Origin of the sequence: Rhodanobacter sp. 7MK24, from assembly GCF_014842995.1 — a bacterium.
In the GTDB taxonomy this organism is placed as follows: domain Bacteria; phylum Pseudomonadota; class Gammaproteobacteria; order Xanthomonadales; family Rhodanobacteraceae; genus Rhodanobacter_A.
In genome coordinates this window covers 115,344-173,014 of record NZ_JACYXL010000004.1, presented here as the reverse complement: position 1 = coordinate 173,014, position 57,671 = coordinate 115,344, and the positions used below count along the sequence as shown (strand labels likewise).

Annotated in this window: 53 protein-coding genes (2 of these 53 cut by a window edge); 27 read left to right on the top strand and 26 right to left on the bottom strand. The window is 63.5% G+C overall.

The genetic code is table 11. The features are described 5' to 3' along the window. The 9 genes from IHE49_RS09950 to IHE49_RS09915 form a co-directional block, all read right to left on the bottom strand. Positions 1 to 348, bottom strand: the 5' portion of a protein-coding gene (locus IHE49_RS09950; RefSeq protein WP_225578336.1) for a hypothetical protein. It extends 201 nt beyond the left edge of the window; 348 of the gene's 549 nt are visible here — the first part of the coding sequence; its start codon is at positions 346 to 348; its stop codon lies off the left edge, out of view. Next, entirely contained in the window at positions 336 to 497 is a 162-nt protein-coding gene (locus IHE49_RS18440) for a hypothetical protein (protein WP_225578335.1), read from the bottom strand. Before IHE49_RS18440 ends, IHE49_RS09950 begins: the two co-directional genes overlap by 13 nt. Positions 498 to 905: 408 nt before the next feature. Then, positions 906 to 1,469, bottom strand: coding sequence for a hypothetical protein (locus IHE49_RS09945; RefSeq protein ID WP_192157399.1), 564 nt, complete (start codon positions 1,467 to 1,469; stop codon positions 906 to 908). A gap of 72 nt (positions 1,470 to 1,541) precedes the next feature. Further along, positions 1,542 to 2,414 (bottom strand): trypsin-like serine protease, encoded by an 873-nt coding sequence (locus tag IHE49_RS09940; protein ID WP_192157397.1) that lies wholly within the window; start codon positions 2,412 to 2,414, stop codon positions 1,542 to 1,544. Between the two features lie 147 nt (positions 2,415 to 2,561). Beyond that, complete coding sequence (locus IHE49_RS09935) at positions 2,562 to 3,938, bottom strand: aminotransferase class V-fold PLP-dependent enzyme (RefSeq protein ID WP_192157395.1); 1,377 nt, start codon at positions 3,936 to 3,938, stop codon at positions 2,562 to 2,564. After that, positions 3,932 to 4,516, bottom strand: a complete 585-nt coding sequence (locus tag IHE49_RS09930) for a rhodanese-like domain-containing protein (protein ID WP_192157393.1) — start codon at positions 4,514 to 4,516, stop codon at positions 3,932 to 3,934. Before IHE49_RS09930 ends, IHE49_RS09935 begins: the two co-directional genes overlap by 7 nt. After that, entirely contained in the window at positions 4,513 to 5,052 is a 540-nt protein-coding gene (locus IHE49_RS09925) for a YeeE/YedE thiosulfate transporter family protein (RefSeq protein WP_192157391.1), read from the bottom strand. Before IHE49_RS09925 ends, IHE49_RS09930 begins: the two co-directional genes overlap by 4 nt. After that, the gene (locus IHE49_RS09920; protein WP_192157389.1) at positions 5,049 to 5,558 is read right to left on the bottom strand and encodes a YeeE/YedE thiosulfate transporter family protein; all 510 of its coding nucleotides are present in this window, start codon (positions 5,556 to 5,558) and stop codon (positions 5,049 to 5,051) included. Before IHE49_RS09920 ends, IHE49_RS09925 begins: the two co-directional genes overlap by 4 nt. A gap of 2 nt (positions 5,559 to 5,560) precedes the next feature. Beyond that, positions 5,561 to 6,481, bottom strand: coding sequence for a rhodanese-like domain-containing protein (locus tag IHE49_RS09915; protein ID WP_192157387.1), 921 nt, complete (start codon positions 6,479 to 6,481; stop codon positions 5,561 to 5,563). Positions 6,482 to 6,634: 153 nt separating this feature from the next. Between IHE49_RS09915 and IHE49_RS09910 the strand changes: the two genes are divergently transcribed. Together IHE49_RS09910 and IHE49_RS09905 are read left to right on the top strand one after the other, a co-directional pair. Next, on the top strand, positions 6,635 to 7,834 hold the full coding sequence (locus tag IHE49_RS09910) for a histidine kinase (RefSeq protein ID WP_192157385.1): 1,200 nt from the start codon (positions 6,635 to 6,637) through the stop codon (positions 7,832 to 7,834). Then, a complete protein-coding gene (locus IHE49_RS09905) occupies positions 7,831 to 8,583 on the top strand; it encodes a LytTR family DNA-binding domain-containing protein (RefSeq protein WP_192157383.1) in 753 nt (250 codons plus the stop codon). Before IHE49_RS09910 ends, IHE49_RS09905 begins: the two co-directional genes overlap by 4 nt. An 808-nt stretch (positions 8,584 to 9,391) precedes the next feature. Here the strand turns inward: IHE49_RS09905 and IHE49_RS09900 are convergent. Next, entirely contained in the window at positions 9,392 to 15,670 is a 6,279-nt protein-coding gene (locus tag IHE49_RS09900) for an autotransporter-associated beta strand repeat-containing protein (protein WP_192157381.1), read from the bottom strand. 545 nt (positions 15,671 to 16,215) lie between these two features. Here IHE49_RS09900 and IHE49_RS09895 point away from each other — a divergent pair. Further along, a complete protein-coding gene (locus IHE49_RS09895; protein WP_192157379.1) occupies positions 16,216 to 17,436 on the top strand; it encodes a PQQ-dependent sugar dehydrogenase in 1,221 nt (406 codons plus the stop codon). Between the two features lie 230 nt (positions 17,437 to 17,666). Here IHE49_RS09895 and IHE49_RS09890 read toward each other — a convergent pair whose 3' ends face one another. Further along, positions 17,667 to 18,461 (bottom strand): SDR family oxidoreductase, encoded by a 795-nt coding sequence (locus tag IHE49_RS09890; protein WP_192157377.1) that lies wholly within the window; start codon positions 18,459 to 18,461, stop codon positions 17,667 to 17,669. Positions 18,462 to 18,938: 477 nt separating this feature from the next. Continuing rightward, positions 18,939 to 19,688 carry an SDR family oxidoreductase gene (locus IHE49_RS09885; RefSeq protein WP_192157375.1) on the bottom strand — a complete coding sequence of 250 codons (750 nt, stop codon included), beginning with the start codon at positions 19,686 to 19,688 and terminating at the stop codon, positions 18,939 to 18,941. Positions 19,689 to 19,806: 118 nt separating this feature from the next. Here IHE49_RS09885 and IHE49_RS09880 point away from each other — a divergent pair, with 118 nt between their 5' ends. After that, on the top strand, positions 19,807 to 20,721 hold the full coding sequence (locus tag IHE49_RS09880; RefSeq protein ID WP_192157373.1) for a LysR family transcriptional regulator: 915 nt from the start codon (positions 19,807 to 19,809) through the stop codon (positions 20,719 to 20,721). Between the two features lie 265 nt (positions 20,722 to 20,986). Next, positions 20,987 to 21,424 (top strand): carboxymuconolactone decarboxylase family protein, encoded by a 438-nt coding sequence (locus IHE49_RS09875; protein WP_192157371.1) that lies wholly within the window; start codon positions 20,987 to 20,989, stop codon positions 21,422 to 21,424. Between the two features lie 256 nt (positions 21,425 to 21,680). On the opposite strand, the gene IHE49_RS09870 is transcribed toward IHE49_RS09875, so the two are convergent. Together IHE49_RS09870 and IHE49_RS09865 are read right to left on the bottom strand one after the other, a co-directional pair. Continuing rightward, positions 21,681 to 22,316, bottom strand: coding sequence for a response regulator transcription factor (locus IHE49_RS09870; RefSeq protein WP_192157369.1), 636 nt, complete (start codon positions 22,314 to 22,316; stop codon positions 21,681 to 21,683). A 7-nt stretch (positions 22,317 to 22,323) separates the two neighbouring features. Continuing rightward, the gene (locus IHE49_RS09865; RefSeq protein WP_192157367.1) at positions 22,324 to 25,428 is read right to left on the bottom strand and encodes a sensor histidine kinase; all 3,105 of its coding nucleotides are present in this window, start codon (positions 25,426 to 25,428) and stop codon (positions 22,324 to 22,326) included. 197 nt (positions 25,429 to 25,625) lie between these two features. On the opposite strand from IHE49_RS09865, the gene IHE49_RS09860 reads away from it, so the two are divergent. The 8 genes from IHE49_RS09860 to IHE49_RS09825 all read left to right on the top strand — a co-directional run bounded on the left by IHE49_RS09860 (position 25,626) and on the right by IHE49_RS09825 (position 32,784). Next, on the top strand, positions 25,626 to 26,018 hold the full coding sequence (locus IHE49_RS09860) for a hypothetical protein (RefSeq protein ID WP_192157364.1): 393 nt from the start codon (positions 25,626 to 25,628) through the stop codon (positions 26,016 to 26,018). A 220-nt stretch (positions 26,019 to 26,238) separates the two neighbouring features. Then, complete coding sequence (locus tag IHE49_RS09855; protein WP_192157362.1) at positions 26,239 to 27,255, top strand: alpha/beta hydrolase; 1,017 nt, start codon at positions 26,239 to 26,241, stop codon at positions 27,253 to 27,255. Positions 27,256 to 27,279: 24 nt separating this feature from the next. Continuing rightward, positions 27,280 to 27,789, top strand: coding sequence for a cytochrome P460 family protein (locus tag IHE49_RS09850; protein ID WP_192157359.1), 510 nt, complete (start codon positions 27,280 to 27,282; stop codon positions 27,787 to 27,789). Between the two features lie 29 nt (positions 27,790 to 27,818). Beyond that, entirely contained in the window at positions 27,819 to 28,649 is an 831-nt protein-coding gene (locus IHE49_RS09845) for an oxidoreductase (protein WP_192157357.1), read from the top strand. A gap of 90 nt (positions 28,650 to 28,739) precedes the next feature. Next, positions 28,740 to 29,528, top strand: a complete 789-nt coding sequence (locus IHE49_RS09840; protein ID WP_192157355.1) for an alpha/beta hydrolase — start codon at positions 28,740 to 28,742, stop codon at positions 29,526 to 29,528. 252 nt (positions 29,529 to 29,780) lie between these two features. Continuing rightward, complete coding sequence (locus tag IHE49_RS09835) at positions 29,781 to 30,521, top strand: SDR family oxidoreductase (RefSeq protein WP_192157353.1); 741 nt, start codon at positions 29,781 to 29,783, stop codon at positions 30,519 to 30,521. 149 nt (positions 30,522 to 30,670) lie between these two features. Beyond that, entirely contained in the window at positions 30,671 to 32,113 is a 1,443-nt protein-coding gene (locus IHE49_RS09830; RefSeq protein WP_225578334.1) for a deoxyribodipyrimidine photo-lyase, read from the top strand. 92 nt (positions 32,114 to 32,205) lie between these two features. Beyond that, a complete protein-coding gene (locus tag IHE49_RS09825; protein ID WP_225578333.1) occupies positions 32,206 to 32,784 on the top strand; it encodes a lipocalin family protein in 579 nt (192 codons plus the stop codon). 204 nt (positions 32,785 to 32,988) lie between these two features. Here the strand turns inward: IHE49_RS09825 and IHE49_RS09820 are convergent, their stop codons facing one another. Together IHE49_RS09820 and IHE49_RS09815 are read right to left on the bottom strand one after the other, a co-directional pair. Next, a complete protein-coding gene (locus IHE49_RS09820) occupies positions 32,989 to 33,669 on the bottom strand; it encodes a ChrR family anti-sigma-E factor (protein ID WP_192157351.1) in 681 nt (226 codons plus the stop codon). After that, entirely contained in the window at positions 33,666 to 34,292 is a 627-nt protein-coding gene (locus IHE49_RS09815) for a sigma-70 family RNA polymerase sigma factor (RefSeq protein ID WP_192157349.1), read from the bottom strand. Before IHE49_RS09815 ends, IHE49_RS09820 begins: the two co-directional genes overlap by 4 nt. A gap of 173 nt (positions 34,293 to 34,465) precedes the next feature. Here IHE49_RS09815 and IHE49_RS09810 point away from each other — a divergent pair, with 173 nt between their 5' ends. From IHE49_RS09810 to IHE49_RS09765, 10 genes are all read left to right on the top strand, one after another. Next, a complete protein-coding gene (locus IHE49_RS09810; RefSeq protein WP_225578360.1) occupies positions 34,466 to 35,401 on the top strand; it encodes a fatty acid desaturase in 936 nt (311 codons plus the stop codon). A gap of 1 nt (position 35,402) precedes the next feature. Beyond that, positions 35,403 to 36,692, top strand: a complete 1,290-nt coding sequence (locus IHE49_RS09805; RefSeq protein ID WP_192157345.1) for an FAD-dependent oxidoreductase — start codon at positions 35,403 to 35,405, stop codon at positions 36,690 to 36,692. Further along, positions 36,689 to 37,465, top strand: coding sequence for a DUF1365 domain-containing protein (locus IHE49_RS09800; protein WP_192157343.1), 777 nt, complete (start codon positions 36,689 to 36,691; stop codon positions 37,463 to 37,465). The genes IHE49_RS09805 and IHE49_RS09800 overlap by 4 nt, the downstream gene beginning before the upstream one ends. Beyond that, entirely contained in the window at positions 37,462 to 38,736 is a 1,275-nt protein-coding gene (locus tag IHE49_RS09795; RefSeq protein ID WP_192157341.1) for a cyclopropane-fatty-acyl-phospholipid synthase family protein, read from the top strand. Before IHE49_RS09800 ends, IHE49_RS09795 begins: the two co-directional genes overlap by 4 nt. Next, positions 38,733 to 39,266: a DUF2878 domain-containing protein gene (locus IHE49_RS09790; RefSeq protein WP_192157340.1), complete on the top strand. Its 534-nt coding sequence runs from the start codon at positions 38,733 to 38,735 to the stop codon at positions 39,264 to 39,266. Before IHE49_RS09795 ends, IHE49_RS09790 begins: the two co-directional genes overlap by 4 nt. Positions 39,267 to 39,277: 11 nt before the next feature. Beyond that, positions 39,278 to 40,057 (top strand): DUF1295 domain-containing protein, encoded by a 780-nt coding sequence (locus tag IHE49_RS09785; protein ID WP_192157485.1) that lies wholly within the window; start codon positions 39,278 to 39,280, stop codon positions 40,055 to 40,057. Further along, a complete protein-coding gene (locus IHE49_RS09780; protein ID WP_192157338.1) occupies positions 40,057 to 41,136 on the top strand; it encodes a cyclopropane-fatty-acyl-phospholipid synthase family protein in 1,080 nt (359 codons plus the stop codon). Before IHE49_RS09785 ends, IHE49_RS09780 begins: the two co-directional genes overlap by 1 nt. A gap of 44 nt (positions 41,137 to 41,180) precedes the next feature. Further along, positions 41,181 to 41,711: a lipocalin family protein gene (locus tag IHE49_RS09775; protein WP_225578331.1), complete on the top strand. Its 531-nt coding sequence runs from the start codon at positions 41,181 to 41,183 to the stop codon at positions 41,709 to 41,711. 351 nt (positions 41,712 to 42,062) lie between these two features. After that, positions 42,063 to 42,707 (top strand): YceI family protein, encoded by a 645-nt coding sequence (locus IHE49_RS09770; RefSeq protein ID WP_192157333.1) that lies wholly within the window; start codon positions 42,063 to 42,065, stop codon positions 42,705 to 42,707. 282 nt (positions 42,708 to 42,989) lie between these two features. Next, positions 42,990 to 43,196, top strand: coding sequence for a tautomerase family protein (locus IHE49_RS09765; RefSeq protein WP_192157331.1), 207 nt, complete (start codon positions 42,990 to 42,992; stop codon positions 43,194 to 43,196). Positions 43,197 to 43,483: 287 nt separating this feature from the next. Here the strand turns inward: IHE49_RS09765 and IHE49_RS09760 are convergent, their stop codons facing one another. From IHE49_RS09760 to IHE49_RS09750, 3 genes are all read right to left on the bottom strand, one after another. Then, positions 43,484 to 43,855, bottom strand: a complete 372-nt coding sequence (locus tag IHE49_RS09760) for a YciI family protein (RefSeq protein WP_192157329.1) — start codon at positions 43,853 to 43,855, stop codon at positions 43,484 to 43,486. 239 nt (positions 43,856 to 44,094) lie between these two features. Next, positions 44,095 to 44,910 carry an alpha/beta hydrolase gene (locus IHE49_RS09755; protein WP_192157327.1) on the bottom strand — a complete coding sequence of 272 codons (816 nt, stop codon included), beginning with the start codon at positions 44,908 to 44,910 and terminating at the stop codon, positions 44,095 to 44,097. Between the two features lie 234 nt (positions 44,911 to 45,144). After that, positions 45,145 to 45,375 (bottom strand): hypothetical protein, encoded by a 231-nt coding sequence (locus IHE49_RS09750; protein WP_192157326.1) that lies wholly within the window; start codon positions 45,373 to 45,375, stop codon positions 45,145 to 45,147. Between the two features lie 32 nt (positions 45,376 to 45,407). Here IHE49_RS09750 and IHE49_RS09745 point away from each other — a divergent pair, with 32 nt between their 5' ends. Then, the gene (locus IHE49_RS09745; protein ID WP_192157324.1) at positions 45,408 to 45,917 is read left to right on the top strand and encodes a GNAT family N-acetyltransferase; all 510 of its coding nucleotides are present in this window, start codon (positions 45,408 to 45,410) and stop codon (positions 45,915 to 45,917) included. Positions 45,918 to 45,931: 14 nt separating this feature from the next. Further along, the gene (locus tag IHE49_RS09740) at positions 45,932 to 46,705 is read left to right on the top strand and encodes an AraC family transcriptional regulator (RefSeq protein WP_192157322.1); all 774 of its coding nucleotides are present in this window, start codon (positions 45,932 to 45,934) and stop codon (positions 46,703 to 46,705) included. On the opposite strand, the gene IHE49_RS09735 is transcribed toward IHE49_RS09740, so the two are convergent. The 3 genes from IHE49_RS09735 to fosX form a co-directional block, all read right to left on the bottom strand. Beyond that, positions 46,698 to 47,426: a nuclear transport factor 2 family protein gene (locus IHE49_RS09735; protein WP_192157320.1), complete on the bottom strand. Its 729-nt coding sequence runs from the start codon at positions 47,424 to 47,426 to the stop codon at positions 46,698 to 46,700. The two genes, IHE49_RS09740 and IHE49_RS09735, sit on opposite strands and share 8 nt — an antisense overlap. An 88-nt stretch (positions 47,427 to 47,514) precedes the next feature. Continuing rightward, entirely contained in the window at positions 47,515 to 50,001 is a 2,487-nt protein-coding gene (locus IHE49_RS09730) for a M1 family metallopeptidase (RefSeq protein WP_192157318.1), read from the bottom strand. 320 nt (positions 50,002 to 50,321) lie between these two features. Further along, the gene (fosX, locus tag IHE49_RS09725) at positions 50,322 to 50,741 is read right to left on the bottom strand and encodes a FosX/FosE/FosI family fosfomycin resistance hydrolase (RefSeq protein ID WP_192157316.1); all 420 of its coding nucleotides are present in this window, start codon (positions 50,739 to 50,741) and stop codon (positions 50,322 to 50,324) included. A 545-nt stretch (positions 50,742 to 51,286) separates the two neighbouring features. On the opposite strand from fosX, the gene IHE49_RS09720 reads away from it, so the two are divergent. After that, positions 51,287 to 51,802, top strand: coding sequence for a hypothetical protein (locus IHE49_RS09720; RefSeq protein WP_192157314.1), 516 nt, complete (start codon positions 51,287 to 51,289; stop codon positions 51,800 to 51,802). A gap of 297 nt (positions 51,803 to 52,099) precedes the next feature. Then, positions 52,100 to 52,498 (top strand): DUF302 domain-containing protein, encoded by a 399-nt coding sequence (locus IHE49_RS09715; protein ID WP_192157312.1) that lies wholly within the window; start codon positions 52,100 to 52,102, stop codon positions 52,496 to 52,498. Between the two features lie 164 nt (positions 52,499 to 52,662). Here the strand turns inward: IHE49_RS09715 and IHE49_RS09710 are convergent, their stop codons facing one another. The 4 genes in view from IHE49_RS09710 to IHE49_RS09695 are tightly spaced (at most 34 nt apart) and all read right to left on the bottom strand, a layout consistent with a single transcriptional unit that may run on beyond the window. Beyond that, positions 52,663 to 53,184, bottom strand: a complete 522-nt coding sequence (locus IHE49_RS09710) for a GIY-YIG nuclease family protein (RefSeq protein ID WP_192157310.1) — start codon at positions 53,182 to 53,184, stop codon at positions 52,663 to 52,665. Positions 53,185 to 53,218: 34 nt separating this feature from the next. Continuing rightward, entirely contained in the window at positions 53,219 to 53,851 is a 633-nt protein-coding gene (locus IHE49_RS09705; RefSeq protein WP_192157308.1) for an alpha-ketoglutarate-dependent dioxygenase AlkB, read from the bottom strand. A 2-nt stretch (positions 53,852 to 53,853) separates the two neighbouring features. Continuing rightward, entirely contained in the window at positions 53,854 to 57,108 is a 3,255-nt protein-coding gene (locus tag IHE49_RS09700; RefSeq protein WP_192157306.1) for an error-prone DNA polymerase, read from the bottom strand. Continuing rightward, positions 57,105 to 57,671, bottom strand: partial view of a DNA polymerase Y family protein gene (locus IHE49_RS09695; protein ID WP_192157304.1) — the final stretch only. The gene runs 852 nt beyond the window's last position; 567 of the gene's 1,419 nt are visible here — the last part of the coding sequence; its start codon lies off the right edge, out of view; the stop codon is at positions 57,105 to 57,107. The genes IHE49_RS09700 and IHE49_RS09695 overlap by 4 nt, the downstream gene beginning before the upstream one ends.

Sequence of the window (57,671 nt, the reverse complement as noted above, 5' to 3'; positions counted from 1 at the left end):
GTCGAAGTCGTGCTTGCAGGCGGGCTCGCCGATGAAGTCATAGATTGAGGCAATCGCGCGTACCGGATCGCTCGTCGGCGTTTCGTAACGCAGCAACATCAGCTTGGAGGCTTCATCGCCGTAGAAAGCCTCTTTCAAACCGTTGTACGCGCAGCCAGCCATGCCTTCGCCGTTGGCCAACCCTTCGACGCGCGAATACACGGTTCCGCCAGGCACATAGTTGAAGATGGACGAAGGCTGGAAGGCGTTCTTGCGGACCAGCCGTTCGATGCTGTCGATGATCCATGACACGTGCCGTACGCAGGCGATGACCCTGCCTTGCTGGAACAGCTCTTTCAGATGGCGCATCTTGGTGCACCACGCTTGGTGTCGAACACTACCTCGGCGCCGTATTCGGGGCCGTAGTAGTTGTCGAACAGACCCTTGAGCATCCGACGGCGCTGCTCATCGGAGATGAAGACCGAATAGTTGAAAGCGCCCCCGATTGGACCGCTCATCCCCCCATGGAATCGCGGGTTCTGGCTCAAGATCGCTGACAGCAGCGTGGCCCCTGACCTGGGAAGGTCCGAGACAAAGTGAACAGATCGCACATGCATCCCAAAGACATGTAGTCGCGAAGCGCAGCAATGACCGTGCCACCGTCAACAAAAGTGAGATCTACGGCACATATGGCGGCTCAGCGGGGCCGCAAGTAATTGCCATCGACCGGGAGCACTCTTCGAGTCATCTTGTGACCCGGCGCGACATGTGACCAATCGAGCGCCTGCACCTCATGTCCTCGAGCAAACCCCTTTTGACACGGATCTGTTCTTGGGTAACCGGTCTCCGTCATGGGTCGAACGCGGTCCTGCTCTAGCCCCCGATAACAGTCCCTGATCGCCCTGCCCTCATGCCTCACGCAAGGGCTACGGCCGCGAACTCATATTCTTCGGGCCAGGTGCATGGCTGGCTGGCGCGCAGTCCCTAGGGCTGCGTCGTGGCGTGTTCCAATCTTCGAACCTGAGCGGTACGACGATATCGAGCTGCAGACTCTTCACAGTGACTGGATAGAACCTGTTGGGCCAAGAGCATTCGTGCCAGTTGTCGCAGGAGCGTTGGCAGTCGTGTCTCGCGGTTTGCGGATAGGCGCATACCTTTGGATTGGGCAGGCTGGCTTTGTTGCCCTCGGAGAAAAAGGACAGGCGGTAGCCGACCGGATCGCCAATGATCGTGACCCGGTCGCCGCCGGCGTCTTTGACGAATGCGGCAGCCGTGATGGCGGCGGAAAAGGCTTGCGCATTGGTGAGTACGAAGATGCGACCGCCTGGCGCGAGCAAGTCCGACAGCACATGTACGAAATGCCAGGTGTCGATGTATTCGCCACCGCCATCGCCACGCAGGTCGAGTATCACGGCGCAAGGCGGGTTTGCGCGAAGCGTTGCCTCCGCCGCGACGAGAAACGGCACAATCCGGTGGCTACCGACGTCCACGCCACGCGGATCTCGACGCTAGCTATGCGGTAGATGTTCCGCTTACGACAACACGGGCGAGTCGCCCTGGATTCAATGTGCGGTCATGGTTTGATCAATCCACCCTGCATAAAAGCCCACCCGCGCCGCCGCAAAGCGCTGCCCGCATACGCCCATGCGGAATGAACCATCCTGCATTTGCCGCACGACGCGCTCCACTTCGCTGGCTGTCCCATCCAGGCCGTGAGTGACGCCGGCCAGATAGGTGCGACCAGCCACGACGACGGTGACTGGGCCGCCGCTGTCGCCACCCGCTGTGGCGCCGCTGAGGGCCGGGGCGCCGGCACTGCAGTCGAATACGTAACGCAGCCAGGGCCCATCAGCCTGGGTCAGGCGATTCTGTGCGCGCCGCAGTTGAGTGCGATGACTTTCACTATCCGGCGCACCAGTGAGCTCGGTGCCGGTGGCGCCCGCGCCGTAAACCGTGCTCAGCATGCCGGGCTTGGCGTTGCCGCGATCGATCGGCATCGGCGCAACGTCGGTCACGGGCTCGGTGAGTTCTAGCAGGGCAACGTCGTGCATGTTGGCCATCGCCGCCATGTACTGGTGCACAAAGATGTCGGGTTTCGCTGTTTTGACCTGCTTGAACATCTGCTGCCAGGCGATTCGCGCAGCGGGGTAATCAGGGTAAACAACGATGCGGCTCACTGCGCGTCGCCTTCCGTTCACGGTCACGAAATGCTCTTCAGGCATGATTTGCATCATGTGCACTGCATGGGCCGCAGTGATCACCCAGCGTGGGGCAATCAGCGTGCCGTGACCTTCGTCGGGCAGATCGACCAGCGCAGGCATGGTTCGCGGGTCGACGCGGTAACGCGCATCGGGCTGCTCGTGGCGTGTCACGATAGCGTTGGCGCTTGTACTGAGCAGCAACAGTGGAAGAGCGAGACGCAGGATGATCTTCACGTGGTTCCTTCGGTTGGCGTGATTGATTCGTTTGGCGCAACGGTTGGTCATCCGTGGATGGCTTCAGAGACGCCGTGGATGGCTCCGGTCTTGTGCATGCTCAGCTTGGTGTCCTGATCCGCAACATGCGCGGCCGCCACGCCGGGTCTACTTGCTGCAGGCAGCAATCAATGCCACGGCACGCGCGATGTCCTCGTAGGTCGTGGGTGCGCCAACGGATAGGCGCAACGCACCCACGGTGGCAGCACGTCCCGTACAGCGCCGGAACGACTCAATGCTGAAGTTGCCTTCGAGTTTGTCGAAGCAGTGCTCCACGCCCATGGCATCGAGTCCGAATGCTTTCTCGGCCGCCCCGGGATTGCAGAAGCAGCCGCCCCGAATGGCGACGCCGTGTTCTCGCGCCAGCTGCTCGACGTGCTCGTAGCGCAGCACGCTGCCATCGTTCTGCAATACGTTGAAGGCGACGATGCCGCCCCGCTGTTCCATATCCGGAGGGCCATACAGACGCACCAGCGGCGCGCCATTGCTGCGCCGTAGTGTCGCTGCCAGTGCCAGGAAATGTCGCACGAGGGACTGAATATGGGCGCGCAGGCACGGGCGCGGCATGCTGGCGAGAAAGGCGAATCCGGACTCGATGGCGGCGAGGTCGAGGAAGTTGGGAGTTCCGTCCTCGAATCCCCCGTATCCCGGCTTGAGAGCGTGCCGCCCGTGCGCAATGGACACGAACTCCACCGTTCCACCCGAGAACCACGGCCTCCGAAGGCGACCCAGGGCCGACCTTTTCGCTATCAACGCGCCGACACCGGTCGGCAGGCCGAATAGTTTGTAGAACGAACACACGACGAAGTCCGCGGAGTGCTCCCTCAGGCTGAGTGCGCCGGACGGCCCGGCCGCCGCCGCGTCGACCAGAACATCGCATCCGAGTGCCTGGGCCTCTTCGACGAGCGACAGGTCGTGGAGCACGCCGGAAAAGTTGGACTGCTGCGGGAATGCGAACAAGCTCCTGCCTTGTCGTTCGATGCTCGCTCGCAGGTTCGCGGATCCGTGGTCGAGTCGGAGTTGCGCATCCAGCGGCAACACGCTGACGGCTGCCTGTGTGCGCCTGGCAAACTCCCGCATGCCGTTGACGGAATTGTGGTTGTCGGCCGAGAGAATGAGCCCGCGGCGCAGCGAAAACGGATAGCTCTCGGCGACGAGCTTGATGGCTGCCGTCGCATTGGCGGTAAAGCAGACGTCGTAGATGTCCGGATCGGCATCGAAGAAGGCCAACGTCGCGGCGCGGGCGGCCGCTTGCGCGGCGGCGCTGTTGCGTGACGCCAGATGCTCCGAATGGGGATTGCCGAAAATCCCTTGCGCCAGCCGCTCGCCATGCGCTCGTGCCTGCGAGGCACCGTACAGCGCGCTCGCCGCGTAATCGAGATAGGCGATGCCGGCAGCATCCAGGCGCGCGAATTCGCTGGCGCGAAGCGCGGCGAAGTCGAAGGCGTCGGCCGCATCGGTGGATTCCATGGCACGCGTCAGCATCCGCGCCTCCGCGAGCCATGCCCGATCCGCGTCGCACTCGCAACGTTGCCGCCCTGCTCTGCCCCAATCCGGGGAGAGCCGCCGAAGTAATGGCTCAATGCCTCGATCCGTGCACGCTCCGCGGGCGAGGCATTGGGCGGCAGCAGTGGATACAGAACCTCGTCGCGCCAGTCGGCGAGGCCGCCCGGCACGAACACCGCCTGGGTCACGCCGAGCGAGCGCAACATCACCCAGGCCTGGCCTGCATGCGCCCCTTCCTGCGAGTAAAGGACCATGGTCTGGCCGGGCGCAAAGTGCGACTTCGCCAACTGGTCGATCGGCACGTTCTCCGCCGTCGGGATCGGGTCATCGCGAAACTCAGCGGGCGAACGCACATCGATGACGCGGAGTCCGGGCCGGCGATCGCGTATCCACTCCGCAAGCTGGCGCGCACTGACGTGGTCGGAGCCTTCATCGATCGCCCGCGCGATTGAATCCAGATCCAGCCCTCGCGGCTGCGTGCGAAAGAGACTGCCTGCGAAAGGCGCCCCCAAACCCAATGCAAGCGCACTGATGCCCAGCTGTCGCACGAGTTTCATGGTCCTGTCTCCCGCTTTGCGATCCATGTCAGCGCCGAAACGGCGACCACCGTGACCAGCGCCACCATGACTCCGTAAGGCAGGCCCGTGAGGCGTTGGAGTGTCAACGGGCCATACGGCGTCGAGCGATAGAAAGGTTCGATCGCGGGAAAGGCCATGCCGACCAGCAGCACGCCTGCGAACAACCCAAGCATCGTCGCGGCACCTTCGACGCGGCCGCTGGCCAACGCTACGCAGGAGGTGCCCGGGCACAGGCCGCTCAGCACGAAGCCGAGCCCGAAGACCAGTCCGCCGAGGAGTTGCGGAAGCAGATACGTATCGGGCACGTAGAACGCTGCGGAATCAAACATGCCCAGCCGGCCGCCCCAGAAGGCACCGAGCATCGCGGTCAGCATCGCGCTCAGCATGACCTTGAGTACGGTGAAATCCCGCAGATAGAACTGGCCGGCGAGCTTCGGCGGATCGCCCAAACCGGCGCATTCGAGTGCACAGCCGAATGCCACGCCGATACCTCCCGCGACCAGCAGATCGTTCATGGCCAGAGCCTGCGCACGAATGGTGCGGCGAGGAAACCTGCCAGGAACAATGCCGCCATGAAGATCCAGGCACCGACACTCAGCATCGCACCGCCGCTCAATGCGAGGCCGCTGGTGCAACCGCGTGCCAGCGCCGCCCCGATACCCATCAACGTGCCGCCGGCGACTCCGGCGAACAGCTTGCCGGCGGACGGACGGATGGCGTGGACGGACGTCAGTCGCGTTCGCCCTGCCAGTGCCGCCGATGCGGAGGCGCCGATCAGCACACCGATGATTTCAACGACAATCCAGGCAGTCCACGGCGATCCGTCCTGGAGGTAGCTGCGGAAGTAGGCACTATGTGCCGCCGCTTCCGGCGAGACGGTGCCGACGACACCACTGGCCACGCTCGCGAATGCACCGGACGCGCCCAGTCCCTGCCCCGTCAGTGCGAAGCAGGCAAGCAGCAGCAAGCCGAGGCAAACGCCCGTCAGGTGAGGTTCGGCGTAAGGACGGCGCGTGCGCATCGTCAGCGCTCGACCGGCAGATTACGCATCGTCCAATCTTCGAATGAGCCGTCGTACAGCACGGCATCGATCCCCGCGGCACGCGCTGCGAACAACACCGCCGTTCCCTGCTGGCCGATGTGGCAATAGGCAATCACCCGATCGCCCGTCTTCACCCCGGCCTTGCGGAACAAGGCCAGCAGTTCGGCCGGTTTCTTCAGGGTGAGATCGTCGTTGGTGATGTCGGTGTACGGCAGGCTGTGCGCGCCCGGAATGTGGCCGCGGCGGAGGTGACCATCTGCTCCGCTCTCTTCCAGGCCGTCGTAGTACATCGCGGCACGCGCGTCGATCAGCACGTAACCTGGTTTGCGCGCGTGTGTCTGCACAAACGCCGCATCGACGACGGTTGGCTGAAGGTGGAAAGGTGCCAACGTTCCTGGTGTAACTGCGGCGGCCCGGTCAGTAACGGGCCGGCCTTCGCGGCGCCACTTCGGCATGCCGCCATCGAGCAGGTCGGCGCGCGCGCCCAGTCCGGCCGATTGCAACGTGAACCATACTCGCGTCGACGCGGAGACCTGGTCGTTGCCGAAGTACACCACGACGCGGGAACCGTCGGATATGCCCAGGTCCTGCAGTCGCTGGCGCAGTGCCGGTGCCGTCGGCAATTCCAGCGAAAGCTTGCTCGACGTGGCGGCGACGTCGTCAAGATGGACGAAGCGCGCGCCGGGGATATGCATCGCCTTGTCTTGCGACGCTTCGCCAACCTGCAGCAACACGAGGTTGGGGTCGTGCAGGTGACTGGCCAGCCACGCGGTGGATACCCATGGCTCGGTTTGCGTGGCGTCCTGCGCAGCGGCTTGCGCGTGCAGGCAGTACGGTATGGCCGTTGGTCCGACGAGGATCGCGAACGCTATGGCAGCCTTCGCCAGAATCTTGATCTGCATGGTTACTCCCGATGTCGTGTGTGCCGCAGATATAGGGCACGCCCGAGCGCAGCGGGATGGACATGCGACGGAACCGGTCGACGATGCGACGAAACGGCCCTGCTGCGGATGGTTCGTGTGCGCACCGGCGCATGCTTTGCTAACGTGTCACGCATGGATTTTCCCAACGACGACCTGCATGCCCGAGTGCCGCAAAGCGTGATGTCGGACCTGGATGGTTGGGCGCTCTATCAACGCTTCCGCACCTTCACCTGGCCCTGGTTGCTGCGCCGGGGAATCGTGCTGTGGCCGCTGGCAGTCGTTGCCGGTTGCACGTATGGCCTCTGGCATGCGTCGGGCACGGGGGCATGGGGCGACTGGCCCGGACTGGCACTGCGGGCTTGCGCCGCATCGCTGATCACGGTCTCGACTGGCCCCTTCCTCGCGACGCTGATTCGATATCGGCGCTTTCCGGTCACCTTGGAACGCGTGCTGGTGGTCCTGGCGATCCTGCTGGGGCTCTGGCTCGGGGCCGTCGCCCTGAACTGGGTGGGCGCCTATCACGCCCATCTCATGCAGGCCTATGCCGGGCACCACATGCGAATCAACTGGCTAGGCATGGCCGTTTCAAATTTTCTCGGCTCCACCGTCAATGCATCCGTGTTTGCCCTGATCCTGGCTGGCGGCGGTTACGCAACGCTCTACTATCTCGGCGAGCGGCGGCGCATCGCCCAGTTCGCAGCCGCCCGCCAGATCGAGAACCTGCGTGCGGAACGGAATGCGGCTGACATGCGGCTGGCCCTGCTGCAGGCGCAGGTCGAACCGCATTTCCTCTTCAACACGCTGGCATCGGTGCGGTCGCTGATCGCTAGCGAACCCGGGCGCGCAGCGACAACCATCGATGCGCTTGCGGCTTATCTGCGCATCGCCTTGCCACGCATCCGCACGACGGGCATCGAAGAGGCCACGCTCGGTCGGCAGATCGATCTTTGCCTGGGCTATCTCGAGATCATGAAGGTCCGCACGGCTGGCCGCATCGAGGTTCGTGTCGATGCGAGCGACGAGATCCGGGTCATGTCCTTTCCCCCATTGATCCTGCTGACACTGGTGGAGAACGCGATGACCCACGGCATCGAGCCGAAGCCCGGCCCCGGCAATATCGAGATCATCGCCAGCGCCGCGGACGGCTTCCTGAGCGTGCACGTCCAGGACGATGGCCGAGGCTTGCAACCCGGCACCACACCCGGCCTGGGCCTCGCGAATGTTCGCGCCCAGCTTCACGACCGTTTCGGAGCGCGTGCGCGCTTCGAGATCGCATCACGTACCGGAGGCGGGGTGAGTGCCAGCATCCACATTCCGCTCGCGTCCCCATGACCGCACCCATCACGGCCCTTGTCGCCGAAGACGAAGAACCGCAGCGCACGGAGCTGCGCGGCATGCTGGCACGACTGTGGCCGGAACTGGTTGTCATCGCGGAATGCGACAATGGCGCCACCGCGCTCGATGCATGGACATCGAAGAAACCGGACGTCGTCTTCCTCGACATCCGCATGCCGGGACTCAGCGGCCTCGAGGTGGCGCAGCAGGCCGTAAGCCCCGCCCAGGTCGTCTTCATCACCGCGCACGACGAATTCGCGATAAAGGCGTTCGATGCCGGCGCCATCGACTACCTGCTCAAACCGATCCGCGCCGACCGCCTCACCGAAACGGTGGCACGCTTGCGCAGTCGTCAGTCGGCCACGCAGGTCGATCTGACGGCGTTGATCGACAGCCTCGCGGGCCGGTTGAAGCACGTGGAGACGATCAGCTGGATTACCGCCAGCATCGGCGACACCCTTCGGATGATCCACATCGGCGACGTCATTCTTTTCCAGTCCGAGGAAAAGTACACCCGCGTCGCCACCGCCACCGATAGCGCATACATCCGTACGCCGCTGAAGGATCTGATACCCAAGCTCGATCCTGAAGTCTTCTGGAGGGTCCATCGCAACGCCATCGTCCGCGTGTCGGCGATCCGGCAGGTCAAGCCGGACGGGGATGGCCGCCTGGTGGTCTGGCTGCACGGCATTGCCGAGCCGCTTCGCGTGAGCGACGCATTCCGCCACCGCTTTCGCGCCATGTGATGTGGTGTACGGAACAGAGATCGGCCATCGAGAGCCCGGACGTCTCAATGGCTTGGCCTGCAAGCACTGCGGCCAAACGAGTAACAGGTCCACGGCCCTGAGCCGCTCCGGACAACACGCTACTCGCGACAACATGGGCTAACCGTTGGGATGGCCGCTGTTGCTGAATCTCATGATGCTGTTTGCGCCAGTCCGCGTATGACCAACACGCATGGCTTTGCTTCAAACAGCGTAAGAGTGATGCTTCCGCCGCCGCCGCGGCGTGGGCGGCGGCGGCGCAAAGAACTCTGGAGTTGATCAGTCAGGGAAACACTGGTGTCCATGAGGACCCGGATGACTACCTGGCGGACAGATCAGTCCCGTCCTTGCATCTTCGACACAGCCGTTCAACGCAGCAAGCATCAGGACGCAAAGAACGAGCAGCATACTTTGCTTCAAAGTTTTCATAATTAGTCCTCCTTCTTTCGTTGATAGCCAACCGCTCCGTTACGCGAACGGCATGCCTACAAAACGCGACTAATTAGCGCAGGCCGACCGCCGTCATGTTGCTGAGTAGCTGACTGTTCAGCGTAGAGCCCAAAATTCAAACGTTGCAGCCTGCCCAATGGCAGCGGCGCGGGATCAAGCTGCACCAGCAAACAACCGCAGCACCTCCCGCCACATATCGGAAGGGCACTCGGTTCGACGTTCGTCTCACTCCAAGGCGACGTTAGTGAACATCTGATTTCGGGAAGACTGTTGGGAACGTCCTCGCCAAATTTCAACCTACGCGCTCGCCCGACATCTCATCGGACGGTACGACGTAGCCTCAGAACTTCCAGTCGAGGCTGATGCGCGCGGCCTGGTCAGAAGCACGATGCCCGAACTGTCCCTGATAGCTGGCGTCCGCCGATACCGTAGGCGTGATCGTGAAACTGATGCCGCCGCTGATGGCCGCTGCATCCTGCGCCACCGGCAGCCCGGCGATCTCGAAGCTGTCGCCACCGCCGGCGAAGCGCTCGGTAGTGGTGGGCAGCGTGTCGCCCCACGCTCTCTGCCAACCCAGGCTGGCGTGCGCATGCAAACCGTGGTTGGGCGCACCCAGGTCGAAGGTGGCGCGCAGACCCAGCGTGGCGTAACCCACGCCGCTGTCCTGCGATGCCACGTCGAGCGCGGCCGGCGTGCCGCTTTCGCCAAATGCCGGCGTGTGCAGGTTGTCATAGGCCAGGTTCGCGAACGGCGCCAGCATGGCGTTGCCAAACGCGATCGGCCAGCTCGCATCGACATAACCCTGCGCGGCATGGGCGTGGTAATCGCTTTGCGCCGTTCCCGCGAACGATCCGAAGCCGATGAAGCGGTTCGTGTCGACGTGTTGCAGGCCGTAGATCGCACCGCCCTGCCATTGCAGCGGGCCGGTTTGTGCCATGCCATAGATGCCGATGTGCTGGTCGAGTACATGCGAGGACGAGCCCAGCGTGGCGATGCGCGTCGTGCCCTGGCCGGAGCCGATGATCGCGCCCAACCTCGCATCGTCACCCACCGGCAGATCGGCGCCCACCAGCATGCCGCTGCCATTCGCGCTGAAGCTGGATGCATTGCCGTCACCGTCATGGCTGCCCCAATGGCCCCACACCGAGGTCCACGCGGTGACGCCATGATCGTCGGTGACATTCAGCCCGTTGGCGTTGTTGGTCATCCCGGCGAGGTGTTGGCCGATCGCATCGCGCACGTAGCGATCGTCGTCCTGGATCGCCGTGCGCGTGGAAGCGTGGATTTCGCCGCTCAACTGGTCGAAGGCGCGACGTGCGGCGGGCGCGTCCAGCACCACCAGCGCACTGTAGGCTGCGTTGGCGAAACCCAGCATGTCTGCCGCTGTCGCGACTGCTCGCTGGTTGGGTGTCTGCGCCACGGTGCTGAAGTTGATGTCATTGCGCTGCAGCGACAGCGTCACCGTAGTCGTGCCGTAGGCCAGCATGGGTGTCAGGAACGGCAGGCTGCTGCTTGCCGAGGCGAATTGTCCGTTGATACCGCCCGCAGCGGTGAGCACGGTATAGCTGGTACGCGACATCCAGGTGCCGGCATCAGCGAGCACCAACGCCGTGCCTGCCAGGTTGGCCGTGCCGCCGACGCTCAGCAGAGTGGCCTGGCCGGCGGGCGTGGCTTCCACTTCGAACACGCCGTCGGGCGCCTGGGTGTAGTTGCCCCGAACCGTCAACGTGCCGATCGAGCCGCCTGCCCACAGGGTGCCGTCGTTGGTGACGTTGCCGCCGATCGTGCCGTGGCCACGCAAGGTACCGCCGCTTGCTACCGTAACGTTGCCGCCAAGCGTTGCCAACGGCGTGCCGGCATCGCCGACTTCCAGCATGCCGGCCTGCACCGTGGTGGTGCCGGCGAAGCCGCTGCTGTTGCCGTCCAGGATGAGCGCACCGGCACCCTGCACCACCGTGCCGCTGCCGGAAATCGCACCCGTGAATTCGAACGCGTCGCTACGGAAAAACGCGAGCACGCCATGGACGCCGATGGTGACGTTGCCTGCGATGGAGCCTGTGGTGCCGTTGTTGCCGATCTGCAACGTGCCTTGATTGACCGTGGTGCCACCAGCGTAGGTGCCGGTGCCAGCAAGTACCAGATAACCTGCGCCATCCTTGATCAATGCACCCGATCCGTCGATGTTGCCCGACACAGTGAGGTTGCCGACGGTGTCGAACAAGCCGCCGCCTGCCAAGGTGATGTTGCGCGCCGTGTTGAACGAGGCCGTGTTCGCCAGCGTGCCGCCGTTGAAGGCGAGACTGCCCGACGAGTCGCCCAGATTGGCATCGCTAGACACCGACAGCGTGCCACCGGAGATCGTGGTGCCGCCAAGATACGTGTTGCTGCCCCCGAGGGTCTCGGTCCCGCCGGCCAGCGTGATGCCACCGTTGCCCGTGATGGTGCCGCCGAAATTGCCGGCTGCATTCGTCAGCGTCAACACCTGGCCGCCGAGGCTCACCGTGCCGTTGCCGTCGAGTGAAACGATCGACGCGCCGTTGCTGGTGCCCGTGATATCGAAGATGGCGCCGCTGGCGACATTGACGTCAGACGAATGGGCCAGTGCGCCGCTGCCCGACAACGCCAGCGTGCCGCCATCGATCACGGTGGCGCCGGTATAGAGATTGGAGCCGGACAGCGTTTCGTTGCCGCTGGCGAGCGTGAGCCTGCCGGTGCCTGAGATCGTGCCGGCAAAGTTGCCGCTGGCCTGGGTCAGCGTGAGCGTCTGGTTGCCGAGATTGACGACGCCACTGCCGTCGAGCGACACGATGGACGCACCGCTCTGGGTATTGCCGATATCGAAGGTGGCGCCGGTGGCGATACTCACGTCTGCGGAATGGGAAATGTTCCCGCTGCCCGACAGGGAAAGGGTACCGGCGCTGATGGTGGTGTCTCCGGCGTAGGTATCGGCACCGGTGAGCGACAGCACGCCTGCGCCGCTTTTCGCCAGGCCACCACTACCCGTCAATGCCTGCGCTACCGTGAACACATTGGCGGCATTGTCGATATCAAAGCCGCCACCTGGATTGCCCCAGACCATGCTGCGCGCCGTCTGGTCGAAGGTGGTGCCGGTGACCTCCAGCGTACCGCCTTCGAAATCCAGCGGATTGGTGCTCGCGCCGAGGTTGGCATCGGAGGACACCGACAGAGTGCCGCCACTCAGTATGGTCGTGCCCGTGTAGCTATTGACGCCATTGAGCACCAGCGTTCCGCCATCGGTCTTGTTCAGGCCGTTGACGCCGTCCAGTACGTTGTCGATGGTGGCGGTGTCGCCGCTGCTCACGCGAAGGACCGGCGCTGCGCCGCCCTGCCCCACCAGATCGATGGCGCCGCCCGTCAGGTGGTAGCCGTCACTGACGAACTGCATGCCGGTGGCGCCGACCGTGCCGTTGGTGTCGTCCACGGTGACCGTGCCGGATGCGCCACCGAAGATCGCAAAACCCGGCTGTGGCGACATCGGGCCGATATACTGGCCGGTGGTGTCGGACCAGGTGTTGGAAGACAACGACCACGTACCGCTGCCGCCGCCCAGCTGGGTCGGGCTGGCCAATCCGTTCGCATCCCACTCGTTCAGTGTGACGCCAAGCGTGTCGACCAGGTTGATCTGCTTGCTGACGGTGAGTATCTGCAACGTCATGCCGCTCGGCGGCGCAAAGCCGCCGCCGGTGATGCTCAACGAGCCGCCCCATTCAAAGAGGTTGTACAAGCCCGGCCCCATGCTGCCGAGATTGTTGACGTTGAGCGTGGAACTGCCGATCGACAGATTGCCGTTCACCATGACGTGATCGCTCTGGCCGGGCGTGCTGAAGTTGGGGCCGGGCGAGCCGAAGTCGAAGTTCAGCAGCGAGCCGGCGCCAATGGTGAAATCGCCGTTGACGGTCAACGTGCCCGCGGCGAGCGCACTGCCCGGCGTGAGCGAGGCGCCATTGGCAAGCATGACGCTGCCCTGCACGATGCCGTAACCGCCAAGCGTGCCTCCGTTGACGCTGACATCGCCGCCCACGGTAGCCGTGCTGTGCGAGCTGTCGCCGATGAGCAGCGTGGAACCGGATGCCACCGTGGTGAGACCGTTGGCGGTGTTGACGCCATTGAGGGTCAGCGTGCCGGAACCGCTCGTGGTCAGCGTACCGGTACCGGAGATCGCGCCGTCATAGATGCCGCTGCCGGTCTGGTTGAACACCAGTGCCGCGTCATTGACGATGTTGCCTTGCAGGCTGTTCGCATCGCCTTGCAGCGTGCCGGCGCTGATTGTCGTGCCGCCGCTGTAACTGTTGCCTCCGGCCAGTGTCAGCGTGCCGGTGCCGGTCTTGGTCAACGTGCCGCTGCCAGAGACTGTGCCGACATAAGTGCCATTGGCGGCCTGGTTGAATACCAGTGCGGCGTTGTCGGTGATGTCTCCCTGCAGGCTGTTTGTATCGCCTTGCAAGGTGCCTGCACTGACTGTCGTGCCGCCGATGTAACTGTTGCTGCCGTTGAGTGTCAGCGTGCCCGTACCCGTCTTGATCAACGTACCGTTGCCGCTGATATTGCCCGACACCGTCAGGTCGGCATCCGTCTGCAACGTTCCGGTGCCGACCAGGCTGATGTTGCGGGTGGTCACAAACACACCGTCGTTCTCCAGCGTGCCCCCGTTGAAAGCCAGCACAGCGGTACTCTGTCCCAGGTTGGCATCGGCCGAGACGACGAGCGTACCGCCGTTGAGTGTCGTCGCCCCGAGATAGGCGTTGGCACCAGAGAACGTCTGAATGCCGCCATTGAGCGTGACGCCGCCCGTGCCGGAGATCGCTCCGCTGAAATCGTCGTTCGCGGCGTTGTCGATCACCAGCGTATGCGTGCCCAGCGTCACCGTGCCGTTGCCGGAAATACCGGCGACGGTAGCCGTCGCGCCACTGGTACCGCTGACATCGAGTGCGCCGCCATCGGCAACCTCAGCACCTTGAAGGTTCCCGTTGCCCGTCAGCAACACCGAACCCTGATTGATGGTGAACGCCCCGCTGAACGTGGACAGGTCACCCGAAAGCGTGAGCGGGCCCGCGCCGTCCTTGATGACCTGACCCGTGCCGCTCACCGAGCCGGCGAAGCTGCCCGCGGCAGCCTGGTTGAAGTCCACCACGGGCGTTCCGATGCCATTGCTCGCGAACGTCAGGTTGCCTTCGAAGGCGCTGGCGCTGCCGGTCAGCACGCCCTGCTGGACGGTCCAGTCGGTGCCTGCGTTGCCTGTGCCGGTCAACGTCCAATTGCTGTTGCCGGTCTTGGTGTTGCTGGCAAAGCCATTGATCAGTGCAGCATCGAGGGAACCGTTGACGTCGCCCGCCAGCGTAAAGATGTCGCCGCCGCCGGTGCTGCCGCTGATGCTCTGGATGTTGCCGGTAAACGAGGCACCCGACAGGACCACCAGCTGGTTCCCGCCGCCGGAGAACAGCAGCGAGTCCGCCTGCATGCTGCCGTTGCTGCCGCCGGCAATGCTGCCGTCGGTGACAACCGTGACTCCACCCCAGCCGCGCACGCCGACACCCGGCGTACCGTCCTGTGCGCTCGGTATAGCGGAGGCAGTGTTGGCGTTGCCGCCGATGATCGTGCCCGCGTTCTCCAGCGACGAACCCACGCCCACGAGGTTGACGCCCGCGCCGCCGCTGCCGTAGCCGCCTGGCAGGTTCCCGCCATCCTGGTAAATCCCGGCGTTGCCCCCCAGGCCGCCGATGATCGTACCGGTGCTGTTGTTGGTAATCGCAGCACCGACGCCAAGTACCAGCAGGCCATCGCCGCCACCGCCGCCACTGCCGGCATACCCGCCATTGCCTCCGGCCCCGCCAGCGCCGCCAAGCAACCTGCCGTTGTTGATGAGGGATACGCCACCCGCACCCGCGGCAATGACCGCACCCGCGCCGCCGCCGCCACCGCCGCCGGGGTCGCCATTCGTGGCATTGCCGTTCGAAGCCGAGGCGGTCGCATCACCACCCCTGCCGCCCGCGCCACCGGCGATGGTCGTGGTAGTCCCCACAATGGGGGACGAATTGCCGTCGTTGATGTAAACGCCAGCCCCGCCACCGCCACCGCCGCCGCCTACGATGCTTGATCCGGACTCCGCCTGACCGGCGCCGCCGGTACCACCGGTGACGGACGAAACGACGCCCGGCGAACCGATCGCCCCTGCGCTGCCGCCCGCTCCACCGGTCGCAGTGATATTGACCGAACCTACGTCAAAGACCCCATCCGCGCCATTGCCACCCGTGCCGTTGGTGGCGGTGCTTCCCGCGCTTTCGCTGGTGTTGGGATTCCACACGATCGCGTCGCCGCCGGTGCCGTTGCCGGCGCCGCCATCCGGACTGCGGCCGGGGCGTCCGCCAATGCCACCCGACGCGCCGCAACCCGACGGGTCGCTCGACGTACAGGTCTGACTCCATGCCGGCGCGGTCACGCAAGCCAACGTCATGGTGGCGATTGCCAGCGCAAGCGGACGGCGGCGCAGGACGCGTGTTGCGGATGCGCCCGAAGACGAACCTTTCGTTCGCGTCAGCTCGGACGTCACCTGCACGACGGCCAGCGCCCGATTCCATATGAGTCGATACACACGGTTCATTCGATTTTCCCTGTCATGCGCCGCATCGCACGGCCGGCATGTAATAGCTATTGAGATTCGCGGCCGTTCAACGCCGCCGAAAGAGCCCTTCGCGCGAAAGGCCTTCGCGCACCAACGTTCACTGGAACATGCGCATGCCCCGCCTGTGCGCACTCACGCCGACGCGCTAATCGTGATCCATGCCGGACATAGCATCAACCACGATCCAGAAGGCGTCGTTTTCGAAGCACCGGAAGATATCCGGGGGCAATACCGTCGTGCGTTCTTGCCCTTGCACTCTTCCGCCAATCGTGTGAAAGCGGCGCCACCGCGGTCCATCGTTTTGAAGTATCGGCAAACGCGTCCGCGATATTGAAGAGGCGCCGGACGGCTCGCTCTGGATGCTGGAAGATGCCGAACCCGGCGGCCTGCCACCTCACACCGGAATAATTCGGCGAATCAGCCGCCGCTTCGGGCACGCAATTGAAAAGAATCATCACACCGGGACGGCATTCGGAGCGCTAGGATGTTCGGGGTCACTCATTCGGGTGCAAGGAAACATGCAGATGATGAAGCTGGCATCCGGGGTCTTTCTTGCAGCTCTGCTGACAAGCGCCGCCCATGCGCAAACCAATGCGGGCGAACAGAAGTCCGACCCCAACCTTCCCTTCACCGTCACGAAGGTGGCGAGCTTCGATCTGCCTTGGCGCATCGCGTTTTTGCCCGATGGCCGCATGCTCGTGACCGAGAAGGTCGGCCGCGTCGATCTGGTGACTCCGCAGGGCGCCAAGACCGAGATCGGTGGCGTCCCGCCCAGCTATGTCGAAGGTCAGGACGGCATGCTGGGTGTCTTCCTCTCGCCGCATTACGCCATCGACCACAATGTGTATCTCACCTATGTCGCACCGGGCGACTATGGCGGCGGCGTGGCGCTGGGCCGCGGTCGGCTCGTGCTGGATGGCAAGCAGCCCCGGCTGGACGGCTTCCAGGTGTTGTGGCGGCAGATGCCCACGGGCAAGGGCGGCCAGCCCGGCGGCCAGATCGCGTTCTCGCCGGACGGCAAGTACCTGTTCCTCACGCTGGGCGACCGCCAGCGCTTCACTCCTGCGCAGGATCCCAACCAACCGGTGGGCAAGATCCTGCGGCTGACGCTGGACGGCAAACCCGCGCCGGGCAATCCGTGGGCAGGAAAGGTCGGTGCCCGCACCATTCCGCTGATCGATCCGGCGGCGGATACCGAGAAAGCCAAGACGGCGCCGGTAGTCAGCACCTATACGTTCCCCGGGCCCAACCTGACGCCGGCGGAAACCTGGACCACCGGCCACCGCACCCCTTATGGCCTCGCCTTTGCTCCCGATGGCCGACTGTGGGAACTCGAGCATGGCCCGCGCGGCGGCGACAGGCTGAACCTGATCGAGCGTGGCAAGAATTACGGTTGGCCGCTGGTCTCGTACGGCATCAACTATGACGGCGTGCCGATTCCCAGCCCGGATACGCGACCCGATCTCGCCAAGCCGGTGATCTATTGGACGCCGGTGATCGCGCCGGGCAATCTCATGTTCTACAAGGGCAACCTGTTCCCGCACTGGAACGGCAGCGCCTTGCTCAGCGGCCTGGTCAGCGAGGCGATCGTTCGCGTCACGTTTGACGGCAAGGGCGGCGCCACCGCGGTCCAGCGCTGGAGTATCGGCAAACGCGTCCGCGATATCGAAGAGGCGCCGGACGGCTCGCTCTGGATGCTGCAAGACGCAGATCCTGGCGGCCTGTTCCATCTCACACCGAAATGACTCGGCGAATCAGCCGGTGCTCGGGCACACGGACTGACACGAAGTCCAGGGACGCCGATACAGCGACAGGACGGATGAGGCGACAAACGTGACCGGAATACGATCGGGCGACATTCTCGCGGCCAGTCGCCCTGCTCCTGATAACGCGGTCCAGTCATCTGGCTCACCATCAAGCCTTATCCCAGAACTGTCCCGAACCAGGTCTGGAAGCTGACGCGTCCCGGACCGACTCAGACAACCGATCGCACCACGCCACCGTCCACGCGCATGGCGGCACCCGTGGTCGCCGAGGCCTGCTCCGAGGCGAGATACACCGAAAGGTTTGCCACTTCGTCCACGCTGGCCAGCCGCTGGATCAGTGAACTGGGACGGTGAGTGGTGATGAATCCCTTCTCTATCTGCGCCTGCGGCACACCGCGCTCGACAGCGATCTTGCCGAAAAATTCGCCCACGCCTTCGGACAGAGTCGGGCCGGGCAGGATGGCATTGACGGTGACGCCGGTGCCGGCGAGGGTCTCGGCCAGGCCGCGCGACACCGCGAGCTGGGCGGTCTTGGTCACGCCGTAGTGCACCATCTCGGCCGGAATCTGCACGCCCGACTCGCTGGACACGAACTGGATGCGTCCCCAGCCACGCTGAGCCATGCCTTGTGCGTAGTGCCGCGACAGCCGCACGCCGCTCATTACGTTGACCTCGAAGAAGTGCTGCCAGTCGGCGTCCGGAATATCGAAGAAAGCCTTGGGCTCGAAGATGCCCAGGTTGTTGACCAGAATGTCCGCATCCGGCACCGAGCGGATCAGCACCTCCGCACCTGCAGCCGTGCCGAGGTCGGCGGCGACACCGTCAAGCCTCGCCTGCGGCAGTTCCTTCCTGACTGCGGCGAGAGCCGCATCGACACGCGCCTGCGTGCGGCCGGTAATGACGACGCGCGCGCCGGCGCTGGCCAACCCCTTGGCGATGGCCAGGCCTATGCCGGCAGTGGAGCCGCTGATGATGGCGGTACGGGTGGAGAGATCGATATGCATGAGGGAATCCTTGGGTGCGTACAGATGATTCACTGAGAGATGTTCATGGAACGTGGCGGTTCACGTATGGCTGCAGCGCACATGCGGCCTGCCCCGCTCCATCGTCTCCTTCAGTTGAGGTCGAACGTGGTGTCTATATGCCTCCCGCTCAACCCTCCCGGCTTACCGACTTCGCAAAAGCCAGCTTCGACGCAGAGCGTGCAGGACGAGCATGGTCGCGGCCAATGCGTCGGCAGACGACATGGACGTCGTCAAGCCTGTCGCCTGAGGCACCCACGGAGCTGCGGCGGCAACGAACTCGACCTGACGGCGTTCGGTGCAGCGCAGCGGCTCTGCACGGTGCGCCGGAGCGGCTGGCGCGTTGGATGACGGCCTCGGCGCCCAGCGCAAGCGAACGTGTGATCGTTGAAAGGGCTTGATGGAAGGTCTACGCAGACGAGTGCCCGGCGAACTGGTTCGCCGCCGGGCATCGAGGTGTCAGAGCTGGCTCATGCCACCGTCAATGACGATCTCGCTGCCGACGATGAACGCCGACTCCGGCGAGGCCAGGTGCAACACAGTGGCGGCGATCTCCTCCGGCGTGCCGAAGCGGCCCAGCGGTACCTGTGCCTGGATTTGCGCGGCGGTGGCTTCCAGGGTCGCCTTGTCCAGGCCCAGCTTGCCGTACAGCGGCGTGGCCACCGGCCCCGGACTCACCACGTTGACGCGCACGCCGCGCGGCAGTAGCTCGGCCGAGAGCGTCTTGGCCAGAGTGATCAGCGCAGCCTTGCTCGCGGCGTATACCGACGAGTTCGGCATGCCTATGTGCGCATTGATCGAACCGTTGATGACGATCGAAGCACCGGCATTGAGCTGCGGCAGCAACGCCTGCAGCTGGAAGTACGCTCCCTTCACATTGGTGTCGAAACTCTGGTCCCAGAGTGATTCGTCGACATCGGCGAACGGGGCGAACTTGGCGCTGCCGGCATTGATAAACACCGCGTCGAGCTTGATCGATCGCGCGGCCAGCTCGCCGGCCAGTTGCCGAGCCTGTTCGACCGAGCCCGCGTCGTTGCGCAGGGCAAGGGCATGCGGTCCCAGCGCGGGCAATGCATTGGACAACGCTGCACTGTCGCGCCCGGTGATGACCACGTGGGCGCCTTCGGTGGCGAAGGCCCTGGCCGCAGCCAGGCCGATACCGCTGCTGCCGCCGGTGACAAGAATGTTTTTGCTGGCGAAACGGTTCATGGCAATCTCCTCGATGGAATGACGTTCGGAAGGGTTTCTTGAACGTGGATCCATGCTGCGCCGCCATTTGCGGCATGCCGTACCATCGGATCGACGAACCCGTTCGAAGAGACCGCACATGTTGACCGAGGACGAATTGGCCCTGCTGGAGGCCATCCGCGAGACCGGCAGCCTATCCCGCGCAGCCGCGCGGCTCGGGCGCGCGCCGTCCACCATCTCGCACGCTGCACGCCAGCTGGAAGCGCGTTTCGACGCGTTGTTGTTCGATCGCCGTCGCTACCGCCTGCAGCTCACTCCGGCCGGCCATCTGCTGGCGCAGGAAGCCGCGCGCCTGATGCACGACGTTGCCCGACTCACCCGACGGGTGAAGCAGGTCGCCGGTGGCTGGGAAGACCGGCTGCGCATCGTCACCGACGAAATCCTGGAGTTCGACACCCTGCTCCCGGTGATCCGCGCGTTCGACAAGCTGGAGTCCGGGGTAAGCCTGCGCATCACCCACGAAGTGCTGGGTGGTACCTGGGAAGCGCTGCGCGAAGGGCGTGCCGACCTGGTGATTGGCGCAACCAACGAACCGCCGGCGATCTCGCAATTGCGCTGGGCCGAACTTGGACGCATGGAATGGGTCTTTGCCGTATCGCCACGGCATCCACTCGGGAAGGCGACCGGGCCGTTGAGCCAGCAGGTCGTGAGCGCGCACCGTTCGGTGGTGGTGGCCGACTCCTCGCGCGGCACTGGTCGCGGCTACGGGGTAGTGGCTGGCCAGGCCACGCTCGCCGTGCCGACCATGCGAGCGAAGATTCTTGCCCAGTGCGACGGTCTTGGTGTCGGCTGGCTGCCGCGCCACCGGGTGTCGACCTTGCTCAAGAACGGCGCGCTGGTGGAAAAGGCCATGGCCGACCCACGCGAGCCGAACGTGCTGTTTGCTGCCTGGCGCGGTGATCATGATGGCCGTGCGTTGAGCTGGTGGCTGGAACAGATCCGCCAACCACGCCTGGCCAGGCGGCTGATCGATGGCTTGCCATTGCCCGGCTGACTGCACGCCACGAGTGTTTCATCGTTCGCTCGACTCGCGTTCGAGAAGCCGTCGCCTGCTACGGCCGCTGTTCGGCAACACGTTCCAGTATTCCGAACGTGTACGCCGATGCCGTCGTATGACAACGCCACGAGAGGCGCGCAGGATGCTCGTCGAAACTTCCCCAGCGCTGCCGGCTCTGGTCGGGCGTGTCATCCGGGACCATTGAGTCCGCTGTATCGCGCCGTTGGTGCGTCCCGCCCCACTTCACTTTGGAGAATCCCCCATGAATCAGCGTCTCGATTTCTACAAGGCCAGCCCCGAGGCCATCAAGGCCATGGTTGGCCTGGAGCAGTGCATCGCCAAGAGCGACCTGGAAAAGCCGCTGGTGGAATTGGTGCGCTTGCGCGCTTCCCAGATCAACGGCTGCGCTTATTGCGTGGACACCCATTCCGCCGACGCCCGCAAGGCCGGCGAGGACGCGCGCCGCCTGGCCACCTTGAGCGTGTGGCGCGAAGCCCCTTTCTTCACCGACCGCGAGCGCGCTGCGCTGGCCTGGACCGAGTCGCTTACCCTGATCAGCGAGACCCATGCACCCGATGAGCTGTGGGAGCAGGTGCGCCCGCACTTCACCGACGCCGAGCTTACCGATCTCACTCTGCTGGTGACCGCCATCAACGGCTGGAACCGATTCGCCATCGCGTTCCGCAAGTTGCCCGCCTGATCACACCCATCCGTTTATTCGCGATGAGCACGCCCATGCGATCGATCGCTGCACGCCGCTCCGGAAACGGAGCGGTGCATCCCCGTCGGAAGATCGCGCTGATGGACATTCATGCGTCTTCGTCCTTCGCGCTGCCGACAAACTGGCCACGACGGTTGGCTTCGACGCCTACGCCATCCGACTCAGATCGAAGGCGGCCCATCTGCCGGCCCTGGTGACACCAGCCTTTTGCCGAGCGCAGATCACCTGCGTGGCCCTATATGTGGATGATGCCGCGCTTCAAAGCGGTCACCACGGCGTGCGTGCGGTCATTCGCATCCAGCTTCGACAAAATGCTTTTCATGTGCGACTTGACCGTGTCTTCGCTGATGCCGAGTTTGGAGGCAATCTGCTTGTTCCCGTTGCCTCGGGCCGCTCTGTCCAGGACTTGCAGTTCGCGCTCGGAAAGAACGTCTCCTCCGACGTGCTCTGCAAGGTCGGATGCTGCGTCAGGTGAAATGACGCGACGCCCGACATTCACCGCACGGATCGCATCACGCAACTCTTTTCGAAGGGAAGCCTTGAGTAGAAATCCGCTTGCCCCGCGCTTCAGTGCATTGGTCACCTGCACGTCGCCGCGATAAGTCGTCAGGACGAGGACGCGCGCCGCCGGAAATTCCGACCGTATGGCGCACATCGCATCGACGCCGCTCATGTCGGGCAGTTGCAGGTCCATCAAGGTCACGTCGGGCCGGTGCTCGCGAAAGGCTGCTATGGCCGATTCGCCGTCCTCGGCGTTTGCCACGATGCGCATGTCCGATTCGCCAGAAAGCGCGAAAGCAACGCCATCGCGTAGCAGTGGATGGTCGTCGACAACAAGTACGGTAATCACTTCGGAATCACTCGATGACATCGGCACTTCACAGTTCATCGTAGTCGAATGGCCGCATTCTTGATCCGCGTCCTGCGAACAGTGTGTGAATGAGGTCGAGCCAACGATGCCATTTTCCTGAAGAATCGCGAAACGCAATGGCGGCGGGTACCGCCAACTCCAGCTCAGTGCCGGCGCCCCGCCGGCTGGACAGGGTGAGTCGCGCACGCAGGCTTGCCGCGCGTTCATGCATGCCTTTCAAGCCCCAATGTCCAACGGGCTGGTTGCGGGCGATCTCACTCACGTCAAAGCCCAAGCCGTCATCGACGATGCTCAGCATCAGATGCCTTCGTCCATACCCCACATTCACTTCGATGTGGCTGGCCTGCGCATGGCGAAGGGCATTCGCAATAGCTTCCTGGGCCAGGCGCAGCACTTCGTCGCCGGCGGCCGGGTCGAGTGCGCGGGGTGTGCCTTCGACCGTGACTTTGAACGTGATGCCCGTATCGCGCGCCAGCTTCTCTCCGATTTGCTGGAGAGCGCTTTCCAGACGGGCCTCGTTGCGCGCCAGCGCGCGCAGTCTTGTAACGCGGTCACGACCTTCGATGATCACCTCGTCTGCGTGATCGAGTGCCCTCTCCATAAGCTCGCGTGCAGGCTGTGTCGTGGGTATGCGCTCCATTGCCGATTGAAAGCGGAGCATCAAACCCTGCACCGCCTGCAGGAACGTATCGTGGAGTTCGCGCGCAATGCGTTCCCGCTCGGCGTGTCTTTCCTCGAAAATGGTGCGCGTCTGGATTTTGATGTGCGCGAGCCGCCAGGCGAACAGCATCCAAAGCGCCAGCGCGACCAGTACCACGACAAGAAGCATGAACAAGCTGGTCTGGTAGAACGTCGGCTTCACCGTAAAACTCAGGGGAGCCGGCGCCTCTTCCCAACCATTGTTGTCCTGGTTTGCCGCGACGTGGAAGCGGTAGGTTCCGGGTGGCAAATCCGTATAGAACGCCTGGCGACGCTGGCCCGCGTCCACCCAATCCCGATCGCGCCCTTCGAGGCGATAGCGGAAGCGAATATGTTGAGGCACGGCCAGCCCTATCGCGGTGTAGTCGAGCTGTATGTCGCGGGTCAGAGGCGGAAGCGCCAGGCCGTCGGCAAGGGGATATGGCTTTCGATCTGCCGTCAGGCTTTCGATGTGGATGGGCAGCGCGGTTCCCTTCGCAGCGCTCGCATGCGGATCGAATGATTGCAGGACGACGCCATTGGCAAACCAGAGCGACCCGTCCGTGGCCCGCGTAACCTTTCTCTGAAAGGGAGCCAGGCCGGGGCGCACACCATCCAGCATGTCGATGAGCTTTGCGCTTATTGCATGCGCAGGACTATGCAGCGCCTCCTCGATATCCGAAAGCTCGACTTTGGCCAGGCCGCAGCCCATGTACAGCCATAGCGAACCGCCCTTGTCGTCAGCAAGCCCATTTACGGCGTCGCAGGGAAGCCCATCCTTGGCCGAAAGTATTCGCAGAGCGCCGTTCCTGTAGGCAACCAGGCCTTTGCTCGTGCCGCCAAGCACAAGCCCGTTGTCTGTCACCGCAATATCAAGCACGGGCGTGTCCAGCCCCGTCGACACGCGTTGCCCCGGTACGCCAGGACCGGCCAGCTCGCCATGCTGCAATCCAAGCCAGATGCCGCCGTAGCGGTCGGATGCGATGGACCGCACCGCCGGATATTTGGGCGCATCAAACTCTTCAACGACATGGTCATCGCGAATGCGCACGAGCTTGGTAGGGTGACCACGCAATGTCGCCCACACATCCCCTTCGGCATCTTGCGCCAAACCGAAGGCCAGTCCGCGCAACGCCTTTCCATCCCGGTCGAGAACGGCAGTGAATTTCCCGGCCGCATACACCCAGAGGCCTTTGTCGATGCCGACCCAGAGCCGGTTCGCATGGTCTTCGAAAAGCGCGGTCACCTGGGTGCCGGGCAGTTCCTGGCCGGAACGCAGCGAATGGAATTGCCCATGGTCGAGGACATCCAGGCTGCTGGCCGTACCCGCCCAGATCTTGCCGTCGCTGCCAGCCAGAACCGAATCGACTTCATCGACTGCCAACCCTTCCCGGGTCGTATAACTCCAGACCTTGAAGTCCCGGAATCGGTCCAACCCCGCCGATGTGGCAACCCAGATGTTCCCTTCCCTGTCTTCAAAGAAGGAATAAATGCTGTCGCTGGTCAGGCCGTCCTTGGTGCCGAAGTGTTCCACGCGGCCGGAAGCAATCCGATAGATGCCGTGATCGATGGTGCCTATCCACAGCGCGCCCGCGCGATCCCGCAACATCGATTGCACGGCGAGGGAGCTTCCCGCCACGCCGGCGACCTGGAAGGCTTGCCACCGATCGTCCACCAGACGCTGCAAGCCGAGACCGGGCCCCGTCATGGGCAAGCCCGCCCAGATCTCGCCCGTGGGTTCCCGTGCGAGGATCAAATCACCGGGCGTCCCTGCCTTGATTTTCGCCTCGATGGGAAACGACTTGGATTTGGCATGTTCGCGCCATTCGATCAGCGACGTATCGGTCCCCATCCAGAAGGCTCCCACGCCGTCGGTAATCATGCGGTCGCAACAGATGCCTGCGGCCTCGAGGCCATCCTCCTTGCCGTGACAAGTCACGGCGGAGCCGGCGACCTCGCACAGCGGCCTGGAATCCTTGCTGACGGTGAGGAGCCAGACCTTTCCGTTCCGGTCCTCGGCGAGGGAAAGCACGCCACCCTCCGCTCCGGGATAGTCAGTCAGCTTGCCGTCCTTCCACCGGCTCAACCCTGCCCGCGTCCCGATCCACAGACTGCCGTCCTTCGCACCGAGGAGCGCCAGGATGAAAGGATCGCTCAACCGGCTGCTCGTCAATGCGTCCAGCGGCACGAAGCGCGCGCCGTCGTATCGCACGACGCCCGCCTGGGTACCTATCCATAAATAGCCGTCCGCCGTCTGAGATATCGGATAGGCAGAAGCGGGAAGTTCGCCGTCTTGCAATCGCCAACCCGTATGCCCGTACTGGGAAAGCAGGCGACTGGCGTCAACCGCATGCGCACCACCGCCCGCCGCGAACACGACGCAGAGAACGAGTGCGATCGTGCGCCGAAACCAATCAAGCATCTGGGAAATCAAGGGTAGCGCCCTGTCTTCACGATGTGTCACGCCCCCTTTTCTCCCTCATCGCCTCATAGCCGGTCGATCTTCGCCCAAGTGGGGCGGATTGCAAATTCCGTCGCCCGTGGCTACGCATCATCGATGCCTCGAAAGAGTGATTCGATTCCTCTCTATGGGGTGGTGTCGCCGGCACGGAGGGGGCATAGGCTACAGCCATGCAGCGCCTGTTCCCCATGTTCCCCATCGGTTTGCCGGGCATCGGCCTGCTTTGCCTGCGCCTCACGGCGGCTCTTTCGCTATGCCTGGCGACGCAGTCGACGCGAGCCAGGTTCCCAGCAGTGGCATGGTTGCTCGAAATACTTTGCTTCTCGTTGATCATCGGCATGGCCACCCCCTTGCTTGCCCTGTGTTGCGTCATGGTCGGGGTATTCACGCTGATCACCACCGCTGGCGCAGCGTGGCAGTGCACGGGAATTTCAATCCTGGTCGCCCTCGCGCTCGCGTTCCTCGGTCCAGGCGGCTACTCCGCCGATGCCCGGATGTTCGGCCGCAGGAGCGTGGTGCTCAACAACCCGGACGCACCACCCGAACGCAAGGATCGAGCATAAGCAAGACCGCCCGGCCATACCGACAGAACCACGTCTTGACCGGCTTCGCCGGACCGTAACCGGGCGGCCCCGATCGCCTAGGACTATCACACAACACGCAGGAAGAGCCCGCCAGCCGCTTCGAGTCCGCCGGGCCCGGTCAAGCCCGAAGCTCCCCGTATCCGCAAAGCCGATGGCATATCTGTACCCATCAATCGCCTTCTCACCGGAGCCACAATCCATGCACATCAAAACCAAATTCTCGCCACGCGGCCTCCTGCGCTCGGCGCTCGCCGCCGCGCTGGTTGCACAGATGGGTCTTGCGGGACAGGCCCACGCGCAGTCCACAGCAAAGCCCGATCCCTGGGGCGCGCTCAAGCATGTGCATGCGGGTCTGCTAAATGTGGCTTACGCGGAAATGGGTCCGGCCGATGGATCGGTGGTCATCCTGCTGCATGGCTGGCCCTACGACATACATAGCTACGAACAAGTCGCGCCGGCGTTGGCGGCAAAGGGGTACCGCGTGCTCATTCCGTACGCGCGCGGCTACGGCGATACGCACTTCCTTTCCGCGAGCACGGAGCGCGATGCAGAGCCGGCTGCACTGGCCCAGGATGTCGTCGACTTCATGGATGCGCTGCACATCAAGCACGCGGTGTTCGGCGGATTCGACTGGGGTGCGCGTTCGGCCGACATCGTCGCCGCACTATGGCCTGAGCGCGTGAAGGCGCTGGTCAGCGTGAGTGGTTACCTGATCGGCTCGCAGGAGAGCGGCAAGGCCGCGTTGCCGCCCAAGGCGGAATACCAATGGTGGTACCAGTTCTATTTCGCCACCGATCGCGGTCGACAAGGCTACGAGAAGAATCATCGTGATTTCGCCAAACTGATCTGGCAGCTGGCCTCGCCCAAGTGGAATTTCGACGACGCGACGTTTGCGCGCAGCGCAGCTGCTCTGGACAACCCGGACCACGTCGCGATCACCATCCACAACTATCGCTGGCGCCTGGACCTGGCCAAGGGAGAAGCCAGGTACGCGCCGCTGGAGGCGCGCCTGGCGCAGCTTCCGAAGATTTCGGTGCCGACCATCACCATGGAAGGCGACGCCAACGGTGCGCCGCACCCGGCTCCGGAGGCTTATGCGAAGCAATTCACCGGCAAATACCAGTTTCGCTTGATCAGTGGCGGCATTGGCCACGACCTGCCGCAAGAGGCACCGCGGGCGTTCACGCAGGCCGTCATCGATGCCGATCACCTCTGATCCTGTGTGAATGGAAACCATGCCATGAGGCCGATTCTGATTGCCATGGTTGCCGTAGTCGGCATTTCCGTCGCGCTTGTCTCCATGGCGTTTGCCACGGCGCGACCGGAGAAGCGCCTCGCGTCGCCGATTTACGGCGTCACGTTGCCAGAGGGCTATCGCCAATGGGCGTTGATCGCGCCCGCACAAGAAGCAGCCCCGCTCGATGAACTGCGCGTGGTGGTCGGCAATGCAGTGGCGATCGAGGCCTACCGGGACGGAACGCTGCCCCTTCCGGACGGTTCCGTACTGGTCAAGTTGGCGTGGAAACGCGTGCCATCGCCGGAGTTCGCTCCGGCCTCCATTCCCGGCGCAGCCACCACCGTGCAAGTGATGGTCAAAGACTCGAAGCGATACGCCGCGACAGGCGGCTGGGGCTTCGGTCGATTCATCGATGGCAAACCGGCGGACGAAGCGCAGCATCGCACCTGTTACGCCTGCCATCAGTCCGGCGTGAGGAACCACGACCTGGTCTTCACCCGTTACGCCCACTAGTTCGCATCGCGACACGCAAGGAGCCGATCATGCACCAACGCTGGTTGATTACGGGTTGCTCGCGCGGCCTCGGTCGTGCCCTGGCAGATGCGGTGCTGCAGGCAGGGCATCGCCTGGTGGCCACCGCGCGCGATCCGGCCCAGCTCGATGAGCTGGTGCAGCGGTACGGCGAGGCCGTTCGCGCGGTCGCCCTGGACGTGATCGACGCTGCGGCGGCGAAGGCCGCCATCCATGTCGCAGTGGATGCGTTTGGCGGCCTGGATGTGCTGGTCAACAACGCCGGCTACGGCAACGTCAATGCGATCGAAGACACCACGATCGAGGAATTCCGTCGACAGATCGATACCAACCTGTTCGGCACCATCATCGTCACCAAAGCCGCGATCCCGCTCATGCGCGAGCAGCGAAGCGGCCACATCATCCAGCTGTCATCGGTAGGCGGCCGCCTGGGCGCGCCGGGCCGGGCGCCCTACTCCGCAGCCAAATGGGCCGTCGAAGGCTTCTCCGAAGTGCTGGCGCGTGAGATGGGACTGATTGGCGTGAAGGTGACGATCATCGAACCGGGTGGCTTTCGCACCGATTTCGCGGGCGCATCGACCGTGCTGGAGGAAGGGCGTTCCGAGTACGACGCCGTGGTGGGCGTCGCCGCGCGCATGCAGCGCGACTACCACGGCCGCCAGCCCGGCGACCCTGTCCGCGCAGCGCAGGCCATCCTCAAGGTGGCGGCCATGAAGCAGCCGCCGCTGCGTCTGGCCCTGGGCAGCGACGCGGTGGCCGCGATAAGTCACGCCGACCAGACTCGCCTGGCCGAGCTCGAACGCTGGCGCGAACTGAGCGCTTCAACCGACTTTCCCCTTTAGCACCACGCACCCTGGCGTCACGCAAACCATGGCATGGCTTCCGTCCCGGACAGTCGTCGATGCCAGTCCAACCCTCCAAGGAACTATGAAATGAAGAAAGTGTTCGCTGCACTTGCGCTTGGCATCGTCACGATGCTGGCCACGAATGCGTCAGCGCAGATGTCAAAGCCGATGCGCAAGCCGTTCATCGTGCTGGTACATGGCGCCTTCGCCGATGCATCGAGTTGGAACGGCGTCGCCAAGATCCTGCAGAAGGATGGCTATACCGTGATTGCGGCGGCGAACCCGCTGCGCGGCGCGAAGAGCGACGGCGCATACGTCGGCAGCCTGGTCTCCGACCTCCAGGGTCCGGTGGTGCTGGTGGGGCATTCCTACGGCGGCAACGTCATCACCGAAGCGGCCAATGGCCGCTCCAATGTGAAGGCCCTCGTTTACGTCAGCGCCTTCGCGCCCGATTCCGGCGAGACCCTGGCCGAACTGACCGGCAAGTTCCCGGGCAGCACGCTGTCCCAGGCATTGGCGCCGCCGGCCGACCTTGCCGACGGCGGCAAGGACTTGTACATCGTCCAGGACAAGTTCCACGCGCAGTTCGCAGCGGACGTGCCCGCTGCCCAAGCGGCACTGATGGCCATCACGCAGCGCCCGCTGCTGCAGTCAGCGCTCGAGGAGAAGGCGGGCAACCCTGCGTGGAAAGTCATTCCGTCGTGGTGGGTCTACGGCGACGCGGACAGGAACATTCCGCCGCAGGCCATGGCGTTCATGGCCAAGCGCGCGGTGGCCAGGGACGTGGTGGTGGTAAAAGGCGCGTCGCACGTCGTCATGGTGTCGCATCCGGAAGTCGTGGCCCGGCTGATCGAGAAGGCTGCCGTCGCCAACTGAGGCCGCCTTTCTCCGAACGTTGGAGTCCAACGCCTCTTCGAGGGAGCGCACTGCTTTTTGACCTGTCTGCCTCGCCCCGCCGGTCGAGGCAGGCGGACATCGCCCGGCGGTCTGATCCGCCAGTGAGGGCAAGCGTGGAAAGCCATACGTGCTTCCCTGCCGTTGACGGGCTAGCCACGTATGCCCGCAAAGATCGACGCGCCGCATCTCCCGTCGCAATTGTTGATCCATCCTTCCACGACCAGGTCCTGCATGAACACCGATCGCAGCAACGAAAAAGAGGTTGCCCTTGTCTTTGGCGGATCGCGAGGTATCGGTGCCGCAGCGGTTCGGCGGTTGTCATACGACGGCTTTTCCGTCGGCTTTACCTACGTTTCCCGTCCCGACAGCGCACAGCATGTCGTGGATGCGGTGGCAGCCGACGGCGGCCACGCGTTGGCCGTGCAGGCCGATAGCGCCGACGCGGCGGCGATCCGCCAGGCCGTGGAAAAGGTGGCAACGCATTTTGGCCGGCTCGATGTCGTCGTCATCAATGCCGGCGTTCTCCGCCTTGGCACGATCGATACCTTCACTCTGGAGGATCTCGATCAGGTGCTCCAGGTGAATGTGCGCGGCGTCTATGTGGCGATCCAGGCAGCCGTAGCTCGTATGGGTGGAGACGGAAGGATCATCACTATCGGCAGCAACAGCGCCGTCCGTCCGCTGACACCGGCCGGAACCGTCTACGGCATGAGCAAGGCCGCTGTGGCCGCCATGGTCAAAGGCCTTGCGCTGGAACTGGCTCCGCGCGGAATCCGCGTCAACAACATCCAGCCAGGCCCGATCAGGACCGACATGACGGCCGAGCATATTGAACGCATCAAGGATATGGTGCCGCTGAAACAGGTGGGCGAGACCGAAGACATCGCCGAACTGGTTTCCTATCTGGCCGGGGCGTCGTCCCGGTATATGACAGGCTCGAGCCTTACCATCGATGGCGGTATGGCGCTTTGATTCCGCAACGAAACGGGCAATGGCAAATAGGCGGACAGACTCCGCGTTTTGAATCGAAAGTCGACACCCGTCCTGGCTTCGATTACCCAACCTAATCACCCGACGAGCTTCAAGGTAGAGTTCACGTCCGGCGACAGGCGGCGACAGCGTTGACCAGACCATCCTCCATCGGCCATGACACCGCGCTCGTATTGTTCCGGCGCGACCTGCGCCTGGCCGATCACCCGGCGCTCGACGCAGCCTGCGCCGGGCACGAACGCATACTTCCGCTATACCTGCACACGCCGGACGAGGAAGCACCGTGGCAACCCGGGGGTGCCAGCAGCTGGTGGCTGCATCATGCGCTCGAGGCGCTGCAGCAACGCCTTTCGGCGCAAGGCGCGACCTTGCATATCGCCGGCGGCGACAGCCTTTCCAGGTTGCGTGGGCTGATCAAGGCCAGCGGCGCGCGCGCCGTGTACTGGACGCGCCGATACGAACCGGCCGCCATCGCGCGCGACACCGCACTCAAGGCGGCTCTGCGCGCCGATGGCATCGCCGTCCATAGCTTGCCCGGGAATCTGTGGTGCGAGCCCTGGCAGCTGGCCACGGCGGAAGGCCAGCCCTATCGCGTATTCACTCCGTTCTGGCGCAAGTTGCGCGCGCAGTTGCCGGCCGAACAACCGTTGCCGGAAGCCCATGCCCGCCAGTGGCTGCAACTGCCAGGCAGTCTGCCGCTGGATGCGCTGGAACTCCTGCCGCGAATTCCCTGGGCCGGCGGATTGGCCGCGAGCTGGAAGCCTGGCGAAGCGGGCGCGCAGGAATTGCTGGAAGTGTTCGTCGACGATGCCCTGGCCGACTACGCGAACGGTCGCGACCTGCCGGCGCGCCACGGCACCTCGCGCCTTTCGCCGCACCTGCATTTCGGCGAAATCACCCCGCGCCAGATCCTGCACGCCTTGCAGGCGCGCACCCAGCGCATGGATGCGCGACGCCGTCCCGATCTCGAACCCTATCTGCGCGAGTTGGGCTGGCGCGAGTTCGCCCATCACCTGCTCTACCACTTCCCGCAGACACCGACCGAAAACTTCAATCCGCGCTTCGACTCGTTCCGCTGGGCGGATGACAATCCTGCGATCTTGCGTCGCTGGCAACAGGGACGCACCGGCATCCCGCTCGTGGATGCCGGCATGCGCGAGCTTTGGCATACCGGCTGGATGCACAACCGTGTACGCATGATCGCTGCCAGCTTCCTTACCAAGAATCTGCGCCTGCACTGGCAGCACGGCACGCGCTGGTTCTGGGACACGCTGGTGGATGCGGATCTCGCCAACAACACGCTTGGCTGGCAATGGGTCGCCGGTTGTGGCGCCGATGCCGCGCCTTATTTCCGGGTGTTCAACCCCCACACGCAAGCGGCGAAATTTGATCCGGAGGCGGCTTATCTGAAGCGCTGGCTGCCGGAGTTGGCCAAACTGCCCACGAAGCTGTTGCATGAGCCGTGGCGCGATCCGGATGCACTCACCAACTGCGGCTATCCCGCACCGATCGTGGATTTGGGCGCCACACGGGAAGCAGCGTTGCGTCAATGGCAGGCGCTTCCACCGCGCTGAGCAAACCTCCATCGCGCCGCATCCAATACTGCGTATATCCCGTATGCATCCAAAGGCGGCTGATCATGCCGCGCAACTGCCGGGTGCCTCACATGAAGCGCATGCGAGTCATGATCACCCTGAGCTTGCTGGGCATGCTGTCGCTGGCTGCCTGCGCAGGGGCGACCGATCCGATCCAGCCGGTGCAGGGTGTGGATCTTTCTCGCTACATGGGCCGCTGGTACGTGATCGCTTCCATTCCGACGCGCTTCGAGCGAGGCGGTCACAATCCGGTCGAGACCTATAGCCGCAACGCGGATGGCTCGATCTGCACCTGGTTTCGGCAGCGCCCGGACAGCTTCGAAACGCCGGTCAAGCTGTTGCATTCGACGGCCAGCGTAGTAAAGGGCAGCGGCGATGGTGAATGGCGCGTGCGCTTTTTCGCCTTCCTGAGTACCCAATACCTGATCGGCTGGTTGAAATCGGATTACGGCCAGGTGATGGTGGTGCGCGATGCGCGTGACTACCTCTGGTATATGGCGCGCACGCCGCAGGTATCCGATGCCGACTACCAAAACATGCTGGAGCGGGCCAAGGGCATGGGCTACGACATCGCAAAGATTCAGAGGGCACCTCAGCAGTGGCCTGAGCAAGCCACGGACAGTCAGACCTTTGTCGGAGCCTGTCCATGAAATATCTCGTCGCATTTTTGGCCTGTGCCGTGCCAGCCCTTCGCCTGGTTGTCCAATAGCGGCGTGTGGTGCCGACCAATGACGCGATTTCCGCGCGGCACCCGAATTTGATCGAGACCGCAGGCTATCCCTTTGCGAACCGGGGCCTATCTTCGTGCTTGGACTGACGGTAGCGGATTTCGCGATGGTCTAGTGTGGATTGCATTACAAGCCGACCAGCGGCTGCAGCCTGCGCGCCAGCCAGCCAGGGAAACGCAGCGGCGCATCCAGCGCAGCAACGCACACACAAGGTACGCCTGGCGCGGTGATCGGCTGGTGTTCAATCTCATTGTCGAGATCGGCCACGTCGCCGGGAGCAAAATGACCAAGCGCGTCGTTGTAGGCGCCTTGCAGAATCTGGGTAAGTTCGGTGCCTTGGTGGCTGTGCATCGGCATGCTCTTGCCCGGAGCGATCTTGAGCAGGATCAGGGTATCGCCACTGCCACGTGCGGCCCGGATCATGTGCACGCCCGGCGCCATCCAGCGCCAGCGCAGCGCTCGCCATGAGCGGCCGAAATACGGCTGCAGCGGCGATGGCAGGCAATCCGCGGCAGGGGCATCGTTCGACGACGCGGGCGCAGCGGCCTGGGATGCTTCGATCTTCGGTTCCTCGTCGAGCAGGCCTAGCATCGCTTCGCGCAGACGGGCACCGCGCGCGGTGTCTCCCACTGCGGGTTGCTGCTGCCCCAGCAAGGCACCTCCGATGCGTTCGGCGCCGGACAGTCGTTCGCGGCAGAGTCCGCATACTTCCATGTGCGTGGCCGCCACGGCGACCATCTCCGGCGACAGCGCGCCGGCGGCGAAACTGAGCACAGTGGCCTCGTCGAGATGATGGCGCGGTTTCATGCCTGCCCCCTCACACCGAGCTGCAGGCGCAGGAACGCGCGACGCAGGCTGGATTTCACGGTGCCCAGCGGCATGCCGAGTTCCTCGGCGATTTCCTGGTGCGATTTGGCTTCGAAATAGGACATGCGGATCAAACGGGCCTGGATGGCCGGAAGGTGTTCAATGCGTTGCTGGAGTTCGACCTGCTCGGCGTGGCTTTCGGCCGAGGAAAAACCGCTGGCGTCGTCCTTGTCCACCCACCCAGGTTCGTCGTCCATCGGTACCCAGTACGGCTCGCGGCGCACCCGGTCGATGTGCAGGTTGCGCGCGATGCGGAACAGCCAGGTGGAAAGGCTGCTGCGCGTGGCATCGTAGCGTCCGGCGGCCTGCCACAGGCGCAACAAGGCTTCCTGCGCCAATTCCTCGGCCACCGCCTCGGGGCAGCCCAACCCCTTCAGGTAAAGCCGCGTACGCGGCGCGAAGTGGTCATAGATGCGCATGAAGCTGTCGCGGTCGCGCCGCAGCGACACCGCTGCCATCTGCGCGGACCAATAGCCTGCATCGCGCACTTGTGGGTCGCTGCTCGACATGGCCCTCGCCACCTCGAATGGCGACAAGCTTGCTAGATGGGATTCGGGTTTCATCTTAGGGCATGGCAACGATGGATGCTCTCGGGGACTCATACGCATCCGGGCGCCTTTTGGATGCAGCACCTATCCGGCGATGGCGTGCATCCATTTGGCGGTCACGCTCGTATGGATAGACAACCCGCCATTGGATCGCCGCCATGCCCGCCCGTCCCGTCTTAGCTGCAAGCATGGCCGCTGCGTCTGTCCACCGTCGACACAGGCTGCGCCAATGGTTCGATACGGCGGAAACATCGGAGGCGATGGATGATGCACGCGCCGACCGTATCGACTGGCTGCGTGCGGCGCCGTTCGTAGCTCTCCACCTGGCTTGCTTCGGCGTGATCTGGGTAGGCGTGTCGCCGACGGCGCTGGCTGCGGCTGCGGTGCTGTATGTGTTGCGCATGTTCGCGCTCACCGGCTTCTATCACCGCTACTTCTCGCACAAGACCTTTCGCACCTCGCGCGCAGTGCAGTTCGTGTTCGCCGTGATCGGTGCCACCTGCGTGCAGCGCGGCCCGCTGTGGTGGGCCGCGCACCACCGCAATCACCATCGCCACGCCGACACCGCGCTCGATCCGCACTCGCCCAGTGTGCACGGCTTCCTATGGAGCCACATGGGCTGGTTTCTCACGCCGCGAGCATTCCGCACCGAACTGGAACGCGTGCCGGACCTGGCGGCGTATCCGGAGTTGCACTGGCTCGACCGCTACGACATCGCCATGCCGGTGCTGCTGGCAGTGGCGCTGTACGTGCTGGGCGCCTTGCTGCAGCACGTGGCGCCGCAACTGCATACCAGCGGCGCACAATTGCTGGTGTGGGGGTTCGTGGTATCCACGATAGTGCTGTTCCACGCCACAGTGACGATCAATTCGCTGGCGCATCGCTTCGGCTCGCGCCGCTTCGCCACGCGCGACGACAGTCGCAACAATCCGTGGCTCGCCCTGCTCACCTTCGGCGAGGGCTGGCACAACAACCACCATTACTTTCCCGGCAGCGCGCGACAGGGCTTCCGTTGGTGGGAAATAGACCTGACCTGGTACGGCCTCAAGCTGATGGCGCTGCTCGGCCTGGTACACGACTTGAAACCGGTGCCCGCATGGGTGCTTGGCAAGGCGGAGCACTGAGATGCGCATCGCCGTGATCGGATCGGGCATCGCGGGTCTGGCCTCGGCATGGCTGCTGTCGCGCCGCCACTCAGTGACGCTGTACGAGGCGAACGACTACCTCGGTGGCCACACGCACACGCACGATATCGAGCTCGCCGGCCGCCATTACTCCGTGGACACCGGCTTCATCGTGCACAACCCGGCGCATTACCCGTTGCTGACGCGGTTGTTCGAGGAACTCGGCGTGGCCTCGCAACCCACCACAATGAGCTTCGCGGTGCACAGCGAAGCTAACGGGCTGGAATACAATGCCACCTCACTGGATACGCTGTTCTGCCAGCGGCGCAACCTGTTGTCGCCGCGCTTCATCGGCATGGTGCGCGACCTGTTCCGGTTCTACCGCGAGGCGCCTGCCCTGCTCGATGGCTCGCACCAGGGGCCTACGTTGGGCGACTGGCTCACCGAACACCGCTACGGCGCAGCGTTCCGCGACGAGCATCTGGTGCCGATGGCCTCGGCGCTGTGGTCGTCACCGCCTGCGCAGATCCTGTCATTTCCGGCACGCTACCTCGTGCAGTTCATGGCGAATCACCAGATGCTGCAAGTGGCCGAACGACCGGAATGGCGCGTGGTGCGCGGCGGCTCGACCACCTACGTGCAAGCTCTACGCAGGCGCTGGAAAGTTGACGAACGTCTGAACAGCACCGTGCGCGGGATCCTGCGCGGTACGTACGGCGCAACCGTGACAAGCGACACAGGTAGCGAATGTTTCGACCATGTAGTGCTCGCCTGCCACAGCGACCAGGCACTGGCTTTGCTGACTGACGCCACCGACCGTGAGCGCAGCATTCTTGGGGCGATTCCCTACCAAGCCAACGACGTGGTGCTGCATACGGACGCCACACTGCTACCCAGGCGGCGAAAGGCCTGGGCCGCCTGGAATGCCTTTATTCCACGCAAGCCGGAAGCCCCATGCACGGTGAGTTACTGCATGAACCTGCTGCAGGGGTTCGATTCGCCCGAACCGCTCGTGGTCACGCTCAATCGCAGTGACGCGATCGATCCGGCCAAGATCCTGCGCCGCCTGTGCTATCACCATCCGGTCTATACGCACGCCTCTGTAGCCGCGCAGGGACGCAAGTCTGAAATCCAGGGCGTCAACAACACCTGGTTCGCCGGCGCGTACTGGGGATGGGGCTTTCACGAAGATGGTATTCGCAGCGCGGTGGAACTGGCTGCCGCGTTTGACGTGCGCTGGAACGACGCCGGGCTCGCCGAGCCGCCGCGCCCGGCCCGGGAAGCCGCATGAGCGAAACACTGCACAGCGCGGTGTACGAAGGCACGGTATGGCATCGCCGGATGACACCGCACCCGCACGCCTTTGCCTATCGCATGGCGCAGCTGTACCTGGATCTCGACGAGGTGGATCGCGTGTTCGCCAACCGTTGGCTGTGGTCGAACGGGCGCCGCAACCTCGCTGAATTCCGTCGCAGCGACTATCTCGGCGCGGCCTGGATGCCGCTGGCCGATGCGGTTCGCCAATGCGTGCAGCAGGCGGTGGGCCGTCGCCCGGCCGGGCCGATCCGACTGCTCACGCATCTGCGCTACGGCGGCATCGTCTTCAACCCGGTGAGTTTCTACTACTGCTACGGCGAGGATGGTTGCACGCTGGAGTGCATCGTCGCCGAAATCACCAACACGCCATGGCGCGAACGCCATGCCTATGTGCTGCCGCGCGACACCGCACGAGACCACGGGAGCCTGCTGCGCTGGGATTTCCCCAAAACCTTCCACGTCTCGCCGTTCATGCCCATGGACCGCGAATACGACTGGCGCTTCAGCGTGCCCGGCGACGACCTGCAGGTGCATATGAACGTGCTGCGCGACGGCGAACCCCAGTTCTGCGCGCACCTGCGCATGCAGCGTCTGCCGCTCACCGGGGCTTCGCTGGCGCGCGTGCTGTGGCGCTACCCGCTGATGACGGCGCAGGTGGTGGGCGCGATCTACTGGAACGCACTGCGCCTGTGGCTGAAACGAAACCCCTTCCACGACCATCCGCAACTTCCGCGAGGCGCGCCATGAATGCCGTCGTCCATCACGATTCCCGTGCCTCCATCGGCGGTCTCGACCGTTTCCTGCGCGAGCGCCTGCTCAGGCAATTGGCAGGTTTTGGCCATGGCCGGCTGACCTTGCGCGATGCGCTGGGCACCGTGCTCATCGGCACGCCGGCTGGCGAGCCCGCGGATCTGTCGGTGCAGATCGACGTGCTCGATCCGGGCTTCTATCGCACCGTTGCGACCAACGGCAGCGTGGGCGCCGGCGAGGCCTGGATGGACGGCCACTGGCACTGCAGCGACCTGGTCGGCCTGATCCGCCTGTTGCTGCGCAACCGCGACCTGCTCGACGGCATGGAAACCGGGTTGGCGCGCTTCGGCGGCATGGCGATGCGCGCGGTGCACGCCCTGCGGCGCAACACACGCGACGGCAGCCGCCGCAATATTTCCGCGCATTACGACCTGGGCAACGACTTCTTCGGACTGTTCCTGTCGGGCGACCTGATGTACTCCTCCGCCTACTGGGCAGGCTCCGACGACACGCTGGAAGCCGCATCCGCTCGCAAGCTGGATCTGATCTGCCGCAAGCTCGACCTCAAGCCCGGCGATCGCGTGGTGGAGATCGGCACCGGCTGGGGCGGCTTCGCGTTGCATGCGGCGAAGCACTACGGTTGCCACGTCACCACCACCACGATCTCGCGGGAGCAACATGCGCTGGCGCGCGAACGGATTGCGGCGGCAGGCCTGAGCGACCAAGTCCACGTGCTGCTGCAGGATTACCGTGACCTCGACGGCCAGTTCGACAAATTGGTGTCCATCGAGATGATCGAGGCCATTGGGGCCGAATACCTGGACGCGTACTTCCATCAGCTCGGACGCCTTCTCAAGCCCGACGGCGTGGCCCTGCTGCAGGCAATCACCATCGAGGACCACCGCTACGCGCAGGCATTGAAGTCGGTGGACTTCATCAAACGCCACGTGTTTCCCGGCAGCTTTATCCCCTCGCTGAGTGCGATGCTCGCAGCCAAGGCACGCAGCAGCGACCTCGGCCTGATCGCGCAGGAGGATTTCGGCGACTCCTACGCGCGCACACTGCACGCCTGGCGCGAACGCTTCATGGCGAAATTGCCCGAGGTGCGCGCACAAGGCTTCGACGAACGCTTCATCCGGATGTGGGAGTTCTACCTCGCCTACTGCGAGGGCGGCTTCCGCGAACGGTCGATCGGCGTGTCGCACCTGCTCATGGCGCGTCCGTGCTGGCGGTGGGATGGCTCTTGCACGGAGCGCGGCGCGGCATGAGTTTCTGGCTCATCCTGATCGCCTACGAAGCGGTATGGTTCGTCGCCGTGATCGGCGCTGGGCACGGGCAATGGTGGCCGGGCGTGCTGGGTGCGCTCGCCTTCGCGGTTTGGCGGCTGCGGGCATCGGTGCACCGGCGCACGGAATGCCGGTTGGTTGCGACGGCACTCCTGCTCGGCCTGATCCTGGAAAACCTGTGGGTGCGTGCCGGGCTGGTGGTTTACGCCACGCCATGGCCGTGGGCCGAGTCACCGGCGTGGCTGATGTCGCTGTGGCTGGCCTTTGCACTGACCATTGTGCCGTTGTTCGGTTATCTGCATACGCGGCCCCTGCTGGCCGCCGTGTTCGGCGCATTCGGCGGACCGCTGGCCTACCTGGGTGCCGCACGCGGTTGGCATGCGGTGTTGCTGCCCGCGCCGATCTGGCCGAGCTTGCTGGCTCTTGCCTTGGGTTGGGCCGTCGCGTTGCCGTTGCTCACCACGCTCGCGCGACGCTGGCTGCAGGCTGACGTCGTACGGGGCGCGGCATGAACGCGTGGCTGATCCTGCTGCTGGTGTGGGTGCTGGCCGTACTGATGATGGCGTTGGGCTGGCATTGGCAGCGGCGGCATACCAACACGGGCGTCGTCGACGTGTTGTGGGCCACCGGCCTATGCGGCGCCGCGGCGCTGCTGGCCTGGTTCGGTCCCGGTGCGACGGCGCCGCGCCTGCTGCTCGGCCTGCTGGGCGGCTTGTGGGGCTTGCGATTGGCGCTGCACCTGTGGCGGCGCGTGGGCCACGAACCGGAGGATGGCCGCTATCGCGCCATGCGCGAGCATTGGCGCGGCGACCAGCGCAGGCTGTTCGCGTTCTTCCAGTTCCAGGCGATGCTGATTCCGCTGTTCGCGCTGCCCTTCGTGGCGGTGGCGACGAACGCAGCCGTCCGTCGCCCATGGCTGATCGCTGGCGTAGTGATCTGGATCGTCGGCGTGCTCGGCGAAGCCGTCGCCGATGCCCAGCTCGCACGCTTTCGCGGCCAGCCGCAACATCGCGGCCGGACCTGTCGCTGCGGGCTGTGGCGCTATTCGCGCCATCCGAACTACTTCTTCGAATGGCTGCACTGGTTCGCCTACGTCGCGCTCGCGGTCGGCTCGCCGCTGGCCTGGCTTGCGTGGAGCGGACCGGTGCTGATGTTTCTCTTCCTGCGCTTCATCAGCGGCATCCCGTTCACCGAGGCGCAGGCGTTGCGTACTCGCGGTGAGGACTACCGCGCCTACCAGCGCAGCACGCCGATGCTTTTCCCGTGGTTCCCGAAACGCTCCACCGGCCTGAGGACCGAATGATGCATACCGTTGCCCAGGACACCCTGGAACTGTCGGCCGAGCATGCGGCGGCCGGCGTGCTCGGCTTGGCCGAACGCGGTCTGTTGCCCGACGCGCTGCTGCGCCTCGGCATCCGTCGCATGTGCGCCGGGCGCCTGCGCGAGGAACGCGCCGGCGGCCTTTCCGCGCAGGCGGAGCGGCAGTCGCGGCTGATCGACATGCTCAAGCGCAGCCCGCTGGCCATCGAAACGGCGGCGGCCAATGCGCAGCACTACGAATTGCCGTCGGCGTTCTTCGAACGTTGCCTCGGCCCGCGCCTGAAGTACTCGTGCTGCTACTACCCGCGCGGCAACGAGACGCTGGCCGAGGCAGAGGATGCAATGCTGGCACTGTACGGCGAACGCGCCGAGCTGGCCGACGGGCAGCGCATCCTTGAGCTCGGCTGCGGCTGGGGCTCGTTCACCTTGTGGATGGCCGCACGCTATCCCAACGCGCACATCACCGCTGTCTCCAACTCGCACGGCCAGCGTCGCCACATCGAGATGCAATGCCGGCTGCGCGGCCTGAGCAACGTCCACGTATTGACCCAGGACGTGAACACGCTCGCCATGGCGGAGGGGCAATTCGACCGCTGCGTCTCCATCGAGATGTTCGAGCACATGCGCAACTACCAGGTGCTGATGCAGCGCATCGCCAGCTGGCTGGTGCCCGGCGGCAAACTGTTCGTGCACATCTTCGCGCACCGTGAGCTGGCGTATCCGTTCGAGACGGCGGGTGCGGACAACTGGATGGGTCGGCACTTCTTCACCGGCGGCCTGATGCCCGCCGGCGACACCTTGCTGCACTTCCAGCAGGCGCTCGCCATCGAACAGCGCTGGTCGGTGGATGGCACGCACTACGAGAAGACCGCCAACCACTGGCTGCAGCGTCAGGATAGCCAGCGCGAGGCGGTGATGGCCGTGCTGCGCGAGGCCTACGGCGAACACGCTTCGTTGTGGTTCCAGCGCTGGCGCATGTTCTGGATGGCCTGCGCCGAATTGTTCGGCTATGCCAACGGCCAGGAATGGCTGGTAGCGCATTACCGCTTCATTCGGCCATGAGGCCTGGCTGCGTCGTGCGAACCTTCCGCGCTCTTGTACTAGGAATGGCTTTGTTTTCCAGCGTCGCCTCCGCGGGCACGCTGCCGCCGATCCAGCCCGTGCCGCACGTGGACCTTCCGCGTTTCATGGGTACCTGGTACATGATCGCCGCCATACCCACCGTATTCGAACGCAATGCGTGGAACGCGGTGGAAACCTACACGTTGCAGCCCAACGGCAATGTCATTACCACGCTCTGCTTCAACAAAGGCGCCGCCGACGGGCCGCTGAAACAGATCCATTCCACCGCCTACGTGCGGCCCAATACCGGCAGCAGCGTGTGGGGAGTTCAGGTGTTCTGGCCGATCAAGGCGCAGTATGTCGTGGCGTGGCTCAAGCCCGATTACAGCGAAATGATCGTCGCACGCGATGCGCGCGACTACACATGGGTGTTCGCGCGCACGCCCACCGTGACGGCGGCGGACTGGGCATCGCTGCGGATGCAGGTCGCGGCGATGGGCTACGACACGTCCGAACTCCGCCAGATCCCTCAATTAGGGGCGGTTGGGTCAGGCAGCACGTCGCATCCTCAATAACGCGGGCAAATCACCCTGCCCCAGCGACGTCCCCATTCAGTCTGCTCAAGTCAGCGACCAAAAGACACGGCACATTTCAGGGGCACGCGACGCGCAGCGTACGCAATGCAAGGCCACTGCTCTGCAAAGGCTGCGACCAACATAAGTGTGGCCGGCTGATACATAGGCGCGTACGGCTTGCGATTGCCTGGAGTTCGACTGAGAGAGCTGGATGGTCTGGTCAGCTCGGCCGCCCTCAGCCATTCCCAGGGCCTCGCGCCAATGGATACCTATTTATAGGCATGCGAAGCAGAACTTGCACGAGTACCGTCGTTGCCGAGGCTTCGTCCCGCTGCATTTTGGAAATAACGCATGACTTCTCATCCTGCTGCAAACTCGACCTTCGTCGCTTTGCTCGCGATCACGACGCTCACCGCGGCCGCATCGACACCGGCGACCAAGTCGGAAGATGCCGGTGCAGCGGCCCAATATCGACAGCTCAATGTCAGCAAGGATCCTGCAACGGCGGCGGCTGGGACGTACAAGCTCGACCCTCACCACACGTCGGTCATAGCGAAGCTGGCACACATGGATTTGTCGCGCTACACGTTGCGCTTTGATGATGTCAGCGGAAGTTTCGATTTCAATCCATCGACGGCGTCAGCCTCGAACGTCGACATTGCGATCAATCCAAGATCGGTCGATACAGGTGACCCGGCTTTCGACAAGAGGATCGCGTCGAAATACTTCGAGGCCGATAAGTATCCGACGATGACCTTCACCGCCGATGCCGTGAAAATCACCGGCGACCATGCGTCCCTGATCGGCACGCTGGACTTCCACGGCGTAAAAAAAGCAGTCGTTCTGAACACGACTTACCGCGGCTTCACCCAGTCGCGCATGGGGTTCTCTGGTGAGGCTCACTTCAAGCGATCAGACTTCGGAGTCAGCGAGTGGGTGCCTCTGGAAGCAGATGACGTGACTATCCTCGTCGAGACAGAATTCGTGAAGCAATAAAGGTCTTCCCACGCCACATTTCAGACGAGTAAAAGTTGCGTTTTACGAGAGTGATTCTGCTTTTACCGATGGTTTTGAGCGTCCACTTTGTTCCATCGAACACATCACAACGATACCTCTTGGCGAAGCAGCGATGCCCATTGAGGCCGGCAGGTTGCTCCCGCATATCGTTCGATCCGCTTCGGTCTATCCACTGTCGCTCCACGCGCGTGTCACCTCATTGCAAGGCGCAGGCAAAGTCGGCGTCGGCTTTCATCGTTAAGCCCCCCTTCGAGAAGAATCATGCCATTCATCAATGTCCAGATGCTCGCCGGCCGTACCGTCAGGCAGAAAGATGACTTCATGAAAGAAGTCGCCGTCATCGCGCAGCGCACGCTATGCGTGCCGGAACAAGCGGTGACCATCATCATCAACGAAGTAGACCATGCTCATTGGAGCGTCGGTTCGCGGACAATGAAGGAGATTCAATCGGATCGAGTAAGCGACTGACAACTCGTGGCGCCGCTCTCCATCGTCGAGCGGGAACGAAACTTCGGCCTTTGTGCTACGGGTCGATGCACTTCGATGCCATACGCCTGAGTCGTGGGTGATCGTTGTTGCGGAAGCGGATTCGATCGAAGACCGGCACCGCGCCCGCCCTCGATCATCCAGGTGATTGCCCTGCGCGGCACTCGCTTTCGGCCGGAAACGGTGGCGACCGCGATGACTCATCGCAACTGCGTGGGTGTTCGTGCAGAAAGGGCGCCAGGCAGTTTTTGCGGCCGGCGTCCCTGTCCTCATCCAGCCAGGTAGAAATCCATCGGGATAAGCTCGACGGCCCATCCGCCTTCTTCGCCCAGCATGGCGGCCGGGTGCATGGAGGCGATGCGCAACGCCTCCTCATGGCTGTCCGCCTCGATGATGAACAGGCCGCCCACCACTTCCTTCGACTCCGTGTAAGGCCCGTCGCTGACGTGTGTCTTGCCGTTGCGCGGACGAAGCGTCCGCCAGTTGTCCAGATCGCCCAGCGACGCGGAAACCAGGACCTTGCCGGTGGCGCGCATCTTCTCGTCCAGTGCAGGGCATTGGCTTACCAGTTCCTTGACGTCGTCTGATGCCATTGCGGCGAATTTTTCGGGAGTGAAGTAGGCCAGGCCGAGGTATTTCATGGAGGATCCTTGGTGTAGAGATGCCCTGACGATGCGGCTACCGATCGGAATGCGACGACACCCGGAAAACTTGCAGCGGATCTCGGCCTGCCTGTCTGTCCTGGGTCCTGGCAGGCTTCGACCCATCCCTGATCGCCTTATCCGTTCGCATTGCCCAACTCACAGCGAATGGGGCAACGAGGGTGTCGTGCACTTCCTAAAAGCACACTCCGCTTCCTGTGTGACCGCCATTCTGGCTCTCAAACACCCACAAACGCACGCAGGTCGGCGTGCAACTGCTCTGCATGCGTATACATGAGACCGTGCGGCGCGCCTTCGTAGACCTTGAACGTGCAGTGTGGGATCAAGGCGGCCGTGGGAGGCCCTGCCAGGTCAATCGGGATGGATACATCCTTAGTCCCGTGAATGAGCAAGGTCGGAACCTCGATCCTGGAAAGTTCTGCGCGAAAGTCCGTGCCCGTGACGGCGCGGTTGCACTCGATCGCCACGGGCAACGGCGTTTCCAGCAAGAGTTTCGCGCCCCATTCCATCATCTGCTCCGAGGTCTCGGGCGAGAAAAAAGCTGGCGTATTGTCGACGACCCATCGGGGAAAATCCGTCCGCCAAAGGGCCCGGACCATCTCGAACTTTTCTTCCGGAACGCCTGCAGGGTTGTCGGCGCTCTTCGTCAGGTACGGCAATACCGGCGCAAGGAGCACGATACGCTTTACCCGACTGCTGCCGTGGCGTGTGAGGTAGCGGATGATTTCCGAACCGCCCATCGAGTGACCGACCAGCGTCAGTTCCCGGAGATCCAACGCACCGATGACATCCGCCATATCGTCTGCAAGCGTGTCGTAATCGTATCCGCCGGGAGGGCAATCGGAGCGACCGTGCCCTCTGCGGTCGAAAGCGATGCACCTCATCCTGTCGCCGAGCGACGCGAACTGGTAATCCCACATCCGGCTCTGCAGCGCCCAGGAGTGCACGAAGAGCACGGGCGCTCCCTGCCCCCATTCCCGCCAATACAGGGAAACACCATCGCGCGTCTCGATCTGCGAACTCGGCTTGCTCATATCTTCTCCTTACCGTGGCATCAGGTGGTTGGCTGGATGGGAGTGAGGCTAGCAAGCGGTACTGACAGGTTCTGTCAGCAGAGTCGAGGCACATTTGGATGCACGGGTTCCGGCACGGCGTCGTCCTGTCGATGACTTGCCTGGGCATTGAATCCGCTGCGCTCCCTCACTAGTCACCAGCGAGATTCGCACACCTTGGCATCCGCCCCCGATCGCCCTGCACTACTGCCCGTTTCATCGTCCCTCGCAGCCACCCGATTTCCCGACCATGGCCAGCGATGCAGCTGAAACAAGCAACAGTTTCCATACCGTCTTCTTGCCGTGAATGCCCCCTGCAGCATGCGTGACTTTGAGCATTGGTGGCTTACTCTCAGCGGGGAATAAATTGGAGCAGGCGACCTGAAAATCGGATTCGACATCTCGATCGGCAAAGCGAATGTGACGATCCCGGCCGGAGCTGGCCACGCTTCGATCGCGAAACTCTACGGAACTATCCCGTGCCCCCCATTGAAACCGAGCGGCTCCGCATCGAACGATTCACCCTCGACGACGCTGGCTTCGTTCTCGAGCTGCTCAACGAGCCCGATTTCATCGAGAACATCGCCGACAAGGGAGTACGTGACATCGCCGGTGCCGAGGCGTATCTGCGCGACGGGCCTATGGCGATGTATGCCAGTCACGGGCATGGCCTCTGCATGGTGCGCTTGAAGCAAGACGGAGAACCGGTGGGGATGTGCGGCTTGATCCGCCGTGACACGCTCGACTATCCGGATATCGGCTACGCCTTCCTGAAACGCCACCATGGCCGTGGTTATGCCAGCGAATCCTGCGCCGCCGTGCTCGAACATGCGAGAAGGCAGTTGGATATGGCGCGCATCGTGGCGATTACCGCGCCACGGAATGCCGCATCGATCCGCGTGCTCGAAAAGCTCGGATTCCGCTTCGAAGCGGAGATGAGCATTCCCGGGTACAGCGAACCGAGCCGGTATTTCATCAGCGACCCATGAAAGCCGAGCCTGCCATGCAACTCGTCTCGAGGAAGCCGATGCCTGCCGGACAGACCGATGGCAAGCGACCGTCGGCGCAGCATGCTCCGCTGCGGCAGGTCGAGCACGGGGTCGAGGTACTCGACAATCTGCGACGAGCGCGTCATCGCCATCTGGACGCGTATGCGACCGTGGTCGTCAGCGGAACCTTCGAGGAATCCAGCTATGCCGGCCGCATCCGCGCGACCGCCGGCGACGTGCTCGTGCATCCGCAGCTCGACGCCCACGAAAACCACCACGTCTCATCCACCGTCAAGCTGATCCGGTTGCCGTGGATCGATCGCTGCGGAACCGGCGGGTTGTACAGGCTGAAGGACTTGGACGAATTGGCGCGCGTCGCCGAAACCGACGTGCCCGAAGCAAGCGAGCGCCTCGCCCATGCCGTTCTCCATGGACTCTCGATCCCCTGCGGACTGCGCAACGACTGGCCGGACCAGCTTGCTGCAGACCTGGCGAACGACGTGTCAATGTCGCTTGGCCATTGGGCGAGCAGGAACGGTTTGGCACCCGAAACGGTGTCGCGCGGCTTTTCAAAGGCCTACGGCACCACGCCCGAAGTGTTCCGGGCCGAATTGAAGGCAAAGGCGGCCTTGTTTCGCATCACGCATGCAGACGATCGTCTCGGCGAGATCGCCGCCGAAGCGGGGTTCGCCGACCAGGCACACATGACACGATGGATCCATCGGCTTACCGGCCTTTCGCCCACGACATGGCGCGGGCTCGCAACCGGGCGTCGCTACCTCAGTTGAGTCTTTTCCAGACAAGGTCTTCGTTGTTGCGACGCTCGACATAGGCAACCACCTTGCCCTGGCCGTCGTATTTGAAGAGCTCGCGGCCTTCCACACCTTTGCTGAAGAAAATGTCCGCCGCTTCGGGGATCAGTTGCCGTTTCTGCTTGCCGATTTCCTGCGCATAAAGACTGGACCCCTCCCGGGAGATCGTGAGAGTCACACCCGGACCAAGCTGGTATTGACCGACATAGCGCGGGTACCTGCCCATGTCCGGCACTCCCGGGTTCGGATCGGCGTAATAGCGAAACGTCTGCTCGGCGATGATCTGCCATTTCCCGTTGCGCCTTATCCACGTATCCGTCCCGTGATAGCGCGCCGTGTTGAGCTGGCCGAAGATGGTTTCCGTCTCGTTGAGGTCGTAGCCGAGCACGATGGTGTCCCCGACCGTGCGGCTGACCGGGTTCACCAGATCGAGTGTTCCGACATCCCCTTTCGACAGCGGCGTGATCTCCTTCAACAAGCGCGCCTTGTCCATGCTGCGCCCGCGCTCATCGAAGACCAGCGCATCGTCGGCGAACTGCTCGTCGAACGGCTTGGGGTTTCCGGCATCGACGGCATGCATGCGCTCCTGTGTCAGGCGCACCAACTCTTCCCGGGTCATCGTGCCCGAATCCTGTGCGTAACAGGCCAGGCATGCTGCCATCAGCAGCGGCATGGACATCAGCGAAAGCTTGGTCACGGGCGACGCTCCCTTGGCTTGGCAATGGAAAACACTTGAGATGACGATCGAGGCCGGACGACGCCGGTATGCCTTGCACTGGCGGTGGTCACTTCTTGTCCAGGCCCTCAAGCACGTGCTGCGCGTCCACGCGGTCGTCCATGATCACGGCCCTCCTGGCATCGCGCTCAACTTCCGGCCTGAACTGCCTGAGCCCGAAGGTGCCGACCAGCTGTACGCCGATTTCGTGTATCTCCAGGAAGGAGTCCTCGATGGCATCACCGACGAGCTGAGTCACCGCTTGCCTGTCGTCGGGAGGCAATGAGTCCTTCAACGTCTGCAGGTGCGTCAGAGCGACTAGGCGGACGCGTTTCGGAGGTCCAGGCTTCGCATAGGTGAAGACGACGTGCGTGGCCTGCGGCGTCTTCATCGCAGCCAGCCCGTTCAATGCACCGATCGTCACGTTGATATCCCGGGTGGAAGCCAACACTGCCCGCAGTGCATCAAACGCCCTGGGACTGCCGGAGCGGCCGATCTGCTCGGCCGCCGCGGCCTGCACCGCATAGCTTGGGTCGTCCCGCATCGCCTTCAGCAACGCCTGCCGCACGCCCGGGTCGCCGAGGAAATGGCCCATCGCGCCGACCACCGCGGTGCGCACCTGGCTATTGTCTTGTCCCAGTGCGGATAACAACGCCCGCTTTGCCTGTTCGGCATGGCTCTGCCCCAGGCTGGATGCTGCTTCGATGCGGACCCCGTAGAACGCGTCGTTGTTCAACACGCTGTCGATGGCCTGCACGCAACAGTCCTTGTCTGCCGCGGCATGCTCGCCCAACTGCTTGACCGCCCACAGGCGACTCATCATGTGCGGATCGTGCAACGCCTGTACGCCGAGCTCTTCGTCCGGCTTGGGAAATGCGACCGTCTTGAAGAGTACGTCGTCAGGATCGAAATCGACCCACTTGGGCTTGAAGACCAACGGAATGTCGAACTCCTGGTTCGCGGCATCATCTCGCACCTGCCTGTCGACCTGCCGGTTGTTGTCGCCGAAGAAGGCGAGATGGATCGGCATATCGAAGATCGGCGTGTTCGCATTCACCTCCCGTGTCTGCGCCACTTTCACGATTTCCATCCGACGTGCCGGGTCGTAGCTCGCCGAGACGCGATAGGCAGGGTGGCCACCCTTGAACACCCACTCGTAGAAGAACCAAGAGAGGTCCTGCCCGCTGCTGGACCGGATACTGCTGATGAGATCAGCCGTATCGGCAGTCTGGGCATGATGCGCGGCAAGGTAATCGTTGAGCGCGTGGAACATGATTTCGTTCTGCGACGCCGGGATCGTCATGGCGCTCTCGCCGTCCAGCACGTAGCGCATCATGTCCAGCACGGAAGCGCCTTTCTCGTGGGTGATCTGCTCGAGCATGTCCATCGGATCGACATATTTGCGATAGACGATCGGACGGTTGTTCTCCGTCGCATCGGCATGAAGGGCGGCTTTCTGGTCGCCGTAGATTTCGTAGCGGTATGCGTCGTTGCTCTCGTGGTACTGCGTATACAGCGCGGTCAGGTACGTGGCGAAACCCTCGTTGAGCCAGATATTGGCCCAGTCCCGGCCTTGCACGTAATCACCGAACCAGTGCTGACCGAGCTCGTGCGCGACAAGGATGGTGCTGGGATAGTCTGCTTCGGCTCTCGCATCGTGCAGCGCCTCGTCGACCAGGGTCGTGGCGCTGACATTTTCCTGACCGCCGAAAATGAAGTCGTGCACGGTCACCTGATCGTATTTCTCGTAGGGATATCCAATGCCCGTGGCGCGCGAGAAGAATCCGATCATGTCGGGCGTGAGATGGAAGGTGCGTAACGCCGTCGCGTCGTCGACGCGCCGATCGACGAAGTAATCCACCGGCTTGCCGTCGTAGCTGTCATGCAATTGCTTCCATGGACCGATCGCCAGGGACAGCAGATATGCGCTATGCGGAACATGCTCCACCCAGTCGTACGTCACCTGGCCGCCTGCATGCTTCACGCTCTCCAGGGTGCCATTGGAAACGACGACTTGCCCTTCGGGTACGGTGGTGATCGTTTCGCTGGTGGCCATGTCGTTGGGATAGTCCCAGCACGGAAACCAGTGGTGGTTGAACTCGGGCTCCCCCTGCGTGTAGATCTGCGGCGGCACACCCGGGTCGTCCTTGCCAGGATTGACGAAGTAAAGTCCGGCGCTGGGAACGCCGTGATAGACGATGCGGATACCCAGTGAGTCCGACGGACCGTAAGCGCGCTGCAAGCTGATCCAGAGACAGCTGTTGTCCGTTTCGTGCGGCAGTGCCTCGACAGCACCGTCGGTGCGAACGAGCGCCACGGACTCGATCGTCATGTCTTCGCTGTTGATGCAAAACCGGTCGAACCCGGCAGCAAAGGGCCGGATGGTGACAATCTCGTCACCGAATACTTCCCGTCTGGCCTGGTCGAAGTGGAGCCGCAGCTTGTAGTTCTCGACGTGGTAGCTCCGGCTCGGTGCCCAACGCATGGCCGCAGGACTGTCCGCGTCCGGCGCGGCATGGAGCACTCCGGTAAAAAGCAGCGCCAGGAGCAGACCCATGCGCCGGAATCCGGTGCGCCACCATGAACTGCGCACCACAGGTGTTCCCCGTACTCGGAAGTCGCAGCGCAACCGGGAGGGGCTCGGAGCAAGCGGCATGGCATCGTTGGCAAGGAAGGATATGTTCATTGCGCCGTAAGTTGCCTGCCGGAACCGTCGGTGTCTTGAACGCATTTGACGCTCACCGGCGAATGGCGCTTTCGCGGGCCGATGACCCATGCACGGCGGTACGAAAGCGAGGCGGTAAGCTTCGGCATCCCGCCCTGGCCGACCTCCGATGCGCAGACCGCGATGGCGTCCCGGATATCGCCCGGTCTTCCTCAACATTCTTCGGCCGGCGACAGCTTCCCATAGCAGGCGAGGCGCTCTTCCAGCGTCCCCGTATGCAGTTCAAAAAGATGGTTGTCGAAGTCGTAGAAATAAAGCGACTCCCCTTCCCCATCCTTCCTGGGTCGCGGAGGAAGGATGTCCAGGCCCATTGCCTCGATCTTCGGAATACAGGCTGCAAGATCCTCGCGGTTAACGCGGAAGGCAACATGCTCATAAGACCTGCGCTCGCGCGAATCGCCTTCCATCACGGCAATCCACAAGCCATTCAACAGGAAGAACTTCTCGCGCGAAAGAGAAAAATTGCGTTCGATGCTGTCGTAGATTTCGCGTGCCCCGAGCACCTCGCACAGGACCGCCTTCATGCGATCCAGGTCGTGCGCCATGAAGGTGATGTGGCTGATGGCATGCATGCATCTTTACCCATGTTGAAGCTGGCAACCCCGCGGCATCCCCCCGACAAGGTCCAACGATCAGGCACGAACAGTGTCGATGGCCAAGGCTACACGAGTTTCAACAACCAGAGTGGAGGCCAGATTTTTCAAGTGATAACAGCACAAGAATTTTTGAATATCTCAGTTGCCACAGGTTGGGTTCCAGAATTGAGCGGAAGGCTACTTTCTTGAGGGCGAGAGTTGGCGCTACGAGTGGCGAAGCCAGCCGTTATGCGGCCGGAGGCTGGAAAGGTCTTTTTGTTGGCTTTGGTTCTGGCTTGGCTGCTGGGACAATTAACGCATGACGAAACTGCAGACCGAGTGACGGATGCGATATTAAGCGCCACGGCCGTGTCAAATAATCTCCTCGGGATTGCGTTAGATCTAAATTCGGCTAACGCTACATTTAGCCATCAAGGCGCATCATTAACGAATGGACAATCTTCAAGAGTTGGTATAACCTATCAGCAATATTTTACGTAAAAATAGTTGATTGCTTTCTATTCACTACAAGGATCGAAGATATGGTGTTTAAATTTTTGAATTTTCCATCCCTATCTCTCGGGGCTATTGTGATTTTTTTTATATACACATGCGTGACGGTAGCGGTGACGGTGAGTGCTGGTTTTGGTCAGGGCGCCCTTGCCGTCTTAGGTCTATTTCCCCTTTTGGCCATTGCCTGGTATTCAGCGTTTATTATGGAATCAGATCTTGTTATCGATGATACTGGCATTTCCAGGGCATTTAAGGGTAAGACGCTCCAGTCGCTTGACTGGGAAAACATTAAATCATTTAAGGATTTAACCATTGTGGCGCCCGGTGGAAAGGTGAGCAGATTTTTTCATGTACACCCAATAAAAAAATCAAAGATTCACATCTTAAGCGGCGGGAGAGTGGTCTTCTCTAGTCGTATGTACAATTTTGAAGAATTTGTGAAATTAATAAACGGATATATTAAATTTTATAGAATAAGAGTTGACGCGGTTAATAATGGAGAATGCATTTCACGTAATGAAATATTTGTCGATAATTTGATATGACGCGGGTATATTGAATTACATTCAGAGGCAACATGATTTGCATGGGACACCGTGCCTTCCGACAGGGTGGGTACGATCCGCGCTCAGGCGGGGGCCTGCGCTGCGACCTGTTTGAAGTAGGCTGGCGGGCCCACTCTCTCCATGCGTCGGAAGGTGCTTAGCTTTTCCGATCCATGCTTGATGGGACCGGTAATGAATGGCATCCGACGACTCGGCGTCTGGATGCCACCCCTCCGATCTCATAGGGGCCGGGCATTCGCTTTCTGCCGCCTTATCCAACCATCAGGACATGCAGCCATGGGCAACACACAAACAGCACAAGGCATTGTGCAGATCCGTTCGGCACACGATGTGCCTACCACGCTCCGACGTCTGGAAGACATCTTCAAGGCCCATGGCCTCACCGTATTCGCGCGGATCGACTTCAGCGGCGATGCCACGCGTGCGGGACTGTCGATGCGGCAGGAAGAGATGCTCATCTTCGGCAACCCCAAGGCCGGCACTCCCCTATTGCAGGCATCGCCCTCGGTCGGCCTGGATCTCCCGCTCAAGGCCCTGGTCTGGCAGGACGAGCAGGATGCGGTGTGGATCGCCTATAACGACGCTGCTTATGTGCTCCAGCGGCATGGCCTATCCTCTTCCCTCGCAGCCAACATCGCAGGCGCAGCAGCGCTGTTGGCGCAGGCAGCCCAGTAAAAGTCACCCGCCTGAGCTTGGAGCGGCGCGCTGCCCATGTAGTGGGGCTGGTGCTGCGCCGGATACGGCGCGCCCGTATTCGCTGACCGTTTTCGTCTTGAGCTTCACGTTCAACGGAGCCAGTTTGACCGACCGCTTCCTCTCACTGTCGATGACTTGCCTGGTCACCTTCCGTATTCATGGCACTCTCGAGGCAGTACGCCCTCCAGTGGAACGCCCAGTTGTGCATAGGCATCCAGCACATCGGCCAGTCGCTGGCGCCGCTCATGCAGCGACAATGGAGATGCTTCGTCGCGCATCAGTTGGATGGTCCATTCGTAAAGCTTCTCGCGTTCAGCGCACAGCCGCGCCTGCCACCACGACCGTGCCGGCCGGTGCACGGTACGCCCTTCTCTCTCGTCGGTCTCAACTTGCGCGAGCACCATCTCGTAAGCGCCGCGATACCACTCCCTCTTGCCGGCAGCAGCCCGTGGCACCGTGATCGGCTGCATCGCGTTCCATTCGCGCAGCCGGCGATGCAGCGCCGTCTCGCGTGCCTGTGCCTGCTTGCGGGAATCGAACTCGACCAGCACGCTGCGCGAAAGGTCGAAGAACTCGTAGTAGCGGTGTGAGAACGCGAGCGCCCGCGCGAACGGATCGTGCGAGATCCCGACCTTGAGGATGTCCTCATAGGCCAGGGGCAGCACGTAGAGGTAGCAGATGCTCACCGCCGGTCCGGCTTCATGCGTCCCGCGAGATGGGCCAGGAGGCGTGCGCCACCGGTGCGGTCCTTACGCGGAAGGCCGCGCTGATCCGCGCCGGCTGTTCGCGCCGGGTCTTCGGGATGCCGTGCTCGTGGGTGAGCTGGGAGGCATGGCTCATGCACAGCAGGCTGCCTGGCGCGAGGTCGACCGCGAGCGTCTCGCGACGGCCGCCGATGGCACGGATCAGCATGCGGCGGGTCGACCCCAGCGACACCAGCGTGATCGGCTGGCCGACCGCCAATGAGTGCAACTTGTCGTGATGCATCGCCACGCTGTCGCGGCCATCGCGGTAGAAGTTCATGCCGACATGGCTGTACGGCGCGGGCACGAACGCTTGCACGCGCGCCAGCATGTCGGCCAGAGGCAGCGTGTCGGGCAGCGCGTCGAGTAGGTAACCGGCGAGCAGTCGCGGCACGTCGACGACGCGGTCGTACATGGGGCGCTGCAGCGAAGACCACTCGGCATTCGCCCGTAGGCGTTCGAACCACAACGTGGCCGTGTCCATGTCGACAAAACGTGGCCAATAGCGGATGCCGCCTTCGGCATCCGATACCAGTGGCTGCATGGATGGCGCGAACAGGTCGTCCGTCAGGGTGGAGAGCGCGCGCATGGTCAGTGGAAATCACGCGAAGTGGTGCGCAGTTCGCCGAGCAGCTGACTCAGGTCGTGCAGGTCCCAGGCGATGAGATGCCGTACTCCGTCCACCTGCTCCCAGCGCCCGCGCACGAGCATCAGGCGCGCGCCCACCAGGGTCTTGCGCCGGCGCAGTGCCACGTCCGGCCAGACCACGATATTGACCATGCCGTGCTCGTCTTCCAGCGTGACGAAGACCGTGCCTTTGGCGGTGCCCGGGCGCTGCCGCTGGGTAACGATACCTGCCACCCGGACGATGCGGCCGTGTGGCAAGCCACGTAGCTGATTGGAATCGAGCACGCGCTGCTGGCGAAGCCGATGGCGCAACAGCGAAAGCGGATGCGCCTGCAGAGTCAGACCGGTGATGCGGTAGTCCGACAGCACATCCTCGCCCGTTGTCGGTGCGGACAAGGTCACTTCGTCCTCGTCAGGGCTGCCTGGCAACAGCGGGCGACGCTGCTCGATGCCGGCCACCGCCCAGCGTGCTGCGTGACGGTGCCCGGCCAGCGTCTGCAGCGCACCCGCCTCCGCCAGTACCCGGCGTGCCTTCTCGTCCAGTCCGGCGCGCTGGCACAGATCTCGCACATCGCGGAATGCTCCTTGCGCACGCGCCGCGACAATCGCCTGCGCCATCGTCTCCGACAGTCCTGCCACCTGCCGCATGCCCAGCCGCAACGCGGGCTGCCCATCGTCGTCCATGCCTTGTCGCGCGTGGCCGCCTTCCAGCGTGTTGTCCCAGGCGCTGCGGGTCACGTCGACCGGACGGATCTCCAAGGGAGGTCGCGCCCCTGCGCTGCGGCGCGCGTCCTGCACGATCTGGCTGGGCGAGTAGAAACCCATCGGTTGCGCGTTGAGCAGTGCACACGCGAACGCGGCCGGCTCGTGCCGCTTCAGCCAGCAGCTGATGTAGACCAGCTTGGCAAACGAGGCCGCGTGCGACTGCGGGAAACCATAGGAACCGAAGCCCTTGATCTGCTCGAAGATCTGATCGATGAAGGCGGACGAATAGCCCTTGCCCTCCATCAGTTGGCGGATACGCACGCGATGGGGCTCCATGTCGCCACCGTGCCCCCAGGCCGCCATCGAACGACGCAAACCATCGGCCTCTTCCGCCGAGTAGCCGGCGTGGATCACCAGTTCCATCACCTGTTCCTGGAACAGCGGCACGCCCAGGGTGGGCTTGAGGATGTCCTCGATCTCCGTGGAGGGGTATACCACCGGCTCCTTGCCTTGCCGGCGTCGCAAGTAGGGGTGCACCATGCCGCCCTGGATCGGGCCGGGCCGCACGATGGCGACCTCGACCACCAGGTCGTAGAAGGTCTTCGGCTTCAGACGCGGCAGCATGCTCATCTGCGCGCGCGATTCGATCTGGAACACGCCGATGGTGTCGGCGGCCTGGATCAGCGCGTAAGTCGCCGGATCGCCAGGCGGCAGCCGGGCAAGATCGATGCGGTAGCCGCGATGCCGCTCGACCAGCTCGACCGCCTTGCGGATGCAGGTCAGCATGCCGAGCGCCAGGCAGTCGACCTTGAGCAGGCGCATCGTCTCCAGGTCGTCCTTGTCCCACTGGATGATGGTGCGCTCGGCCATTGCCGCGTTCTCCACCGGCACCACGGTCGACAGCGGCGCATCGCTGATGATGAAGCCGCCCACGTGCTGCGACAGGTGCCGCGGATGACCGCGCAGTTGGGCCGTCACCGCCAGCACGCGCGCAATCAGCGGATTGTCCGGATCGAAGCCGGCATCGCGCAGGCGCTGCTCCATCGGTGTCTCACCGTTGCCCCAGCCATAGCATTCGGCGAGCAGTCCCAACTGGTCCGGCGGCAACCCGAAGGCCCTGGCAACGTCACGCACCGCGCTCTTGCCGCGGTAGCGAATCACGGTTGCAGCCAGCGCCGCACGCGCACGGCCGTACTTCGCATAGACGTACTGCAACACTTCCTCGCGCCGTTCGTGCTCGAAATCTACGTCGATGTCGGGTGGCTCGTTGCGCGCGCGCGACAGGAAGCGCGCCATCAGCAATCGGCTCTCGGCGGGGTTGACCACCGTGATGCCCAACGCATAGCACACCGCCGAATTGGCGGAGGAGCCGCGGCCCTGGCACAGGATGGCGCGCGAGCGGGCGAAGCGAACGATGTCCTCGACGGTGAGGAAGAACGCCTCGTACTTGAGTTCCGCGATCAGCGCCAGTTCGTCCTCGATCTGTGCCGCGACCGCGGGCGGCGCGCCTTCCGGCCAGCGCGCGCGCAGGCCCGCTTCGGTCAGGGCGCGCAGCCAGCTCGTCGGCGTGTGGCCGGCAGGCACCAGCTCGGCTGGATAGGCATAGCGCACCTCGTCCATGCGGAAGGTGCAGCGTCGCGCCAGCTTCACGGCCGCATCGAGCAAGGCGTGTGGATAGATGTTGCCCAGCGCACGCCGCGTGCGCAGATGGTGCTCGCCGTTGCGGAACAGATGCTCGCCGCAGTCCGCCAGCGGCATGTTGTGGCGAATCGCGGTCATCGTGTCCTGCAGTACGCGTCGGCGTCGCACGTCCATGTGCACGTCGCCGGCAGCCACCGGCGTCATGGCCAGCCGCGATGCCAGGCCCAGCAACTGGCGCAGACGCGCGGCATCGTCCTGTTCGCGGTGCAGCTCCACGGCAAGGTGCGCTCGCTCGCCCAGCTGTTCCTGCAGCCAGCGTCCCTGCGCCTCGTCAGGTTCCGCCGCCGGCAGCCATAGCGCGAATAACCCGCAGCCGGCCCCGTCCTTCGGATTTGCCGCCAGGACACTCGCCACGTTCTCGCGCGTCAGCTGGTACTCGCCCTTGCGCGCCGCACGCCGCGCGAGGGTGATCAGCTCGCACAGTCGGGTGTAGCCGGCCAGCGTCTCGACCAGCAGCACGAAGCGGAGCCCGCAAGCCAGCGTGAATTCGCTGCCGACGATCAACGTGAGTCCGGTGGCGCGTGCGGCCTCCAGCCCACGCACGATGCCGGCCAGCGAACACTCGTCGGTGATCGCCAGCGCCTCGTAGCCGCATTGCGTGGCGCGCGAAAACAGTTCTTCCGCGTTGGCCGCGCCACGCAGGAACGAGAAATCCGACAGGCAGTGCAATTCCGCGTAGGCCGGGAAGCTGTCCGCCTGCACATCGTCGTTGGCCGCCGTCCGATGCAGCCGCTGCGCCACCGTCCACGCGCGCGGTGGGCGGCCACCCGGCGTATCGGGTGCCACACCGTTCACCAGCTCGTCCCCGCTCACGCAAACCACCCGTGCAGCATCCAGCCGCCCTGCTCGCCCGGCGGTGCGAACGCCCAGGCCCGCTGCCCCTGCGAAGTCTCCAGGATGTAGTAGTCGCGGCGCGCCTCGTCGCCGTCCCACCAGCCGCTTTCCAGGCGTTCCGGGCCCGCAACGATGCGCAGGCGCGCATCGCGCAGCGGAATGGGCTTGGGTAGCAGCCATAGCGGCCGCGACGGGCGGACCGGCGCCTGGCCGATGCATGCCGCCGCTCCTTCCACGCGTCGCCAGGCGCGCTCCGGGCGCGGGTCGCTGGTCGGTGCCACACGGTGCACGGCCGTGTCGCCAAGGCGGGCACGCAGGCGCTCGCGCAGTTGCGACCACGGCAGTGCCTGGTGCATGCGCACCTCAAAGAGATCCCGTGTCGCCGGCACGAACGGCGGCAGTTCCCGCACCAGTAGCCGCATCGCCACCACGGGGCGGCCGAGCTGCACCCGCTCCAGCCGACCGCGGGTCAGCTCGAACAGCATCGCCGGCTCGCGTTCGGCGGCCAGCAGGCCGACCTCCACGTCGGTGTGCGTTCCCTC

Bases quoted from the DNA above. Each gene is read 5' to 3' on its own strand.
- IHE49_RS09780 (WP_192157338.1), top strand. From the start codon at position 40,057: ATGCATACCGTTGCCCAGGACACCCTGGAACTGTCGGCCGAGCATGCG.
- IHE49_RS09915 (WP_192157387.1), bottom strand. From the start codon at position 6,481: ATGCAGATCAAGATTCTGGCGAAGGCTGCCATAGCGTTCGCGATCCTC.
- IHE49_RS09800 (WP_192157343.1), top strand. From the start codon at position 36,689: ATGAGCGAAACACTGCACAGCGCGGTGTACGAAGGCACGGTATGGCAT.
- IHE49_RS09770 (WP_192157333.1), top strand. From the start codon at position 42,063: ATGACTTCTCATCCTGCTGCAAACTCGACCTTCGTCGCTTTGCTCGCG.
- IHE49_RS09765 (WP_192157331.1), top strand. From the start codon at position 42,990: ATGCCATTCATCAATGTCCAGATGCTCGCCGGCCGTACCGTCAGGCAG.
- IHE49_RS09935 (WP_192157395.1), bottom strand. From the start codon at position 3,938: ATGCTGACGCGTGCCATGGAATCCACCGATGCGGCCGACGCCTTCGAC.
- IHE49_RS09905 (WP_192157383.1), top strand. From the start codon at position 7,831: ATGACCGCACCCATCACGGCCCTTGTCGCCGAAGACGAAGAACCGCAG.
- IHE49_RS09890 (WP_192157377.1), bottom strand. From the start codon at position 18,461: ATGCATATCGATCTCTCCACCCGTACCGCCATCATCAGCGGCTCCACT.
- IHE49_RS09870 (WP_192157369.1), bottom strand. From the start codon at position 22,316: ATGTCATCGAGTGATTCCGAAGTGATTACCGTACTTGTTGTCGACGAC.
- IHE49_RS09825 (WP_225578333.1), top strand. From the start codon at position 32,206: ATGAAGCGCATGCGAGTCATGATCACCCTGAGCTTGCTGGGCATGCTG.
- IHE49_RS09920 (WP_192157389.1), bottom strand. From the start codon at position 5,558: ATGCGCACGCGCCGTCCTTACGCCGAACCTCACCTGACGGGCGTTTGC.
- IHE49_RS09755 (WP_192157327.1), bottom strand. From the start codon at position 44,910: ATGAGCAAGCCGAGTTCGCAGATCGAGACGCGCGATGGTGTTTCCCTG.
- IHE49_RS09845 (WP_192157357.1), top strand. From the start codon at position 27,819: ATGCACCAACGCTGGTTGATTACGGGTTGCTCGCGCGGCCTCGGTCGT.
- IHE49_RS09775 (WP_225578331.1), top strand. From the start codon at position 41,181: ATGGCTTTGTTTTCCAGCGTCGCCTCCGCGGGCACGCTGCCGCCGATC.
- IHE49_RS09850 (WP_192157359.1), top strand. From the start codon at position 27,280: ATGAGGCCGATTCTGATTGCCATGGTTGCCGTAGTCGGCATTTCCGTC.
- IHE49_RS09860 (WP_192157364.1), top strand. From the start codon at position 25,626: ATGCAGCGCCTGTTCCCCATGTTCCCCATCGGTTTGCCGGGCATCGGC.
- IHE49_RS09820 (WP_192157351.1), bottom strand. From the start codon at position 33,669: ATGAAACCGCGCCATCATCTCGACGAGGCCACTGTGCTCAGTTTCGCC.
- IHE49_RS09795 (WP_192157341.1), top strand. From the start codon at position 37,462: ATGAATGCCGTCGTCCATCACGATTCCCGTGCCTCCATCGGCGGTCTC.
- IHE49_RS09810 (WP_225578360.1), top strand. From the start codon at position 34,466: ATGGCCGCTGCGTCTGTCCACCGTCGACACAGGCTGCGCCAATGGTTC.
- IHE49_RS09875 (WP_192157371.1), top strand. From the start codon at position 20,987: ATGAATCAGCGTCTCGATTTCTACAAGGCCAGCCCCGAGGCCATCAAG.
- IHE49_RS09720 (WP_192157314.1), top strand. From the start codon at position 51,287: ATGGTGTTTAAATTTTTGAATTTTCCATCCCTATCTCTCGGGGCTATT.
- IHE49_RS09930 (WP_192157393.1), bottom strand. From the start codon at position 4,516: ATGAAACTCGTGCGACAGCTGGGCATCAGTGCGCTTGCATTGGGTTTG.
- IHE49_RS09925 (WP_192157391.1), bottom strand. From the start codon at position 5,052: ATGAACGATCTGCTGGTCGCGGGAGGTATCGGCGTGGCATTCGGCTGT.
- IHE49_RS09895 (WP_192157379.1), top strand. From the start codon at position 16,216: ATGATGAAGCTGGCATCCGGGGTCTTTCTTGCAGCTCTGCTGACAAGC.
- IHE49_RS09840 (WP_192157355.1), top strand. From the start codon at position 28,740: ATGAAGAAAGTGTTCGCTGCACTTGCGCTTGGCATCGTCACGATGCTG.
- IHE49_RS09885 (WP_192157375.1), bottom strand. From the start codon at position 19,688: ATGAACCGTTTCGCCAGCAAAAACATTCTTGTCACCGGCGGCAGCAGC.
- IHE49_RS09805 (WP_192157345.1), top strand. From the start codon at position 35,403: ATGCGCATCGCCGTGATCGGATCGGGCATCGCGGGTCTGGCCTCGGCA.
- IHE49_RS09705 (WP_192157308.1), bottom strand. From the start codon at position 53,851: ATGCGCGCGCTCTCCACCCTGACGGACGACCTGTTCGCGCCATCCATG.
- IHE49_RS09855 (WP_192157362.1), top strand. From the start codon at position 26,239: ATGCACATCAAAACCAAATTCTCGCCACGCGGCCTCCTGCGCTCGGCG.
- IHE49_RS09715 (WP_192157312.1), top strand. From the start codon at position 52,100: ATGGGCAACACACAAACAGCACAAGGCATTGTGCAGATCCGTTCGGCA.
- fosX (WP_192157316.1), bottom strand. From the start codon at position 50,741: ATGCATGCCATCAGCCACATCACCTTCATGGCGCACGACCTGGATCGC.
- IHE49_RS09730 (WP_192157318.1), bottom strand. From the start codon at position 50,001: ATGGGTCTGCTCCTGGCGCTGCTTTTTACCGGAGTGCTCCATGCCGCG.
- IHE49_RS09835 (WP_192157353.1), top strand. From the start codon at position 29,781: ATGAACACCGATCGCAGCAACGAAAAAGAGGTTGCCCTTGTCTTTGGC.
- IHE49_RS09760 (WP_192157329.1), bottom strand. From the start codon at position 43,855: ATGAAATACCTCGGCCTGGCCTACTTCACTCCCGAAAAATTCGCCGCA.
- IHE49_RS09880 (WP_192157373.1), top strand. From the start codon at position 19,807: ATGTTGACCGAGGACGAATTGGCCCTGCTGGAGGCCATCCGCGAGACC.
- IHE49_RS09900 (WP_192157381.1), bottom strand. From the start codon at position 15,670: ATGAACCGTGTGTATCGACTCATATGGAATCGGGCGCTGGCCGTCGTG.
- IHE49_RS18440 (WP_225578335.1), bottom strand. From the start codon at position 497: ATGAGCGGTCCAATCGGGGGCGCTTTCAACTATTCGGTCTTCATCTCC.
- IHE49_RS09740 (WP_192157322.1), top strand. From the start codon at position 45,932: ATGCAACTCGTCTCGAGGAAGCCGATGCCTGCCGGACAGACCGATGGC.
- IHE49_RS09790 (WP_192157340.1), top strand. From the start codon at position 38,733: ATGAGTTTCTGGCTCATCCTGATCGCCTACGAAGCGGTATGGTTCGTC.
- IHE49_RS09910 (WP_192157385.1), top strand. From the start codon at position 6,635: ATGGATTTTCCCAACGACGACCTGCATGCCCGAGTGCCGCAAAGCGTG.
- IHE49_RS09815 (WP_192157349.1), bottom strand. From the start codon at position 34,292: ATGAAACCCGAATCCCATCTAGCAAGCTTGTCGCCATTCGAGGTGGCG.